The organism is Streptomyces sp. NPDC046900, assembly GCF_040644975.1.
Classification (GTDB): domain Bacteria; phylum Actinomycetota; class Actinomycetes; order Streptomycetales; family Streptomycetaceae; genus Streptomyces.
The window spans coordinates 1-57671 of record NZ_JBEYXD010000052.1 but is presented as its reverse complement, the minus strand read 5'-3'; the positions used below and the strand labels follow the sequence as shown (position 1 = coordinate 57671).

The 57671-nt window shown below is 70.6% G+C and carries 48 protein-coding genes and 2 pseudogenes (1 of these 50 running past the window's edge); 31 read left to right on the top strand and 19 right to left on the bottom strand.

What is annotated here, in order from left to right:
• Nucleotides 1-192: the end of an aldehyde dehydrogenase family protein gene (locus tag ABZ904_RS34595; protein ID WP_359401116.1), read on the top strand. It extends 1254 nt beyond the left edge of the window; the window shows 192 of its 1446 coding nt (coding positions 1255-1446); its start codon lies beyond the left edge, outside the window; it ends in the stop codon at nt 190-192.
• Nucleotides 193-827: 635 nt separating this feature from the next.
• Here ABZ904_RS34595 and ABZ904_RS34590 read toward each other — a convergent pair.
• Nucleotides 828-1577, bottom strand: a complete 750-nt coding sequence (locus ABZ904_RS34590) for a glucose 1-dehydrogenase (protein ID WP_361003500.1) — start codon at nt 1575-1577, stop codon at nt 828-830.
• A gap of 376 nt (nt 1578-1953) precedes the next feature.
• Here ABZ904_RS34590 and ABZ904_RS34585 point away from each other — a divergent pair, with 376 nt between their 5' ends.
• The 3 genes from ABZ904_RS34585 to ABZ904_RS34575 all read left to right on the top strand — a co-directional run bounded on the left by ABZ904_RS34585 (nt 1954) and on the right by ABZ904_RS34575 (nt 5411).
• Complete coding sequence (locus ABZ904_RS34585; protein WP_361003503.1) at nt 1954-2541, top strand: TetR/AcrR family transcriptional regulator; 588 nt, start codon at nt 1954-1956, stop codon at nt 2539-2541.
• Nucleotides 2542-3132: 591 nt separating this feature from the next.
• Nucleotides 3133-3576: a VOC family protein gene (locus tag ABZ904_RS34580; RefSeq protein ID WP_361827863.1), complete on the top strand. Its 444-nt coding sequence runs from the start codon at nt 3133-3135 to the stop codon at nt 3574-3576.
• Between the two features lie 362 nt (nt 3577-3938).
• Nucleotides 3939-5411 carry an FAD-dependent monooxygenase gene (locus tag ABZ904_RS34575; RefSeq protein ID WP_359401128.1) on the top strand — a complete coding sequence of 491 codons (1473 nt, stop codon included), beginning with the start codon at nt 3939-3941 and terminating at the stop codon, nt 5409-5411.
• 455 nt (nt 5412-5866) lie between these two features.
• Here ABZ904_RS34575 and ABZ904_RS34570 read toward each other — a convergent pair whose 3' ends face one another.
• Nucleotides 5867-6793, bottom strand: a complete 927-nt coding sequence (locus ABZ904_RS34570; protein ID WP_361003511.1) for a transposase — start codon at nt 6791-6793, stop codon at nt 5867-5869.
• A gap of 219 nt (nt 6794-7012) precedes the next feature.
• On the opposite strand from ABZ904_RS34570, the gene ABZ904_RS34565 reads away from it, so the two are divergent.
• Both ABZ904_RS34565 and ABZ904_RS34560 read left to right on the top strand, forming a co-directional pair.
• Complete coding sequence (locus tag ABZ904_RS34565) at nt 7013-7702, top strand: hypothetical protein (protein WP_361827859.1); 690 nt, start codon at nt 7013-7015, stop codon at nt 7700-7702.
• Between the two features lie 288 nt (nt 7703-7990).
• Nucleotides 7991-8173: a hypothetical protein gene (locus ABZ904_RS34560; RefSeq protein ID WP_361827856.1), complete on the top strand. Its 183-nt coding sequence runs from the start codon at nt 7991-7993 to the stop codon at nt 8171-8173.
• Nucleotides 8174-8329: 156 nt separating this feature from the next.
• On the opposite strand, the gene ABZ904_RS34555 is transcribed toward ABZ904_RS34560, so the two are convergent.
• The gene (locus ABZ904_RS34555) at nt 8330-8731 is read right to left on the bottom strand and encodes a hypothetical protein (protein WP_361003516.1); all 402 of its coding nucleotides are present in this window, start codon (nt 8729-8731) and stop codon (nt 8330-8332) included.
• Between the two features lie 9 nt (nt 8732-8740).
• Between ABZ904_RS34555 and ABZ904_RS34550 the strand changes: the two genes are divergently transcribed.
• Nucleotides 8741-8908 carry a hypothetical protein gene (locus ABZ904_RS34550; protein WP_361003519.1) on the top strand — a complete coding sequence of 56 codons (168 nt, stop codon included), beginning with the start codon at nt 8741-8743 and terminating at the stop codon, nt 8906-8908.
• Between the two features lie 57 nt (nt 8909-8965).
• Here the strand turns inward: ABZ904_RS34550 and ABZ904_RS34545 are convergent, their stop codons facing one another.
• The 4 genes from ABZ904_RS34545 to ABZ904_RS34530 form a co-directional block, all read right to left on the bottom strand.
• Nucleotides 8966-9139 carry a hypothetical protein gene (locus tag ABZ904_RS34545; protein ID WP_361003522.1) on the bottom strand — a complete coding sequence of 58 codons (174 nt, stop codon included), beginning with the start codon at nt 9137-9139 and terminating at the stop codon, nt 8966-8968.
• Nucleotides 9140-9677: 538 nt separating this feature from the next.
• On the bottom strand, nt 9678-13037 hold the full coding sequence (locus ABZ904_RS34540; RefSeq protein WP_361827852.1) for a lectin: 3360 nt from the start codon (nt 13035-13037) through the stop codon (nt 9678-9680).
• Nucleotides 13038-13919: 882 nt separating this feature from the next.
• The gene (locus tag ABZ904_RS34535; protein ID WP_361827849.1) at nt 13920-14267 is read right to left on the bottom strand and encodes a hypothetical protein; all 348 of its coding nucleotides are present in this window, start codon (nt 14265-14267) and stop codon (nt 13920-13922) included.
• A gap of 218 nt (nt 14268-14485) precedes the next feature.
• The gene (locus tag ABZ904_RS34530) at nt 14486-14734 is read right to left on the bottom strand and encodes a GntR family transcriptional regulator (RefSeq protein ID WP_359401151.1); all 249 of its coding nucleotides are present in this window, start codon (nt 14732-14734) and stop codon (nt 14486-14488) included.
• A gap of 306 nt (nt 14735-15040) precedes the next feature.
• Here ABZ904_RS34530 and ABZ904_RS34525 point away from each other — a divergent pair, with 306 nt between their 5' ends.
• Nucleotides 15041-15361, top strand: coding sequence for a hypothetical protein (locus ABZ904_RS34525; protein WP_361827846.1), 321 nt, complete (start codon nt 15041-15043; stop codon nt 15359-15361).
• Nucleotides 15362-15747: 386 nt separating this feature from the next.
• Here the strand turns inward: ABZ904_RS34525 and ABZ904_RS34520 are convergent, their stop codons facing one another.
• Nucleotides 15748-16686, bottom strand: coding sequence for an ADP-ribosylglycohydrolase family protein (locus ABZ904_RS34520; RefSeq protein WP_361827843.1), 939 nt, complete (start codon nt 16684-16686; stop codon nt 15748-15750).
• A gap of 403 nt (nt 16687-17089) precedes the next feature.
• Between ABZ904_RS34520 and ABZ904_RS34515 the strand changes: the two genes are divergently transcribed.
• From ABZ904_RS34515 to ABZ904_RS34495, 5 genes are read left to right on the top strand one after another with little or no spacing between them, the layout of a single operon-like run.
• Nucleotides 17090-20692: a DUF4132 domain-containing protein gene (locus ABZ904_RS34515; RefSeq protein WP_361827840.1), complete on the top strand. Its 3603-nt coding sequence runs from the start codon at nt 17090-17092 to the stop codon at nt 20690-20692.
• Nucleotides 20689-21774, top strand: a complete 1086-nt coding sequence (locus ABZ904_RS34510; protein WP_361827837.1) for an AAA family ATPase — start codon at nt 20689-20691, stop codon at nt 21772-21774. The genes ABZ904_RS34515 and ABZ904_RS34510 overlap by 4 nt, the downstream gene beginning before the upstream one ends.
• Nucleotides 21774-24188 (top strand): DUF5682 family protein, encoded by a 2415-nt coding sequence (locus ABZ904_RS34505; protein ID WP_361827834.1) that lies wholly within the window; start codon nt 21774-21776, stop codon nt 24186-24188. Before ABZ904_RS34510 ends, ABZ904_RS34505 begins: the two co-directional genes overlap by 1 nt.
• Nucleotides 24185-25381, top strand: a complete 1197-nt coding sequence (locus tag ABZ904_RS34500) for a VWA domain-containing protein (RefSeq protein ID WP_361827831.1) — start codon at nt 24185-24187, stop codon at nt 25379-25381. The genes ABZ904_RS34505 and ABZ904_RS34500 overlap by 4 nt, the downstream gene beginning before the upstream one ends.
• Nucleotides 25378-27411, top strand: coding sequence for a hypothetical protein (locus tag ABZ904_RS34495; protein ID WP_361001627.1), 2034 nt, complete (start codon nt 25378-25380; stop codon nt 27409-27411). Before ABZ904_RS34500 ends, ABZ904_RS34495 begins: the two co-directional genes overlap by 4 nt.
• A gap of 332 nt (nt 27412-27743) precedes the next feature.
• Here the strand turns inward: ABZ904_RS34495 and ABZ904_RS34490 are convergent, their stop codons facing one another.
• From ABZ904_RS34490 to ABZ904_RS34470, 5 genes are all read right to left on the bottom strand, one after another.
• Nucleotides 27744-28055 (bottom strand): DUF1330 domain-containing protein, encoded by a 312-nt coding sequence (locus ABZ904_RS34490; protein ID WP_359401174.1) that lies wholly within the window; start codon nt 28053-28055, stop codon nt 27744-27746.
• A gap of 127 nt (nt 28056-28182) precedes the next feature.
• Nucleotides 28183-30501 carry a glycosyltransferase family 39 protein gene (locus ABZ904_RS34485; RefSeq protein ID WP_361827827.1) on the bottom strand — a complete coding sequence of 773 codons (2319 nt, stop codon included), beginning with the start codon at nt 30499-30501 and terminating at the stop codon, nt 28183-28185.
• Between the two features lie 289 nt (nt 30502-30790).
• Nucleotides 30791-31081 (bottom strand): hypothetical protein, encoded by a 291-nt coding sequence (locus tag ABZ904_RS34480; RefSeq protein WP_361001637.1) that lies wholly within the window; start codon nt 31079-31081, stop codon nt 30791-30793.
• 39 nt (nt 31082-31120) lie between these two features.
• Nucleotides 31121-31243 carry a hypothetical protein gene (locus ABZ904_RS34475; RefSeq protein WP_361001639.1) on the bottom strand — a complete coding sequence of 41 codons (123 nt, stop codon included), beginning with the start codon at nt 31241-31243 and terminating at the stop codon, nt 31121-31123.
• Nucleotides 31240-31629, bottom strand: a complete 390-nt coding sequence (locus tag ABZ904_RS34470; protein ID WP_361001642.1) for a sigma factor-like helix-turn-helix DNA-binding protein — start codon at nt 31627-31629, stop codon at nt 31240-31242. Before ABZ904_RS34470 ends, ABZ904_RS34475 begins: the two co-directional genes overlap by 4 nt.
• A 57-nt stretch (nt 31630-31686) precedes the next feature.
• On the opposite strand from ABZ904_RS34470, the pseudogene ABZ904_RS34465 reads away from it, so the two are divergent.
• Nucleotides 31687-32548 (top strand): annotated as a pseudogene (locus ABZ904_RS34465) (integrase); the annotation flags it as partial.
• Nucleotides 32549-32877: 329 nt separating this feature from the next.
• Here ABZ904_RS34465 and ABZ904_RS34460 read toward each other — a convergent pair.
• Nucleotides 32878-33807: an aldo/keto reductase gene (locus tag ABZ904_RS34460; RefSeq protein ID WP_361827823.1), complete on the bottom strand. Its 930-nt coding sequence runs from the start codon at nt 33805-33807 to the stop codon at nt 32878-32880.
• Between the two features lie 142 nt (nt 33808-33949).
• On the opposite strand from ABZ904_RS34460, the pseudogene ABZ904_RS34455 reads away from it, so the two are divergent.
• The 17 genes and pseudogenes from ABZ904_RS34455 to ABZ904_RS34375 form a co-directional block, all read left to right on the top strand.
• Nucleotides 33950-34375, top strand: a pseudogene (locus tag ABZ904_RS34455) (integrase); the annotation flags it as partial.
• Between the two features lie 55 nt (nt 34376-34430).
• A complete protein-coding gene (locus tag ABZ904_RS34450; protein WP_359401232.1) occupies nt 34431-34919 on the top strand; it encodes a zinc ribbon domain-containing protein in 489 nt (162 codons plus the stop codon).
• Between the two features lie 398 nt (nt 34920-35317).
• Nucleotides 35318-36127: an acetolactate decarboxylase gene (budA, locus tag ABZ904_RS34445; protein WP_361827820.1), complete on the top strand. Its 810-nt coding sequence runs from the start codon at nt 35318-35320 to the stop codon at nt 36125-36127.
• Nucleotides 36128-36231: 104 nt separating this feature from the next.
• Nucleotides 36232-37917, top strand: coding sequence for an acetolactate synthase AlsS (alsS, locus tag ABZ904_RS34440; protein WP_361827817.1), 1686 nt, complete (start codon nt 36232-36234; stop codon nt 37915-37917).
• 103 nt (nt 37918-38020) lie between these two features.
• On the top strand, nt 38021-38392 hold the full coding sequence (locus ABZ904_RS34435; protein ID WP_359401238.1) for a hypothetical protein: 372 nt from the start codon (nt 38021-38023) through the stop codon (nt 38390-38392).
• Nucleotides 38393-38864: 472 nt separating this feature from the next.
• Nucleotides 38865-39821: a phosphate/phosphite/phosphonate ABC transporter substrate-binding protein gene (locus ABZ904_RS34430; RefSeq protein WP_361827814.1), complete on the top strand. Its 957-nt coding sequence runs from the start codon at nt 38865-38867 to the stop codon at nt 39819-39821.
• Nucleotides 39822-39988: 167 nt separating this feature from the next.
• Entirely contained in the window at nt 39989-40792 is an 804-nt protein-coding gene (gene phnC / locus ABZ904_RS34425) for a phosphonate ABC transporter ATP-binding protein (protein ID WP_359401244.1), read from the top strand.
• Between the two features lie 4 nt (nt 40793-40796).
• Nucleotides 40797-42584, top strand: coding sequence for a phosphonate ABC transporter, permease protein PhnE (gene phnE, locus ABZ904_RS34420; protein ID WP_361827810.1), 1788 nt, complete (start codon nt 40797-40799; stop codon nt 42582-42584).
• A gap of 173 nt (nt 42585-42757) precedes the next feature.
• On the top strand, nt 42758-43645 hold the full coding sequence (locus ABZ904_RS34415) for a GntR family transcriptional regulator (RefSeq protein ID WP_361001664.1): 888 nt from the start codon (nt 42758-42760) through the stop codon (nt 43643-43645).
• 13 nt (nt 43646-43658) lie between these two features.
• On the top strand, nt 43659-44093 hold the full coding sequence (locus tag ABZ904_RS34410) for a phosphonate C-P lyase system protein PhnG (protein ID WP_361827806.1): 435 nt from the start codon (nt 43659-43661) through the stop codon (nt 44091-44093).
• Complete coding sequence (gene phnH, locus ABZ904_RS34405; RefSeq protein ID WP_361827803.1) at nt 44090-44764, top strand: phosphonate C-P lyase system protein PhnH; 675 nt, start codon at nt 44090-44092, stop codon at nt 44762-44764. Before ABZ904_RS34410 ends, phnH begins: the two co-directional genes overlap by 4 nt.
• On the top strand, nt 44764-45894 hold the full coding sequence (locus tag ABZ904_RS34400) for a carbon-phosphorus lyase complex subunit PhnI (RefSeq protein WP_359401259.1): 1131 nt from the start codon (nt 44764-44766) through the stop codon (nt 45892-45894). Before phnH ends, ABZ904_RS34400 begins: the two co-directional genes overlap by 1 nt.
• Nucleotides 45891-47756, top strand: coding sequence for an alpha-D-ribose 1-methylphosphonate 5-phosphate C-P-lyase PhnJ (locus tag ABZ904_RS34395; protein ID WP_359401262.1), 1866 nt, complete (start codon nt 45891-45893; stop codon nt 47754-47756). Before ABZ904_RS34400 ends, ABZ904_RS34395 begins: the two co-directional genes overlap by 4 nt.
• Before the next feature lie 5 nt (nt 47757-47761).
• Nucleotides 47762-48532 carry an ATP-binding cassette domain-containing protein gene (locus ABZ904_RS34390; RefSeq protein WP_361827798.1) on the top strand — a complete coding sequence of 257 codons (771 nt, stop codon included), beginning with the start codon at nt 47762-47764 and terminating at the stop codon, nt 48530-48532.
• Nucleotides 48529-49770 (top strand): alpha-D-ribose 1-methylphosphonate 5-triphosphate diphosphatase, encoded by a 1242-nt coding sequence (locus tag ABZ904_RS34385; RefSeq protein WP_359401268.1) that lies wholly within the window; start codon nt 48529-48531, stop codon nt 49768-49770. Before ABZ904_RS34390 ends, ABZ904_RS34385 begins: the two co-directional genes overlap by 4 nt.
• The gene (locus ABZ904_RS34380) at nt 49767-50597 is read left to right on the top strand and encodes an inositol monophosphatase family protein (RefSeq protein WP_361001677.1); all 831 of its coding nucleotides are present in this window, start codon (nt 49767-49769) and stop codon (nt 50595-50597) included. The genes ABZ904_RS34385 and ABZ904_RS34380 overlap by 4 nt, the downstream gene beginning before the upstream one ends.
• Nucleotides 50594-51148: an HD domain-containing protein gene (locus tag ABZ904_RS34375; protein ID WP_361001681.1), complete on the top strand. Its 555-nt coding sequence runs from the start codon at nt 50594-50596 to the stop codon at nt 51146-51148. Before ABZ904_RS34380 ends, ABZ904_RS34375 begins: the two co-directional genes overlap by 4 nt.
• 161 nt (nt 51149-51309) lie before the next feature.
• Here the strand turns inward: ABZ904_RS34375 and ABZ904_RS34370 are convergent, their stop codons facing one another.
• From ABZ904_RS34370 to ABZ904_RS34350, 5 genes are all read right to left on the bottom strand, one after another.
• Entirely contained in the window at nt 51310-53166 is a 1857-nt protein-coding gene (locus tag ABZ904_RS34370; protein ID WP_361001684.1) for a GMC family oxidoreductase, read from the bottom strand.
• Nucleotides 53163-54554 carry a hypothetical protein gene (locus ABZ904_RS34365; protein ID WP_359401280.1) on the bottom strand — a complete coding sequence of 464 codons (1392 nt, stop codon included), beginning with the start codon at nt 54552-54554 and terminating at the stop codon, nt 53163-53165. The genes ABZ904_RS34370 and ABZ904_RS34365 overlap by 4 nt, the downstream gene beginning before the upstream one ends.
• On the bottom strand, nt 54551-55267 hold the full coding sequence (locus ABZ904_RS34360; RefSeq protein WP_359401283.1) for an FCD domain-containing protein: 717 nt from the start codon (nt 55265-55267) through the stop codon (nt 54551-54553). Before ABZ904_RS34360 ends, ABZ904_RS34365 begins: the two co-directional genes overlap by 4 nt.
• A 140-nt stretch (nt 55268-55407) precedes the next feature.
• The gene (locus ABZ904_RS34355) at nt 55408-56241 is read right to left on the bottom strand and encodes a maleylpyruvate isomerase family mycothiol-dependent enzyme (RefSeq protein WP_359401286.1); all 834 of its coding nucleotides are present in this window, start codon (nt 56239-56241) and stop codon (nt 55408-55410) included.
• A gap of 234 nt (nt 56242-56475) precedes the next feature.
• A complete protein-coding gene (locus ABZ904_RS34350; protein WP_359401289.1) occupies nt 56476-57372 on the bottom strand; it encodes a LysR family transcriptional regulator in 897 nt (298 codons plus the stop codon).
• Between the last annotated feature and the right edge of the window lie 299 nt (nt 57373-57671).

Genomic DNA, 57671 nt, shown 5'->3' with positions numbered 1-57671 from the left:
CAGGCTGCCTTCCGAGCGCATCGGGCTCTGGAGGTCGGCGGAGTCGTGATCGGCGACGTGCCCTCCTATCGCGCCGACCAGATGCCCTACGGCGGGGTCAAGCAGTCCGGTGTCGGCCGCGAAGGAGTGAAGTTCGCCATGATGGATTACACCTACGAGCGCGTGCTGGTCCTCACTGACCTTGCGCTGTAGTAGCAAGACCCTCCCGTCGGATGCCGTGCTGCGCGCTGGCCGCCGGTCGTGGAGGGCAGGCCGGCGTCGGACCCGAACCCGCCGTCGCCGGCCGCCGTGCAGATCCGGCTGGGCAGCTCGACATCCTCTGGTCCGGTTCAGCGGGCTACGGGCTGAAGGAGCTGCAGCAGGGCAGGCCACGGCACACGACGTCGACAACCATGGCTTCCCTGCTGCTCGTTCTGCCTTCGCACGCGTCCCGTTCGGTGCGGGTTCGCCGTCAAGTCCCTTTGGCGGGTGGCGCCCGCCTTCCTGGTGCTGTGGCTGCTCGGGTTCGTCACGCTCTGCACGGGCGTGGGCGACGGCCGCGGACGAGGGTAGCGGTGGTGATCTGACTCGCACGGCACCATAGGAGGGGGGTCCGGCCGCTAACGACCGGGCCCCCCTCGTGTTGCTTACGCCGGTGCCGGCGCTCAGAAGCAGGCGTCTTTTCCATGGGCGCGGCGGCGGACTGCCAGCCGTCACCATGGGCAAGAGCGTCGGTGACGGGTCCTTCCCGCAGCGGCGGAGGGGCTCGGGGTGATTCGTGCCTTGTGGGGCCCTGCCGGGGGAAGGCCTCGTGTCTTCTGCCGCTTCCGCCGGCTGTATGGCTTCGGTCAGATCTGGTTGAGTCCGCCATCTACGAACAGCTCGGATCCGGTGACGAAGCTGCTCTCATTGCTGGCGAGGAACAGTGCGGCAGCTGCGGCCTCGTCCGGGTGCCCCATCCGGCCCAGCGGAATCTGGCTGGCAAAGACGTCCCTCATCTTCGCGGCCTGGTCGGCGTCCGCGGCCAGGCCGGTGATGCCCGGGGTGACGATCGGGCCGGGCACCAGGGTGTTCACTCGGATCGCGCGGCCGCTGAGTTCGTTGGCCCAGGTGCGGGAGAAGGAACGGACCGCGGCCTTGGACGCGGCGTACACGCCGAAGGCGGCGCCGCCTGAGGTGGCGGCAGTCGATCCGGTCAGGATCACCGAGGCGCCGTCATTGAACAGCGGAATGGCCTTCTGAACGGTGAAGAGCATGCCTCGCACGTTGATGTCGAAGGTGGCGTCGAAGTGCTCCTCGGTGACCTGCTGAAGAGCGGCGAACTCACCGCCGCCCGCGTTGGCGAACAGTACGTCGATGGACCGGCCTTGCTCGGCGACAGCCGCGTAGAGGCGGTCGATGTCCGCGAGGTTCGCGACGTCGCCCCGGACAGCGGTGGCTTCCCCACCGATCTCGACCAGCGCGGCGTCGAGAGCCTCCTGCCGGCGGCCCGTGATGAACACGTGCGCGCCCTCACGTGCGAATCGCTTGGCGGTGGCCAGTCCGATTCCGCTGTTGCCTCCGGTGACGACTGCCGTCTTCCCGTCAAGCTGTCCCATGATCGTTTACCCCTGTCCGGTGCGAACGCCAGAAGACGTGCACCAAGTCACTGCGGCATTACAAGCCCGAACCGGACGGTCCCGGGCCCAGTTATGGACTGTACGGTAAAGAACCGCGTTATGGACCGCACGGACAAAAACGTGACTTCATCCACATCTCCGAGCAGCGGCAGGCTGGCCGACGCCGGCCCGTCCGCGAGGGGCGCCGCGAAAGGCTCCGACCGGGAGCCATGCATCACGCACCCCCGCCATCGCGCGGCCTGCCGCCCTGTGCGGCGATCACGGAGAGACCGCCCGGCCCTCCCGTGCTCCGTACGGCCGGGACGGCACCTCATAATCTGGACCGATAGGTCAAGAACAACGTATGCTGTCGAACATGGGACGACCGCGGAATTTCGACGAGAACCAGGTACTGAAATCTGCGCGCGAGCAGTTCTGGAATCAGGGCTACGCGGCTACGTCACTGCAGGACCTGACGGACGCCACGGGACTGGGCAAGGGCAGCCTGTACGGGGCCTTCGGCGACAAGCGGCAGCTGTTCTTGCACGTGCTGGACGGCTACCGCGACGAACAGCTGAACGGCGTCCGGGCGGTCCTCACCGGGCCCGGTACGGCCTTCGAACGCCTGACCCTGCTGGTCGAGGGGGTGGCCAAGGGATTTACGGAGGACCCGCAGCGGCGCGGCTGTCTTCTGGTCAACAGCACGTCCGAGCTGCACAGCAATGATCCGGATGTCGTCTCCCGGGCCCGGACCAGCTATCAAGCGGTCGAAGATCTTCTGATCGCCTGCGTGAAGGAAGCCCAGGACGAGGGGACGGTCGAACCGAGCGCGGACGCCCAGGAGCTCGGGCGACTGCTCCTTGCCGTCATGCAGGGCCTCGAGTTTCTCGCGAAGACCGACATGGACGGCTCAGCTCTGCTGCAGATAAGCCAGGCCGCCCTCAAGCAGCTGTCCCGGCCCTGACTATCCTGCGGGCCGGCACCTTTCCCAGGTGATGTGCCGACAGGCAGGGATCTGGGTGGGCCTGCTTGAGTCGGCGTGCGAGCGTCCGGCGCACCTGCCCTCCGAACACCCCCACGAGTGGCCCGGGCGCCCGCTCCAGCGCGGTTGACAGCCTGCCCCTTTCACCATGCCCTTCAGCAGGCTCTCCGGCCGTGCCTCTGCGCCTCAACGCGGGCCGGACGACGCTCTGGCAGCCGACGGCGCCGGACCATTGTCCACGGGCCCTGGGAGCGAGGTCTCCAGCTCCCCTAGTCCGCGCAGGACTTCGTTCGCGCCTCTCTTCCGCATGCTGGCGGCGAGCCGTCAACTGGTGCAATGATCCACTGACTTCACAATGCACCTGAAGAGGACATACGTTCTTGACTGTGCGGTCCATAAGGCCTACCTTTGAGCTGCGGCCCGCGGATTCGCTACTGCAAGTGGACGTCGGGTCGGCGGCTGACGGGCACAGCCTGTTCCAGTGCACGGCAGAGAGAAGCCGGGCGGGACTGCGCGAGGGTCTCGCGTGCCCCACCGCAAACGACTGCACACGCCCAACGAAAAGTGATCACCATGACCACCGCTGCCCAGCCGCCCTTCGCCTACAGCCTTCACAACGTGACGATTACCGTCAGTGACCTCGACGCGTCGATCCAGTGGTGGAACCGGGTGTTCGGCCTCACCCTGCTGGCGAAGTCCCGCTTCGACGCCATCGGAGCCGACGTCGCCTTCCTGGAGGGCCCCGGGTTCCGGCTCGAACTCCTTCAGCCCGCAGGCGGTGTGCGGATCCCCGAACTGACGGCAGAGCCCCCCGCCCACATCCGCCCGATCGGCAACAAGGCCCTGGTCTTCCGCGTCGAGGACCTCGCCAGCGTGACCCGCACCTTCCGTGACCTGGGCGTGACGACCGTCTGGGAGCAGATGGACCTCGGCGACGGCAGCATCTCGACCGCGATCCGTGACAACGACGGAAATCTCATCAACGCCTTCCAGCAGGGCGCAAGCCCGATCGGCTGACACGGCGAACCGATCGCGCTCCGTCCATCCATGCGGCACAGGACCGGACGCGCACTGTGGAGACGGCGCGCGATCGCCCTGGCCGCCGAGCCAGGTTCAGCCGCTCCGAACGCGGCTGTCCGGGACGCGGTTAGGGAGCGCCTCCGGGCCGATGCCTGACAGGCGGGGAAGTGGCCCGTCTCGTACGGTGGTCCATACGATGCTGCGGGCGCTTGCACGGTCAGGAGAAGCCACGGGTTACACCACCCGAGTGAACTCCCGGGCACGGTCACCCACCCGCCCTGAACATCACCGCTGGCGGCGGGCGGCAGTCTGATACTCACCCGTCGTACTACTCGTTCTGTCGACGCGGAGGACAGACTATGGGATCCGACATTGACGTGCTGGTCGTCGGTGCTGGTCCAGCAGGGTTGCTACTCGCAGGTGACCTGGCCGAGGCCGGAGTGCGCTGCACCGTCGTGGAACGGCGAGAAGGGGAATCCCAGCTAACCCGCGCATTCGCCGTCCACGCCCGAACGATGGAACAACTCGACGCCCGCGGCCTGGCCGACGACCTGCTGCTGACCGGCCTGCGCAACCCGATCCTGCAATTCCTTCGGATCGATCTCTCGCACCTGCCGACCCGATACCCCCACGTACTCGTGACGCCCCAGTACAACACCGAGCGACTACTCCTGGCCCGCGCCCTGACACACGGCGTGAACATCATGCGGGCCCACGAAGTGACCGGTCTCCAGCAAGACCCCACCGGTGTCGACGTCACCGTGAAGACACCAGCCGGCACTGAACACAGCCTGCGCGCAGACTACGTAGTCGGCGCAGACGGACGGAACAGCTGCGTGCGCCAGTCCCTCGGCCTCCCGTTCCCCGGCCGCTCCGCCGTCCGCTCCATGATGCTCGCAGACGTCCGCATGGCCGACCCGCCGAAGAAGCCGCCCACCGTGGCAGCGATCGGAGACGCCTTCGCCATCGTCGTCCCATTCGGCGACGGCTGGTTCAGGGTCATGGCATGGAATCGCCACCACCCCATGCCCGACGACGCATCGGTCGATCTGGAAGAAATCAAAGACGTCGCCCGCCAGGCGCTCGGCAGCGACTTCGGCATGCACGACCCCCGCTGGCTCTCCCGATTCCACAGCGACGAACGCCAGTCCCCCCGCTACCGGGTAGGCCGGGTGTTCCTCGTCGGCGACGCCGCCCACGTCCACTCCCCCGCCGGCGGCATGGGCCTCAACACCAGCATCCAGGACTCCGCAAACCTGAGCTGGAAACTCGCGGCCGTTCAGCGCGGACGCGCACCCGAGGCCCTGCTCGAGAGCTACCAGAACGAACGGCACCCGGTAGGACACCGGGTCCTGCGGATGAGCGGCGCACTGCTCCGCGGCGTCCTCACCACACCACGGGCACTGTGCGGCCTCCGTGACCTCTCAGCGCGTACGGTGCTGCAAACCCCACCAGTGGCCCGACGACTGGCCAAGGCAATCTCGGGAATCGACATCTCCTACGCCGCACCGGCCGGCGCACACCCCCTCGTCGGCAAGCGGGCACCTGACATCCCCCTCACCGACGGACGCAGACTCTACGAAGCCCTCCGCAAGCGACGGTTCATCCTTGTCACCCCGGCCGACACCGAACGCCTCCCCTCACTCATCACAGAGTGGGCCGGCGAGGTCGAGATCGTGTCACCCAAGGGGGCCACCAAGAAAAGCGTTCTGGTCAGACCAGACGCCTATATCGCGTGGGCCATCTCGGACGAGTCGCCTGAACGTCGCATCGACGCCGCCCGCCAAGCACTGACCGAATGGTGCGGGGTAGCCGGGTCTGGCGGGCAGTGACCGGCAGGCCAGAGCGCCAGCCGATGGTCTGAATTAGAGCTCGATGTAGGCGATAACGACGACCGTTATCTCGGGTCTATGTGGCCTAGTTGCAGCTCAGGGCTTCGCTGCTGTGTGAGGGACGTTAGCGACGGTCCCGCTTCAAATAGGGTGACGGTGTGTCTCAGAGTCCTGATCAGCCGCTTCTGCCGTATCGTCATCAAGTTGGCAGCCTTCGTGACTTCCTCCATGGAAGGACATACTCGGCCGCCTCAGTCACCATCAGACTCGACGGTGCACCGTCTCATGCTGCGGGCTCGCCTCTGGATGACGTGAGCAAGGTCTCGAATGCCCTGTATGAGGTTGTCGACGGTCTTGCCAGGCGAGTGCTGGACGCGGTTTTTTCCGGGCAGTCGAACGCTGAGGCGCGTGACGCATGGGTCGCGCTCTTGCTGATCGCCCAGAACTGGCGGGACTCACCTGATCTGCCGGCAGACCTGAAGACCATGGTTGATGAGGCCCTTCCACTCTGATAGGCGGTGGTAACGGGGTGGATCGTCACCAGCCGAACTCGTCAGGTCACGGCTTCTGGTGTCCAGCTGCGCGGAGTCTGGCAGCGGCTTCAGCGGGTGTGTCGTAGTAGCCGGGTCGAGCCAGGAGGACCGAGCTGAAGTGATAGCCCTGTTCTTCGTCGGGTTCGTCGTCCGCTTCGAAGGGGCGCCAGAAGCTGAGAAGAAGGTCTGGTGCGATGAAGGAGGCCGGGTCGTCCTCGGCCTCGGTGATCGTGGCGAGCCCTCGCAGCAGGGTGACCACAGCCGCAGCGGGAGCTGCCGCAAGGCGGTGGCCAGAACCGTCTTGTGGTCGGCGACGTCGTTGGCGGCCGCGTTGCCGGGCCGCAGCAGCATCGCCACGCACTCGCGGGTGTTGGCCACCCACGCCCCCAGCGGGTGATGCCCCCAGGTGCCCTTGAACGTGCCCGCCGCCCCTTCTTTCCGGCTGGTGCAGGCCACGACGGTGGCGTCGAGATCAAGGACGTACCAGCCGGTCAGCTGCCGGCCGCACACCGAGATCCAGGGAAAGCCGGCGGCCCGCAGGGCCAGCCAGGTCCACACCAGGCGGCGTATCACGGCGCGGACCCGCTCGACGCGCGCCGCGACCGGGCCGTCGATCGCCTCCAGGGCGCGTCGCAACGTGCGGTCCGGGACTGGTTTCGGAAACAACGCCCGCCACTGGTACTGCAGTTGCACGGCTCCCAGAACGCTCGTCGCGCCGAGAGCGATCGCGCAGGCCAGCTGAACCAGCACCATGCCCCGGTCCCGCCAGCCCGGGCCGGCACCCCCCGGAAGCGCGGCGGCCAGAGCACGGGTCAGCCCCACACGGTCGGCGACCTTCCTCAGCAGCACCACCCCTCATGTCCGACGAGACGCTTGCCGCCGGCCCGCACACCGAGCCGGTGATCCCTTTCGGTAGCCTGCACCTGTTGGGTGTCTCTTCCTCGCGACGTTCTTGATCTAGGCAATCCAGATCATCGCAGGTGGGAGACACCCTTCCTCTGTCGGGGCATCAGATCGCTTTCATAGCCGAATACATGAGGTCAGAGCATCCGCCGCGCGCTGCGCCGCGTGCAGGGCCTCAAGGCACCTGACTGGCCCGGCGACCACACCACTGAGATCGCCGCGCTCGTCGCTCCTCCGTGGCAGCTGAGCTGCCCGTCCGACAGTAGCCGCGAGGAGGACTGGCGGCTGGAGCGTCACGTCGCCGAGCGCGTCATCCGGCAATTGCGGGCCGTCGGCGACGTGCTGGCCTGGCGGGTCTACAACTACGACCGGCGCGCGATCGTCGCCCTCTCACGCAACGACCCGTCGGGCCCGTTCGTCGGCAAGGAGGGCCTGGACTACGAGCTGGGCAAGGTCATCGAGATCAAAAGCAAAGAGGGGAACTTCGCCCTTCTGCACGACCTCACCTCCGTACTGCGCGTCCTAGATGTGACCGAGCTCAGGCCCGACGGCAGCCGCATGCTCCGGGAGGTGAAGTCCAGTACGACAGCGAGTGCTACGACGAAGGCACGCCGGCAACTCAAGCAGGCGGAGCGGCTCCTGGATGCCATCGACGGGTCTCAACCGTTGCCGGGGAACGAAGCCACCCAGTTGTGGCGGTCGAGGACACAACTGCGCACCCACGTCCGCGACGTCAGCCCACTGCTCGACCGAGCAGAGAAAGACGGCTACGCCGCGGCGCGCATCAGCGACCGCGTCATCAGCGTTCTGCACCTGCTCACCGCGGCGCGTGACGCCCACCCCGAGGCGAAATGAGCCGTTTATGCCAGCCAACGCAACCGACTTCTGGAACAGCATCAGGGCGTCGAACGCCTCCACCACCTCCAGGCCACCAGCACCGACACCACCGCCCGCGACCCGGCTACGGCCCCCTGGGGCATCTATCCCCTGCCTGCCCGTCACCGGGCGGCCCTGATCTGCGACTACCTGATCATCCAGACCTTCGCGCTCGCCGACGGCCTCGCTGAACGCTTCCAGCGTCGAGGCCTTCATGCCCAGGTCCTCCTCCCCGAACAGGACGGCACATTCGACACCAGTACGGACGTGCTGCGCGTCGCTGGCCCCAGACGGGGCATGGTCGTCCACGGCAACGCCGTCTACCAGCTGCTCATGGAGTTCGTCCGTACAGACCGCTTCATCCCCGCCCTCAGCGAAGCACTCGAACTGCCCCACCCGCCTCAACACACGCTGCACACCTACAGCAACGAAAAGGCAGCCTGGAGCTGAGGCACAAGTCCACGCGGCACACACCGTCGCCCGGCTGGCGCGGGCCGTTGATCACGGTAATTCCGTAGTGCCCGTATGGCAGTTTCTTTCTGCGCTAGAGGCTGGCCAGCGCCCACGCAGGTTCCCTTGAATCCGGACAGGCCCACGAGTCGGCGGTCAAGTCTCGGGTGTTTCCCGGTGTGCGCCGTCCAGGGTGAGGCGGATCCGCGCCAGGGCCTCGGCGAGTTCCACGGTGTCCTCGTCGTCTGGGCCGTAGACCACGCACATGTCGTCGTGGAGCGGTTCGAGCATCCGCCGGGCCTCGACGAGTCGTCCCTCGGACAGTTCCAGGAATCCGATGGCGCGGCGCAGTTCTATCGCCTCGTCGCAGGCGTCGCTGTCCACGGCCCGCACCTGGCGGAGGACGGCTTCGAACTCGTGCAGGGCTAGCGTGACCTGGCCCAGTTCGGCACGGCAGTGCGCGGCCGGGGCGCGGCAGGAACGCGCCTTGTCGCTCGTGGGTCCGGCGGTAGTCGCCGCCGAGAAATCGGACCGCGGCAGTCCCCTTGCTACCTCCAAGGTCCTTGTGTGAACGACTCTGTTGCCGTCATCCTCTGCCGTCAGGATCCGCAAAGCACCGGCACTGGTGTTGTTAACGCTGAGCGCGAGGCCGCGCAGATGGTCCAGCACAGTTGCCAGGTAGAGGACGCGCCCGTCCCCGACCGGCAGGTACTGGCTGGGCAAACGATCGAGTGAGCCTCGGGTCAACCTGGACCGATCATGCGGTCTCGAAGAAGTCTTCGTCAGTCTCCACTACTCGCGTGAGCGCAGCACAACCCGCGTACTCAGGCCGGCGGTGAGGAGTGCTGCCAATTCGGCGGCGTACTCGTCGACGACCACGCCACGGGAGATGTCCTCCTGGGCGCGGCGGTTCTTCCCGATCCATCGCTCAGGTATCCAGCGGCTGATGGCGGAGCGTCGATGCACGGGACTCCTCCCCTTGAAGTGTCACAGAATGTTGCCGAGCTGCGCGGTGACCTGACTCGGACGGCTCCGGCCGACGGCCATCACCCCCGATCGAGGGTCTTGCGCAGTCAGCTGGTGCGAGCGGTTGCGTGGCCAAATGCGTGGCTTCGGAGAATGTCATCCATGCAGCTCAGGAGCTTGTTCAGTGCTGCTGCAGGACGAGCACTCGTGTTGCTTCGTCTCTGCGGGTGCCGATAAATCATCCACTCAGGCTCGGTGCCGGCGCAGGCGACCTCGTAGAGCGGGCGCGGCCCGCACGACAGGGCTCGTCCCGGAGCACCTTGCTTCGAGGGTCCTACGAGCACAGCGAAGCGCCGGCCCGGGCGCTGAGCACGCCGGACCGGCACGGCTCGGGCAAGCTCGACTGCGTGGATCCCCACGGAGACAGCGGGCGCCGGGGGCGCGGTCATCGGACCGTGCGACCGGTCCGTACGGCCGGCGGGCCGGCTCCTGGGCTCTCGCCCGGGAACCGGCCGCCGTGTTCAGCGACTGCCGTACCTCACTGGCCGAAGCCGTAGGCGAACAGGTGGTCCGTGCCGGTCGAACCCGTCACCGGCAGCGTGATCGACGCCACCTGCTTGGACGCGTCGAGGGCGACCTTCGTCGCGAAGACGTAGGTCTTCACGCCGTCCCGGCCACCGCTTCCGGTGTTCCGGTAGCCCGTTGTCACGGCCGTCGTGTCACCTGCCATCGGCTGGCTCGAACCGGCGTTGAGCGTCCAGTCCGAGAAGCCCACCGTCGCCTTGGAGGTGGAGCCGTCGGTGTAGGTGACGGTCACCGTGCCCGAGACGCCGCTGCCGTCGACCGGTGCGTTGGTCGCAGTGCCCAGCAGGCCCAGCGACGCACCCGACGTGCCGGCCGGCATCGGGATCATCTGGCCGGCCATCTCCAGGTTGTCCAGCTGACCGGACTTGATCGTCGGCCAGATGTAGGAGATGCCGTCGACCGTGACGGTGGAGCCGCTGGTGACACCCGCCGCCGTCAGCGCGTTCTGTGAGAAGGCCCAACCGCCGCCGTCGAAGCCGCCCGAGAAGCTCGCGCCGTCGGGGTAGATGCCCTCGTTGGTGTCGAACGGCCACAGCTCACCGGCCTTGGCCACGGCCACACGGAGGGTCGCTCCGCTCAGCGCCGCACCCGTGCTGTGGTCGGTCATCGCGAAGGTGACCGGGAAGGTTCCCTCGTCCGCGCCCGCCGTCACGTGGACCTTCGCCTCGGCGCTGCCCGAAGCGGGCACCTGCACCGAGCCGGACGCCGTGTCGAGCGTGACGCCGGAGGGCGCCGTCGCCGTCCAGTCGACCGTGACGGCCTTGCTGCCGAGGTTGGTCAGGTCGAGCGTGCCGTCACCCGACGTGCTCGGCTGGAGCACCAGGCCATCGCTTGAGGGCCCGGTCGCGGCCAGCACCCGGCCGCCGCCCGTGGTGTCCGACGGCGGCACCGCCGACGGGTCGGACGCCCAGGACTTGTTGGGCGTGGTGCCGAGCGTGAAGTCGACGGTGCCCGCACCCTTGAACTGCTGGAACGTCAGCCAGGAGGTCTTCCACTCCTTGCCCTTGACGTCGAGCGACTGCACGTACGGCGCGTCCTTGACGGCCTGCGGCGCGTTGATCTGCACGGTCTTGCCGTTGCCGAAGGTCACCTTGGCCACCGGGAACACCGGGCTGCCCAGCACCAGGGTGTCCGCGCCCGGAATCTCCGGGTACATGCCGAGCTCGGACCAGACGTACCAGGAGCTCATCGCGCCGAGGTCGTCGTTGCCGAACGAGCCGACCGGAGCGTTGAAGTACAGGTCCTGCTGGGCCTCGCGGACGGCCGCCTGGGCCTTCCACGGCTCGCCCGTGTAGTCGTACTCCCAGGGGATCTCCACGCTGGGCTCGTTGCTGAGGTCGGCGTTGGTGTTGCCCGGGTGCGTGATGTTGTCGAGCAGGCTGTCCAGGTAGGACGAGTACGTCTTGGCACCGTCGCGGGCCTGGATGAGCTGTTGCAGGTTGAACGGGACCATCGGCGTGTACTGGGCCGACGTGCCCTCCACGAAGCCGTTGGAGGTACCCGGGGTGAAGCCGCCGACGAACTGGCCGTCCTTGTTCTTGGCCTGCATGTATCCGGTCTGCGGGTTGAAGACGTTCATCCAGTCCTGGGCGCGGGTGACGAACTTCGTGTAGACGGCCGTCTTACCCAGGGACTTCGCGAAGGACGCGAGGGCGTAGTCGGCGGAGTCGTACTCCAGCTGGGTGGAGACCGGGCCGTAGAAGTTGCAGCAGTTGTAGTCGTTCTCGTCCAGCGGCAGGTAGCCCTTGGCGTCGCGCACCGACTCGCCGGGGCGGTCGTTGTTCGTGACGGTGGCTTCGTGCTCCAGGGCGGCGAGCGCCTTGTCCGTGTCGAAGCTCTGAGCGCCGAAGGCGTACGCGTCAGCGATGATGCCGGCGGCCGGGTCGCCGACCATCACATAGCTCTCGCCGTTGTTCGAGGCCCACTTGGGCAGCAGACCCGTCTGGTCGTAGCCGTTGAGCATCGAGGTGACGACGTCGCTGGCGACCTTGGGCTCGACCAGGGCCATCAGCTGGGTCTGGGAGCGGTAGGTGTCCCAGCCCGAGTAGTTGGCGTACTGGGCCTGCTGGCCCTTGGCCAGCTTGTGGACCTGGTTGTCCATGCCCATGTACTGGCCGTTGCGGTCCGAGAAGACATTCGGGTGCAGCAGAGCGTGGTAGAGCGCGGTGTAGAACTGCGCCTGCTGGTCCGAGGAGCCGCCACCGACCTGGACCGTGTTCAGCACTCCGTTCCACGCGTCGTGGTTCGCCTGCTCGACGGCTCGGAAGTCCCAGTTCTTGATCTCAGTGGAGAGGTTGTCCGCTGCGTTGGCGTCACTGGTGTACGAGATGCCGACCTTCGCGGTCACCGTCGCGTTCGACGAGGTGTCGAAGGTCAGGTACATGCCGTTCGCGCCGGTGGTGGGCGGCTGGGCCGCCTTGCTCGCGGCGGACGTGTTCGAGCTCGCCTTCGGCGCGCCACTGGCGCTCGGCGCCGGGGAGGACGTGCCGGAAGCCTTGCCACCGGTCCCATGGACCGTCGGGGCCGGCTTCGCCGGAACGGTGAAGTGCTTCTCCTTCAGCGGAGCCGACTCGGAAGCCTGCGGGGCCCGCTGGACCTTGCCCGCCTTCAGCGAAGTCGCGTTGGGCGTGATGGTGCCGCCGACCCAGGTGCCGCTCTGCGTGAACGGCTGGTCGAACTTGATGTCGAAGTGCAGCGTGTACCGGTTGCCCGCACCGCAGAAGTGACCGCTGTCGATCGCCCCGGAGATCTCCTTCTTGCTCACCACCTGGACGCGGGTGCCGTCCACCTGGGTCGCACCGCCGCTGAGCTTGAACAGCAGGTTGGCCTGCCGGCCGGCGGGGAAGGTGAACGTGCCCAGCCCGGCACGGGTGGTGTCGGTGAGCTGGGTCTCGACGCCGTTCGCGTCGGTGACCCCGTAGTAGCCGATGCCCGTCTTCTCGTCGTCATGGCTGAAGCCGACGGACGTGTCGGCGAGGTTGCCCGAGAGGGCGCCGGTCACGGGGAGGATCGGCAGGTCGCCGGCGACGGGGCAGCCGGGACCCGACACGTGGGTGAGGCTATAGCCGGAGATCTTGTTGTCGTTGTATTCGTAGCCACCGCCGTCAGGGCGATTCGGCGTGGTGTCGGGACCCCACTGCACCATGCCGGCCGGCATGTCGGGGCCCGGGAAGGTGTCCACCGCACCGGATGTGCCGATAAGGGGGTTGACGAGGGACGCGGGGTCATTCACAAGGGCCGGCGGTGCCACACCGACGGCGTACGCGTCACCGGTCGCCGGGAGCGGGAGTACCGCGATGCCCAGAACGGACACCACGGCCAAGCGTGAGCTGAGTCTCTTTCGGTTACGTGGCGCACCTGAACGTCGGGGTCGGACCATCGGTTGCCTCCGCAGCAGTTCGTGCTTGGCACATGAGTGCTGACGTGCCGAAAACCGGTACGCCAACGACAGGCAACGGTGCCGGACACCCTGGAGGCCTGACAACGTTGCCATGCACGAGTGTCGAGTGAAACGCCTGCGCTCGTGACGTGTCAACGAGGCCAACATGACTTTCTGATCGCGGAGTTCACGGGCATGCGTCGCGGCGTCACGACGAGGTGTCGCGCGAGGCGCACGCTGCGCCACGGATCGCCGGCAGCGGCGGTCCCCGACTGATGCGACGTCAGGCGTCGGCGGGCCCCATCCCCAGGGCCCCGCCGGCGCGGACGGCAGAGCCGTCACTCTCCGCCGGACCCGTCGGAGCCGTCGGAGCCGTCGGAGTCCACGGCGACCCGCCGGGCCCAGCCCGGCCCCGGCCGACGAAGCCCAGCCCAGCCCCGCCCCGCCCCCATGGAGGGTCTTCGGATGATCCCAATAGATTGCATGGATCACGCACGCCGATGAGTGCGGCCCAACTCCCGGCAAGGTCAGATGAGATGACTTCCCGCCGGGCCGATCCCTGGACCACGACACGCCGCCCGTCGGAACCGACCGGCAATGACCGCAAGGGCTCTGCCGCCGCGTCGGCAGTACCTCGTACATGCGGCCCTACGTCCACGACGGTGCGACAGCGAAGCCACGCGCGCGAGTGGCTCCGCCCGGAACGGCCGCACCACCCGGGTGCCGCGCGGGGGAACCGAGGCGGGGCAGTGCGGAGTGGCGGGATCTGCGCCGACTTGGCAGCCGCAAAGAGAAGACGCTGCATTTTCCCACTGCTCAGGCGAAGCGCTCGCGGGGGTTGGTTTCCGGCTGGTTCTGGGTGGCGGCCCAGGTGGACAGGAGCCGGAGGCCGTCGGCACTGGGGCTGTCGGGAGCGGCGGTGTAGATCACGAGCGTGAGGGCGGGATCGGAGGCCAGGGACATGGTTTCGACGTTCAGTTCCATGTCTCCGACGGCCGGATGCTGGAACTTCTTTTGACCGGTGCGGTGCTGGCGGACGTTGTGGTCGGCCCAGCGCTTGCGAAAGAGCTCGCTGCGGGTGGACAGTTCCCCGATCAGGTCGGTGAGGTCCTTGTCGTAGGGGTTTCGGGTGGGTCGGCCCCGCGCGCGCCCTGACGGGCGCACCCCTGTTCGACTTTGGGGTCATCGAGCACGCCACGCGACGCATCCGGCGCCTGGGCGCAACCAGCCGATCGCGCAGCGGGATCACCCCACCGGACTGAAGGTCGTCCCTGGGCATCACCACCAGCTATGGACTACGGATCCGCAATGAGGACCACGACCCACGGTCATGGTCCTTATTGCCGACCGTCAGTGGTGGTGTCCGAGGGGCGAGTTGAGCGCTAACGATTCGGTAGGGGGTCGACGACGAACGACCCACGGGCACGCACAGTTACTACCAACCCCCTGTCCCGAAGGAGGTCCAGCGCGCGACGGACCGTACCTGGGCCGACCTTGTAGTCGTGGGTCATGGTCAGTTCTCCTGGCAGCCGGGTGCCGGGAGGGTACTCGCCTGAACGGATCTTGCGTTCGATGATCGCGGCCAGCTGTTCGTACACGTACTGCGGCGAGTCAGGGCTGATCTTGTCCACGTTTTGACCGTAGAGCGCTACTCTCCACCGCGCATTACCCATCACTACTACCAACCACTACCCATTACTACCGTCGGCACGGTAGGGTTCGAGGGAAACGAAGACGCCCGGCGGGAAGGGTGAGAGCTTCCGGCAACGGTAGCGATCACGCAACTCGACTCGATCAACGAGACAGCTGCCGAGTTGATGCAGGCCGTCGGTCGGCACCAGGGTGCATGTGGCCTCTCAGCTGGAGGCACGGAAATGCAGAGCCAGCGCCGGTGCTGCGCAGCTGAGGGGCTAAGCCGACTGCGAGGAGTCGACCCAATGACCGAGATTACCGGGCTGCGCAGGTTGCCCTGGACGTCCCCAGACGGGAAACGCCAGTACGTACGAACAGATGGATTCCTGGCAACGGTCGCCGACGCATGCGAGCACAGCATGGTAGAGGCAGTAAAAGAGGACGTCCGGCGCGCACTGGGTATCGCCCGTGACGAAGACTCCTGCCGCGCGGAGTTACGCGAAGCGATCCGATTCCTTTCGCGTGCCACCGAGGATGCGATCATGGTCGCCGAGCTCCGCGGGGAGCGCCTTCCGGCCGAGGAGCCGATGACAGACAGCACAATCAGCGAAATCCGCGAAACCTAATGAGCCCGCAACCGACTGCGTAGGCGGTAGTGGCAGATGCGGCCGCAGATCTGGCCAAGGTCATCGCGCAGCGCATCCGCACAGCCAGCCCCGACGGGGAAGACCCACCTCTACGAGCCTCTGGGCATCACCATCAGCTACGAAAACGCAGCGGGCACCACGACCGTAAGGTCGAGGTCCTCATCTGCTTATCGTCAATGGTTGTTGTGTCCGAGGGGGGAGTTGACCACTGACGATACGGTCGTGATCGCCCAAGGACGGCTCCCACCACAAGATCCTCCGGGGTGATCCCACCATCTCCTCGTGCGAACCGGTTACCTCCGCCCTGCACGACGGCTGCGACTCCCACACCAGCAGCTCACCGTGTGCGGGCTACCGCACCTGTCTCATCGCAACCCTTGTGCGAGGCGGTGTGCAAGGTGGAGCAAGTCTGCAAGGTGCAGCACCCGTCCATGGAATCCCGGGAGGGGGACATGGAGCGGCTGGGTCCAGTGGGCGGGGATGGCGTCCAGCCCGTAGTACGCCCCCGCGAGGCCTCCGGTCACCGCGGCGACAGTGTCCGTGTCACCGCCGAGGTCGATCGCCGCGCGTATCGCCTCTTCGAAGCTGGTGGTGGTGCGCAGGGCCCAGACAGCGGAGCCCAGGCAAGGCCAGACGGCACCGTTGAACTCGGTCGCCTGGTCAGGGTGCCAGTCGGGCGCGAGGATTGTGGCGTAGCGGCCGCGGTGGTCGGGGTGGACAAGAGTCAGGATGTCCGGGAGCGCGGTGAGGGGGTCGGTGTCCTCGAACGTGACGCGGATGAGTTCGTGGAAGATCGCGGTGCCTTCCCAGGCCGCGCGGTCACCATGGGTGAGGGCAGCGATGCGGCGGGCCGCGTTCATGGTGGCCTCTTGGCCGGCGGCGGCGAAGTGGACCGCGGAGGTGGCAGCCCGCATCAAGGAGCCGTTTCCCGCTGCTCGCTGGTTAACCTGGAAGTGGATCGCGGAGGCGAGGTCCCAGGGCATGCCGTTGGTCAGGACGTCTTCGGTCTGCAGGCCGATGTCCTTCGGTTCCGATGCTGCCCACCGCTGGAAGCGGGCGAAGATGTCCGGCAGATCCAGTCCGCCCCGCTCCAGCAGCGACTCCGCGACCAGAACGGCCATCTGCGTGTCGTCAGTGGCCTCGCCGGGGTCCCAGCCACCGCCTCCGCACATCTCGCCGCCGGCACCACGCTCGGGAAACCGCGCGGAGAATGCTCCCTGGGGACCGAACTCGAAGGGGCCGCCCAAGGCGTCACCCACCGCTGAGCCGACGACCGCCCCGGCGGCCCGCTGAATCCGCTTCATTTGCGCAGGTTAACTGTGCCGCGCCGACGGCCGCGCTGCCCTATTCCTTCTTCGGCTCCTCGAAGGGTCGGCGACGAACGTGTCTCGTCTTCGGAGGTGCGCCGCCTGAGACACCTCAGGTCAGACACGCGTACAGGTCACATAACGCCGTGCAGCGCCGTCACGTCCGGAAGCCGCGAGCAAGCCGAGCCCCACGAGCCCCTGGATGCGAAACCCTCAGTGACCTCATCAACGGAAACCGATATGCAGCCTGACGTGCAATCACGGCTTTTCGAGCGGCACAGCGCGGCGGCCGGAGGCGCTCGCGTCGCGTCGGTTGTCAGGGGTGATCGCTAGGGTTTCGCTCACTGATCATCGGATGATCACTGCAGCTGGTGGCTGGGCACGGCATGGAGGAGGAGCAGTGCGGCGCTGGGAGCTCGTCGGGGACGGTTCTGCGAAGTTCTGGGAGGCGGGGGTCGAGGGCGTGTCTGTGAGCGTGCGTCACGGCCGGATCGGCACCGAGGGCCGCGGCCAGGTGAAGGAGCTGGACTCCGTCGAGGCAGCGGAGGCGCACTTCGGCAAGCTTGTGGTGGAGAAGGAGCGCAAGGGCTACAGCGAGGTCGAGATCGAACCGCGGCCGGAGCGGGGAGTCGAGGCAGCCGCGGAGGGCGCCGGGCTGCCGGACGAGGACACCTTCGTCCTGCCCAGCGCCTGGCGGCGGCTGGTCCAGCCGCGCCGTGGGGGTGTGCTGCGGGCCGTGGCGCCGCCCGGGCCGGAGGCGGTGGCGCTGGCCGAGGAGCGGATCGCTGCCGAGCGGGACTGGATCGAGCAGGTGCTGACCGCCCGACACACCGACTCGACTCTGGTGCGGCGCACGCGTGCCTACCTGGCCGGTGAGGCGGAACCGGTCGGGGCCGCCGCGGCGGCGAGCATGCTGCCGCCCGCGTGGCGGTCCGGAGGCTGGGAGCAGTCGCCGTTCGCCGACGCCTGGGTCACGCGACACGGGCTGGCGTTCGCCGCTCGGGCGGTGGTGGAGGTCTTCGACATCGACGCCGGCTGGCAGCAGCGCGGGTCCAGCAGGACGGACCCGACGCTGCTGTTCCGGGGCCCGACGGAGCAGATCCCGCTGCACCTCGCTCGTCCGCTCGCGGACCGGGTGCGGGCGTTGATGGCCGCCGCGGACGAGGCGGCGTATCAGGAGACCGTCGCCGCGCTCGCCGAGTGCCGTACCACGGCGCGTCGCCGTCTCGTCGCGGCCTATCTCGCGCCGGGCACGCCGGGGTGGGCCGACGACTGCCTCGCCGACGAGCCCGGCTACGGCGCCGGCGGGCCGCAGCTGAGGTCGCTGCTGCTCTGCGCACTCAACGATCCGGCGCAGGTCGCCCGCCTCGGCCCGTCCCCGCAGCTCATCTGGAACGGCTGGTCGACAGGGCTCATCGCCACGCTGGCCGACGGGCTCGGGACGGCCTGTGTGCCGTTCCTCGAAGAGGCGATGGAGCGGGCCTACGGCTCCGACCAGCTGCGCAGCATCGCCTCGGCGGTCGCGCAGTTCCCGACCGACGACGCCTTCCGCCTCCTGCTCGGCCGCCTGGACGACAAGCACACCCGGCCCGCCCTCCAGGAGGCCATGCGGCGCTACCCGGTCCGGGCCGTGCGGCTGCTCTCCGCGGCGGCACTCAAGGACGGCAAGAACGCCCCGGCCGCGCGGCAGCTCCTCAATGCCCATGTGACACTGCACAGTGCCCTGCTCCCCGAGGTGCTGCCGCAACTCGACGAGGTGGCGGTGGAATTGGTCCGCACGCTCGACGGTGGCCGGGAGCGCGTCACCGAGGCGGCGCCGGAGGCGCTGCCGGCACTGCTGGTGTCGCCGCCGTGGACTCGCAAGCGCACGCCCCGCAAGCTCCGCGTGCTCACCGGTCTTCAGCCGGACGACGCGCCGCGGGTGGTGTGGTGCGCGGGCGAGCAGGAGCGCTGGTCCCGGGCGGACTTCACAGGGTGGCAGTACCCGGAGTCGACGGACTGGGACTCGCAGGCGGCCGAGGTCCTCGCGGCCGGAACCAGCCTTTGGTATGCGGCCCGGCTGCTGGTTCAGGGGCCCACCGAGGTGCTTGCCCCCCGGGTGGAGAAGTGGCGGCCCACGGACCTGTGGGGCGGGCAGGAATGGCTGCGCCCCGTCGTCGCCAAGTACGGCCTGGCCGCGCTGCCGATGGCGGTGTCGGTCGCGCAGGCCCAGCCGGCACACCTCGCGGCGCTTCTGCTGCCGTTCCTCGACGCCGGTGCGGCGCGGGTGATGGCGGACGGCCTGGTCCGGCTCAAGTCGGTGCAGCCGACCGCCCGTTCCTGGTTCGCCCGGCACGGCATCCCGGCGGGTCTGCTGCTGGTCCCCGACGCGGTCGGCGCGGCCGGGCAGGCTCGGAAGGCGGCGGAACAGGCGTTGCGTCTGGTCGCGGCTGACGAAGGCACGGACGCCGTGCTGGCCGCCGTGGCCGCGCGCTACGGCGAGGACGCGGCGGGGATCGTCGCCGAGGCGCTGACCACGGACCCGATGGAGAACGCGCTGCCCGCCCGGATGCCCGTGCTGCCCGCTTGGGTGCAACCCGCCGTGCTGCCGCAACTTCTGCTCGCGTCGGACCAGGCGCTGCCCGAGGACGCGGTCCGGCACGTACTGACCATGCTCGCCCTGTCGAAGCCGGCCGATCCGTACCCCGGGCTCGCGGTCGTCGTCGAGGCCTGCCGCGCCGAACCGCTGGCCGCTTTCGCCTGGGCCCTGTTCGAGGAGTGGCGGCAGGCCGGCATGCCCGCCAAGGAGAGCTGGATCCTGCACGCCCTCGGGCGCCTCGGGGACGACGAGACGGTGCGTCGGCTCACTCCGATCCTGCGGGACTGGCCCGGTCAGGGCGCGCACCACCGCGCGGTCGAGGGCTTGGGCGTCCTGGCCACGATCGGCAGCGACGTCGCGCTGCTGCACCTGCACGGCATCGCCCAACGGGTTAAGTTCAAGGCGCTCAAGGTCCGCGCGCAGGAGAAGATCTCCGAGGTGGCGGAGGGCCTGGGCCTCACCGGCGAGCAGCTCTCGGACCGCCTGGTCCCCGACCTCGGCCTCGATGCGGACGGCACCAAGGTGGTCGACTACGGTCCGCGCCGCTTCACCGTGGGCTTCGACGAGCAGCTGCGCCCCTTTGTGCTGGACGCCGACGGCAAGCGGCGCAAGGACCTGCCCGCCCCCGGCGTCAGGGACGACCAGGAGCTCGCCCCGGCCGAGCGCAAGCGCTTCCTCGCTCTGAAGAAGGACGTCCGCACCATCGCCGCCGATCAGATACGCCGCCTGGAGGCCGCCATGGTCGCCCAGCGCGGCTGGACCGCGGCGGAGTTCCGCGAACTCTTCGTCCAGCACCCGCTGGTCTGGCACCTGGTGCGCCGCCTGGTCTGGTTCGCGGACGGTGCAGAAGGCGCGGGCGGCACGACGACCACTGCCTTCCGGGTCGCCGAAGACCGCAGCTTCGCCGACGTCAACGATGACGAGTTCACGCTCGCCGAGAACGCGACGGTCCGCCTCGCCCACCCGCTGCACCTCGGCGATGCGGTGGCGGCATGGTCGGAGCTCTTCGCCGACTACGAAATCCTGCAGCCGTTCCCGCAGCTCGGCCGGCCGGTGCGCCGGGTGACGCCGGAGGAGGCGAGCGCCAACCGTCTGCACCGCTTCGAGGGCTGCACGGTGCCGGTGGGCCGCCTGCTCGGCCTGACCAAGCGCGGCTGGGAGCGCGGGGTGCCGCAGGACGCCGGCGTGGAGCGCTGGTTCTCCAAGCGGCTCGGCGAGGGCTGCTACCTGGTCATCGAGCTCGACGAGGGCATCGCGGTCGGCGTGGTCGACATGTTCCCCGACCAGACCTTCGAGACGGTCTGGCTGGATTCGGTGCCGGGCGACTATTGGCGCAGCCGCCAGTACCCGCTTCGCTTCGGCGACCTGGACCCGGTCGCCGCCTCCGAGTTGCTCGCCGACCTGGAGGAGGTGACGGCCAAGTGACCGCCATCGAGGAGACCACCCTCCAGCGCCCGCCCGCCGAGGTCCGCTACGCGGACGAACTCGCGGCCCTGCGAGCCCAGGACGAGGGCCCGCGCCCGCCGGGTTGGCAGCTGAGCCTGCGTGCGGCGCGCCGGTTCATCGTCGGGGACGACGATGCCGGAATCAGCCGCAAGTTCGTGGGCAACACCGCGCTGGTCGAGCGAGCCCTGGTGACGCTGGCGACCAACCGCGGCCTGATGCTGGTCGGCGAGCCGGGCACGGCCAAGTCTCTGCTCTCGGAGCTGATCGCGGCGGCGGTCAGCGGCACCTCGACGCTGACGGTCCAGGGCGGCGCGGCAACCACCGAGGACCAGATCAAGTACTCCTGGAACTACGCGTTGCTCGTCTCTGAGGGGCCGTCGCCGCGGTCCCTGGTGCCGGCGCCGATGCTGCGCGGCATGGCCGAGGGGCGGATCGTCCGCTTCGAGGAGATCACCCGCTGCCCGCTGGAGGTGCAGGACTGCCTGCTCTCGCTGCTCTCCGAACGGGCGCTTGCCGTACCGGAGCTGGAAGGACCGGAGGGGATGGTCTTCGCCCGCGCCGGATTCAACGTCATCGCCACCGCCAATACCCGGGACCGGGGCGTCAACGAGATGAGCGCGGCGCTCAAGCGTCGGTTCAACTTCGAGACGGTGTTCCCCATCGCGGACTTCGACACGGAGCTCGCGCTCGTCGAGGCCGAGGCGGACGCGCTGCTGCGCCGCTCCGGGGTCGAGGCGCCGCCGGACCGCGACGTGTTGGCGGTGCTGGTGGGGACCTTCCGCGAGCTGCGCGGCCAGCAGGCCTCCGGCGAACGGCTCTCGGCCGTGATGAGCACGGCGGAGGCGGTGTCGGTGGCGCACGCGGTGGGCGTGCGCGGCTGGTTCCTGCGCGGGGAGTCCGGCGACGCTGCCGACCTGGTCACCTGCCTGGCCGGCACGGCGGCCAAGGACAGCCCGGAGGACCTCGCCCGGCTGCGGCGCTTCCTGGAGCAGCGGGCGGCGCGTCGACGCGGCGCGCAGTGGCAGGCCCTCCACGATGCACGACACCTACTGGCCGACTGATGCCTGCGCAACTGCCCACCGGCACGGCCGCGCAGGCGCCGGTGGACCGGCCCACCAAGGAGGCTGTCTTCATCGGCGTGCGCCACCATTCGCCGGCCTGCGCCCGGCTGGTGGCTCGCGCCATCGAGACGCTCCGCCCGGCCTACGTGCTGGTGGAGGGCCCAGCCGACATGAACGCACGGCTCGACGAGCTGCTGCTCGGCCACGAGTTGCCGATTGCCGTGTTCAGCCATTACCGCGACGAGGAGCGCACCGCGACGTCCTGGACGCCGCTGTGCGACTACTCGCCGGAGTGGGTCGCGCTGTCGCGTGGCCACGCCGTCGGCGCGCAGGTGCGCTTCATCGACCTGCCGACCTGGCACCCGGCCTTCGTCGAGCGAGCCGAGCCGCTCGCCAACCGCTTCGCCGACACCGAGGCCCGGTACGCGGAGGCGACGCGCCGCCTCTGCGAGCACTTCGGTAGCGACACCGTGGACGCCCTGTGGGACCGGCTCTTCGAGGTCGCCGACCCGCACGGGCTGGCGCAGCGGCTCGACGCCTACTTCGACGTGCTCCGCGGGGACGCGCAGGCCGAGCCGGGCGATCGGGCGCGGGAGGAGTACATGGCGTGCTGGATCCGCGCCGCGCTCGCGCGGGCCGAGGGGCGGCCGGTGCTCGTGGTGACCGGCGGCTTCCACGCGCCGGCGCTCCGGGCACTGGCCGGGACCAGCGAGGGGAGCACGTCCGCACAGTGGCCGGGGGTCCCCGAACCGCCCGCCGGGGCGCTGGGCGGTAGCTTCCTGGTGCCGTACTCCTTCCGCCAACTGGACTCCTTCGCCGGCTACCAGTCCGGCATGCCCTCGCCCGGCTACTACCAGCTCCTGTGGGAACGCGGAGCCGTCGCGGCAGCGGACGGCTTGCTGGGGCAGGTCGTCGGGCGGCTTCGCGGCCGGCGCATCGCCGTCTCGACGGCTGACCTGATCGCAGCCCGGAGCCTTGCCGAGGGCCTCGCGGCGATGCGCGGCCATCCGGTACGCAGCCGCACCGACGTGCTGGACGGCCTCGCGGGCGCGCTGATCAGTGAGGCTCTGGAGCAGCCGCTGCCGTGGAGCGGACGCGGCACGCTCAGCGCGGGCACCGACCCCGGGGTGGTCGAGATGGTGGCCGCGAGCACCGGTGACCGGGTCGGCCGCCTGCATCCGGCCACGCCCGCCCCGCCCCTGGTGCACGACGTCGCCGCACAGCTGGAGCGCTGCGCAGTCGTGCCCGGTCGCACGGTGACCAACGACCTGGCCGATCCAGAAGGGTTGATGTGCAGTCAGGTGCTGCACCGGTTGAGAGTGCTCGGCATTCCGGGCCATGTCCGCGAGTTCGGCCCCATGACCGGGGCGGACCCCGTCTTCACCGAACGCTGGGAACCCGTTCCGCCGCACGGGCGCGAGGCGGCGCTGATCGAGGCGGGCGCGTACGGCGCACGGCTGGACGAGGCCGCCGCCGTCGCGCTCGCGGAGCGGGCCCGTTCCGCCTCGGCGTCCGGCGCGCCGCCGGACGCCGAAGTGGGCGCCCTCTCCGGGGTGCTCTTCGACGCCGTGCTGTGCGGGGCGGACGCCCTCTCGGCCGAGCTGCTGGGCGCGCTCGCGTCCCGGGTGGGCACGGTCGCCGGACTCGGCCCGACGGGCGAGGTGCTGGCGACGGCGCTGCACCTGTGGCGGCATGACCGCGTCTACGGCGTGGCAGGTGACCCGCTGCTCGCCGGCGTCGTGGACGAGGCGGTCGGCCGTGTCTTCTGGCTGGCCGAGGGACTGCACGGCGGCAGCGGCGTCGACCCGGGGCGACTGCGGGCGCTGGCCGTCGCGCGGGACGCGCTCCGGCACACGGACGACCTGCTGACGCTCTCCCGCACCGCGGCGGTCGACACGGCCCGCCGGATCGCGGCCGATCCCGCCGCGCCCGCCGACCTGCGCGGGGCCGCACTCGGGCTGCGCTGGTCCCTCGGCGGCGGGGGCGACGAGGCCGTCGACCGGGCGCGGTCGCTCGCGGCGGTGGTTCCCCACGAGCTCGGCGACTGGCTGGCGGGTCTGTTCGCCCTGGCCCGGGACGAGGTGACGGGCACCGGCGGCACGGGCGACGCCGGAACGGATGCCGCGGGCCCCTCCCTGGTCGACGCCCTCGACGACATCGTCACCGCCATGACCGGCAGCGACTTCCTGGCCGGTCTGCCCGCTCTGCGCCAGGCCTTCGCCTTCTTCCCGCCCCGCGAGCGCGAGCGGATCGCGGAACGCCTGCTGGAGCGGCGCCACCGCCGCGGCTCGGCCCGCTCACTGCTGCGCACCTCCGCCGATCCGCTGGAACTGGCCCGCGCCCGAACCCTGGAGGAGAACGTGAGCCGACTGCTCGACAGGTACGGTCTGCACACCCGGCAGGCGGCGCGATGACCGGCGGGGAGCACAAGCCCGCCGCCACCGAGGCGATCGGCGCGGCCACCGACGCCGGGCTGGAGCGCTGGCGGCTGATCCTGGGCGCACCCGCGGAGCGCGCGACGGGCCCGCTTGGCGGACAGGCCGCCGCCCGGGACGCGGCGCTGGAGTGGCTCTACGGTCGGGACACGGACCTGGAACAGCGCGGCGTCCGGCGCGGCCCGGCCGGCGGGGGGAAGGGCGCCGCCCGAAAGGCGGGCGACGGCCCCACCGAACTCACCCCCGTGGACTGGCTCGACGACATCCACCGGCTCTTCCCCAAGGAAACCGTCGAGCGGCTGGAGCGGGACGCGGTGGAGCGGTACGAGATCAATGAGATCGTCACCGATCCCGAGGTGCTCTCCCGCGTCGAGCCCAACGCCACGCTGCTGCGGGCCGTGCTGCGCACCAAGCACCTGATGAACCCCGAGGTGCTCGCCATGGCCCGGCGCATCGTCGAGGCGGTGGTCCGCGAGCTGATGGACCGGCTCCGTCCGGAGCTGCGCCGGGCCTTCACCGGTGCCCGCTCGCGCCTGCCCAGCCGCCTGCCGCTGGCGCGCGACTTCGACTTTAAGGGCACCGTCCGGGCCAACCTGTCGCACTACCAGCCGGAGCATCGCCGGGTGGCGATCGAGCGGCCGCGCTTCCACTCACGTACCCGGCGGCATCTGGAGCAGTGGCAGCTCGTCCTGCTGGTGGACCAGTCAGGTTCGATGGCAAGCTCCGTGATCCACTCCGCCGTCACCGCCGCCTGCCTGTGGAGCCTTCCGGGGCTCCGCACCCACCTGATCGCCTTCGACACCTCGGTGGTGGACCTGACCTCCGACGTGACCGACCCGGTCGAGCTGCTCATGCGGGTCCAGCTCGGCGGCGGCACCGACATCGCCCGGGCCGTCGACTACGCTGCCGGGCTGGTGGAGAATCCGCGCCGCAGCATCGTGGCGGTCATCTCCGACTTCTACGAGGGCGGCGACCCGTACCGGCTCGTCCGCACTGTCCGGGGCCTGGTCGAGCAGGGCGCCACCGTGCTCGGCCTGGCCGCGCTCGACGAGGAGGCCGACCCCGTCTATGACCGCGGCCTCGCGGGGAGGCTGGCGGAGGCCGGCGCCCAGGTCGGCGCGATGACCCCGGGCCGGCTCGCCGAGTTCGTCGCCGAGAAGGTGGGCCGATGACCAGCGAGAACCCCCTCGCGGGCGCACCGCTGCGGGAGGACCTGCTGGCTCTCACCGCGGAGACGCTCGCCTCCCTCGCCAACCGCGGCCTGGTGAAGCGCGCTGCCAAGGAACTGGATGCAGGCGCTGGGCCGCGGGTCGACCGCGCAAGCGACGGAAGTGTCTGCGGCGTCCACCCTGACGGCAGCCAAACCCGCCTGCCGGTGGGCGTCGGCCTGGACGCCGCCGAGTGCAGTTGCGCCGCGACGGGCGTGTGCCGGCACCGGATCGGGCTGGTGCTGGCCTACCAGCGGCTGCACTTGACGGCGGGGCCGGCCGCTCCGCCCGTGATCGCCTGGTCCCCGGGCGGCTTCGACGACGCGCAGCTCGACGCGGTGCTGGGCCGGACCGCGCTGGCCGCCGCACGCCGCGCCTTCGAGCGCGGCTATGCGGCGACGGTGCACCGCGCCGACGAGGCGCAACCGGTCCCCTGGGTCGAGCTGGCGACGTGCACGGTACGCTTCCCCGTCCCGCACGAGCTCGGCTACGCGCTGACCGACGCCGCGACGCCGCTGCGCGGGGAGGCGATCGCGCTGGCGGTCTGGGCCTTCCGCTCGGCCGACGCGAACGCCGAGGCAGGCGGAGCGGACGCGCAGGTCTCCGTCGGCGGCCAGCCACCCGTCGGGCCGAGCGTCAACGAAGGTCGCGACGGGCTCGGTGAGGCCGTGGCGCTCACGGACGAGCTGCTGCTGGACGGCGTCGCGCACACTACCCCGGTGTTCGTCGCGCAGTTGGACCGCGCCGGTGCAGCGCTGTCCCGGGCCTCCCTGCACTGGCCCGCGGCGGTGCTCACCGATCTGCGCCGCCAGGTCGACGCCTACGCGGCGCGCGACGCGCGCTACGAGGCCACGCAGGTCGCCCGGCTCGTCGCCGAGCTCCACGCCCGTCATCGGGCCGGCGCAATCGACGGGCCGGGTGTGCTCGGCACCCAGGAGCCGGCCGACACCCCGCTGCGCCGGGTCCGGCTGGTCGCGCTCGGCTGCCGGATCTCCGGCCGGACGACGACGGAACGCGCGGCCGAGGTGTACTTCGCGCAGCCGGACGCGGGGATCGCGCTGGTGCTGCGCAAGCGTTGGAAGCTGACGGAAAGTCACGTCGTCACGGGAAGCGACCTCGCGACGCGGCGTCTGCTCGGCTCCCCGCTGCGCTCACTGGCCGGGGCCAACGTCGTCAGCGAGAACATCTCCCGCAGCCCCGGCCGTGCCGTGACGATCGGCCGCGGACGCGTGGCCGCCACGAGTATCACCCCGGTCGGCTCGGCCTGGGCCGACCTGCCCGCATCGCTGCTGGTCCGCGATCTCGCCGCGCACCTGCGTTCCTGGGACGACCGGCCGCCACGGCTGATCCGGCCCCGAGTGGAGGCCGACGCCGCCCGGGTGCTGGCGGTCGCCACCGTCGACTCCGTCGGCTACGACGCCGCCCAGCAGCGGCTGGAAGCGGTCGTCAGGGACCCGTCCGGTGCGGCCGCGCTGGTCCGCGCCGACCACGATCCCGTCTGCCCAGGCAGACTGGACGCGCTGGCCAAGGCACTCGGCGGCGGGCAAGTCCGCTTCGTCAGCGGCCTGCTGCGCCGCGAGGGCGGCCGCCCGGTCCTCGATCCGCTCGCCGTCCTCACCGCGGACGAACTGGTCATCTGCGATCTGGCGACGGACGACGGCACGAGCGTGCTGGCGCCCGTGGCGGAGCGCACTCCGCATCCGATCACCTGCGCTCTCGTGTCGGGCCTCTCCGCCCTCGCCGACCTCGCCCACACCGGCCTGCGCGGCCACAGCCGCTTCGCGCGCGACCGACTTGCCACGGCGGCGGCGGAGCTGCGGCGCACAGGGCTGCACGCAGGCGCGGCGCTGCTGCAGGCGGTCGCCACGACCCTGGTCACCGAGACCGCGGACGCGGCGGTGACGCCGTGGGCGGACGCGGCGATCCACCTGCTGGTCGCCCTCGAAGTGCATCAGGAGACCGACGTCTCTGGTCATGTCCTGGCGATCACCTGAGCCGTTGACAGGGACGCCCTGGTCCTGCGCCTCGCCCGCGAGAACAGCTCGTGGGGATATCTGGCGGGCAACCTGTGGGGCTCGTAAAGTCATCGCTGCTGGTCAGCCCCCACCTCCAGGCTCGACGGCGGGGACTGTCATGCTGCCCTGATGATCACGTCCCTGCTCTACCGCACCACCCGCGCTGTTGTCCGTCCCCGCGGTCCTGCTGCGCCGCGACACCATTAAGGAAGCCGAACTGCTGGTCCTGCGGCACGAGAACGCCACCCTGCGCAGGCAGTTGAAAGGCCGAGTGCGGTACGAGCCAGCCGACCGATTCTGGCTCGCCGCCCTCACCTACCCGCGTCGTAGTCCTCGGGGACGCCGGGGACCAGGACGATGTCGCCTTTGATGTGCCGTGAGCGTAGCGGTGCGATCTCCTGGTATGCCGGCGAGTCCCACCACGCCCGCGCCGCGGCGATCCCGGGAAAGCCGATCACCACTACGTGGTCGGGCCAGGTGCCCTCCTTCACCTCGTGCTGCGAGGCGTGAACGAGGAAGCCGCTGCCGTACGGCTCGAAGGTGGCGGTGATGCGTTCGATGTACTCGGCGATCTCCGGGTGTGGCGTGGCCTCCTGCAGATGAGCTATGGCGTAGGCAGGCATGGCGTCCTTCCGGTCGGTCGGGTCGGTACACCGCAGACCATGGCATGGGAACGCGCAGGGGTCGATGACCTCACAGGTAAGCGGCGCCTGCGGGGTGACCAGGGCCAACCGGTCTCGCATCATGCGATCAGTGGCCCGGTGCGCACCGGTACAGCGTCTGGGCGGTGGCGCCTTCGTAGGCCCTTCCCGGGAAGGCCGGGAGAGTGGGTGTGGTGCCCGGGGAGTCCGTGCCACCGAAAGTGGAAGCGGGGACGCGCGCACAGGCGGACCGGACCCAGTCGGTGATCTGCACCGTGGCCGTCGTCCCGCTGCCGCGGCCGAACATGCCTCCCCTCCCGCGGTCACCGCCCAGCAGCACATACCGCAGCTTGCCGGAGTCGACCAGCTGCCGGAACTGGGTCTCGCTGGGGAAAGGCACCCTGCCGCTGAAGCCGCCGAGCGGCAGGACATGGGCACCGGTGCCGAGGATGAACGGCGACGCGCCGCTCCAACTGGTGGTGGCGAAGACGTATGCGGCCGAACCCTGGCGCGCGGTGGCGTAGGCGAGCAACTTCCGCTGAGTCGCGCTGAGTCCGCCATTCTCGCCGACGCTGCCGAAGTCGCCCATACCGGCGCGTGGCCCCGCGTTGCCGCGAGCCGTACCGCCGCCCCAGCGCGCTCCGCCCATCCGGCCGCTCGCCGAAAACGCCGAGCCGTGACCGCGGTTCATCCCGGACGGGCCGACCGAGCCCATACCGGAGCTGCCGTACGAGGGGTTGAACACCTGCACCGCCCAAGTGCTCGGCGCGATCAGCACCGCCGCAAGGGACGCGGCCAGACCGGCGAGTGCGAGTCGGCCGCCGGACGGGGTTCGACCGGGGCGGGCCAGCACCAGCAGGACGACCGCAGCCAGGCCGAGCACGCTCACCGCTGAGGCCAGCCACGGCAGGAACGACGGGAACTCTGCGGCGAGGTACGCGCTCCACGCCGAAGTCGCGGCCACTGCGCCCGGCAGCACCCATGCACGACGGCCGCCGGCCCGGTAGGCGCGCCACATCAGCGTGATGCCGCCCCCGGTGAGTGCGGCGAGCGGCACCGCGATCACGCCCATGTAATACATGTGGCCGCCGACACTGCCCGCGCTGAACACCAGGAAGTACGTGGTCAACCAGACGCCCCACAGCAGGAATCCGGATCGGATCCGGTCGGTGCGCGGCCTGCCCCGTCGCCACATCAGACCGCAGACGACGGCGATGGCGGCGAGAGGGTAGAGCCAACCGGTCTGCGAGGCGAGAGACTGGCCGAACATCTTCGACCAGCCGTTCTGACCACCGCCCCAGCCGCCACCACCGGGCTGGTGCGCTGCGCTCGTCCGGGCACCTCCCTGCCCGCCGCCGTACCCGGCACTCCCGCCGTGCGCGCCACCGTAACCGCCACTGCCGCCGTACTGGGTGCTTCCGTGCCCGCCGTACTGACCCGCGCCGAACGGTCCGTTCCGGTCGGGCTGCCCCGCCCGGCCGGCATCGCCCTGCCGATCGACGCCCCATGCCGCCTGCTGTCGGCCGTGACCGCCGCCCTGCGTCGCGCTCACGCTGCCGGTGGAGGCCGCGCTGATGCCGAGCGAGGAGAAGCGGTTCAGGAAGTTGTAGCCGATCACCATGCTGAACGCGGAGTTGTTGGTGGTGCCGTCCACATAGGGCCGGTCCTTGACCGGGGCGAGGGTGACCGCGAGCATCCAGGACAGCGAGACGGCGGTCATCACCACCGCGGACAAGCCGAGGTGCGCCAGTCGTTTCCGCAGGGTGATCGGCGCCGAAGTCAGGTACACCAGGGCGAGCGCGGGCAGCACCGCCCACGCCTCCAGCATTTTGGTCTGGAAGCCGATCCCGACCCATGCTCCGGCCAGCACCAGCGGACCAAGCCGGCCGTCCCGGGCGGCGCGCTGGGTGGCCTCGGCCGCCAACAGCACGCACAGTGTGAAGGCGGGGTCCTCGACAGCGGTACGGAAAAGCCCCACGGCCACCGGAGTCAGGAGGAACGCCGTAGCGGCGATCAGTGCCGCATTGACCCCCGCCCAGCGCCGTACCAACCGATACAGGACCAGCAGACTCGCGACGCCCTCGATGACCTGAGGAAGGGTCAGCGCCCACGGATGAAATCCGAAGATACGAGCGGAAAGCGCTTGGGGCCACAGGAATCCCGGCAGTTTGTCGAGCGTGATGGAATTTCCCGGGTCGAAAGAGCCGTAGAAGAAGGCCTTCCAGCTCTCCGTCATACTGCGGACGGCGTTCGCATAGAACGTGTGGTACTGGCTGTGGTTGATTCCCCATGCGTAGAGCACGGCGGCGAGCACGGTGATGATCAGCAGTGCGGGGCGTGCGTACGCGGGCTGGTCCACCGGCGATCTCCATGGCGCGCGACGATCGGCACTGGTGGGCACGGTGGGGTCGAGGACTGTCGTAGCCATGCACAGCAGTCTTCGATACGGCACGCCCCCCGCTCCGCTGAAGTGGCCCGATTCAAGGAAATTCTTGTCGGACCCGGGGCAATCCTTTAACCGGACCCGGCGGCATTTCAATCGGCGAAGTGCCGTTCATTACCTGCCCTATAAGTCCGCCGCACACAGCGAATAAACAGCGTACACACAGCTTTTCCCAACGGGCTGGATCTCGGCCGGATCCCAAGTGATGTGCGACGAGCGCAGAATCGGACGGAAGCCGTTCGGGCGTCCGATGAATTCACGTCCGGATTCCGTCTCACAGCAGTGTCGCCAGGCGCTTCACGCTGCGGCTGCCCTCACGGCGTACGCCCAGAGGGATCAGGGCGGCGCGGGTCGGCAGGCGCACGCCCCCGGTGAACGCGACCCGCGTGCCCGGGCCTTGGGGTACCGCCGCCACCCCGATCAGCAGGAACCTGCTCTGCAGCCAGTACCAGCCGGGCCGCTGCACTCCGCGCAGTCGAGCCCGCATCCCGTACTTGCTGCGTGCCGGCGCCTCCACGCGCTCGCCTTGCCGGTGCAGGACGCGCAGCCGCTCCAGGTCGGGCACGACCTGTCCGAACCCGCCCTCAAGGTCACCCAGCAGGGCTCAGACCCGCTCGAAGGTCGCGTCGACGTGGGCCTCGGTCACGTCTGCGCTGCGAATGCCGGCGGCCAGGGCGTACAGGCGACGTACGGAGTCGACGTCGGTGGTGGGCCAGGGCTCGTTCATGATGTCCACGCCTTCCGGAAGGTGTCGCGGGCCCGGTGCAGCCGCGAATTGACGGTGCCGGTGCGCACGCCGAGCAGGGCGGCGGCTGTGCGCTCGTCCAGGCCTTCGACGTTACGCACTATCAGCACCGCGCGGTACTCGGGAGGGAGCCGTTCCAGTACGTCCCTGACGTCCGCGGAGAGCTGGGGGTCACCACGGGCGGGGAGCGAGCTGAGATCGGCCGGTTCGGTTCGGGCGGCGCGGCGCGCGGTGCGGACCGCCTCGCGTACGACGATGGCGCGCACGCAGCCGTGCAGAGCGGCCGGGTCCTTGAGTGCGCGTAGCGACTTGAAGACCGCCGTCAGGGCCTCCTGAGCGGCATCCGCCTGTGGAGCTCGTAAAGGCATCGCTGCAGGTGAGCAGCGGTGTACAGGGTTGTCGGTGGTGGCTGAGACGCTGTCCTGATGATCGTGTCGCCGTTGTACCGCGCTGCTCGCACGCTGCTGTCCCTACCGGCTGTCCTGCTGCGCCGAGACACCGCGAGGGGCGCCGAGTTGTTGGTGCTGAGGCATGAGAACTCAGTCCTGCGCCGTCAGCTCAAGGGCCCGGTCCGCTACGAGTGGGCCGACCGGTTCTGGCTCTCCGCGCTGTCCTCGCTGATACCGCGCCGCCGCTGGGCCGATGTCTTCCCCGTCACCCCCGGCACCCTGCCGGCCTGGCACCGCAAGCTGATTGCCATGAAGTGGGACTACTCCGCCCGCCGCCGCTCCGGCCGACCCCCGACTGCGGCCGCGCTCAGGAAGCTGGTGCTGCGCTTGACCGGCGAGAATCCCCGGTGGGGACATCGTAGGATCGAGGGCGAGCTTGCCCGGCTGGGGCATCCGATCGCACCGTCGAGGTCTGGGCGATCTTGAACGCCCCGGGCATCGACCCGGCTCCACGCCGGGCCGGCCCCAGCTGGCGCGAGTTCCTGACCACCCAGGCCCAAGGGATCATCGCAGCCGCTTCTTCCACGTGGACACCATGCTCGGAAAGCGCCTGTACGCCATGGCGTTCCTGGAACACGGCACCCGCAGACTGCATCTCACCGGCGTCACCGCCCACCCCACTCGGGCCTGGACGACGCAACAGGCCCGCAATCTCGCCGCCCAACTCGACACGCGCATGGAGTCCCTGCGCTTCGTGCTGCGCGACCGCGACGCCACGTACGGCCAGTCCTTCGACGCCGTCTTCGAAGCCGAGGACATGGACGTGCTGCTCAGCGCGCCACGGGCGCCTCGGATGAACGCGCACCGCGAGCGGGTGATCGGCACCATCCGCCGCGAGGCGCGGAAGCCGAAGGACGACGCGCCACTGGGTCAGCACCATGCCTGGCGCGAGCGGCGCCGCCGTCAGTCCTCCGCGCGGATCTGTGTTGAGCACACCAACGCCGAGTACAAGCAGTCGCCGCCCCTGCAGAGGTTCACCGGACGCCGCGAGACCTGCCCCGAGACCCACCTCGCCATCGCCGGGCTGGTCTCCGACCGCTCCGTCCGGCGGGCGACTGGCCGTAAGCCGAGCACCGAACTGGTCCCCGTCCGACCGACCGCCTGCTGATCAGCCACCAGCCGACCCGCCAGGCCAGCCTGCCCCGGTATCAATCGCTCCCAAGGCCGTTAGGGCACGGTGTGGCCGCCCAGGCGGAAGAGGCGATACCACTCCTCACGGGTCAACGGGATCTCCGAGCCCGCCGCCGACTCGGCCACCCGACCTGGGTTGGTGGTCCCGAGTACCACCTGCATGTTCGCCGGATGGCGAGTGATCCACGCGACGGCGATCCCGGTGGGAGTCACATCGTACTTCGCGGCCAACTCGTCCAGGGCGACGTTCAGCTCCGGATGGTTTTCGAGGTCACCGATGAAGACCCCGTCGAAGAACCCCTTCTGGAACGGCGACCACGCCTGCAGGGTCATTCCCCGGAGGCGTGAGTAGTCGAGGAGGCCGTTGTCGCGGTCGACCGACTGATCGAGACCGGCCATGTTGGCGGCTATTCCCGAGGCGATCACCGGGCAGTGGGTGATACTCAGCTGCACCTGGTTGGCCACCAGCGGTTGGCGCACCGCCGTCTTGAGCAGTTCGATCTGTCCCGGTGTGTGGTTGGAAACGCCGAAGTTCACGACCTTCCCGGCCGAGTGGAGCTCGTCGAAGGCCGCGGCCACCTCCTCCGGCTCCACGAGGGTGTCGGGCCGGTGCAGCAGGAGCACGTCGAGGTATTCGGTACGCAGGGCCGCCAGCGACTCGTCGACGCTGCGCACGATGTGCTCTTTGGAGAAGTCGAAGAAGCCGGGCCGGATGCCGACCTTGCTCTGGATGACTATCGACTCCCGCTCTGCAGCGGAGAGTTTGATCGCCTCCCCGAACCGCGCTTCGCACGCGTGGCGGGAGGGGCCGTAGATGTCTGCGTGGTCGAAGGCGTTGATCCCGGCGTCCCGGGCGCTGCCGTAGAGGGTGCGGATGTCGTCATCGGCGAGTTCGGCGATGCGCATCAGCCCCAGGACGACGTTCGACGCGCGCAGTTCAGTCTGGGGGAAGGAGATCATTTTCATGGGACCATCCTGTCCGAGCGTGCAGATGGAGCGCCAGTGACCTGTAGGGTTCCAAATGTCACACGTAGCCCCTGAACAGGCGCTTTGCAGCTTCAGGCGATCACGGCAGGCTCAGGCTGCATGACGTTGCGTATCCTCTAGACCCCAGCATCTCTGGCACGACGTCTCCCCGGTCACGCCCGGCACCCTGCTCGGCTGGCACCGCCGATCCATCGCCGCGAAGTGGGACTACAGCGCACGCAGGCGCACCGGTCGGCCACCGACCGACGCAGCGCTGAAGAAGTTCGTGCTACGACTCGCCAGCGAAAACCCGCGGTGCGGGCACAGGAGGATCCAAGACGAGTTGGCTCGACTGGGCCACCGGATCGCCGCCTCGACAGTGTGGGAGATTCTCCACGCAGCAGGCGTCGACCCGGCGCCACGTCGTTCCGGCCCCACATCGCGCGAGTTCCTCACCGCCCAGGCCGAGGACATCCTCGCAGTCGATTTCTTCCATATCGACACAGTGCTCGGCAGGCGGCTCTGCGCGCTGGGCTTCCTCGAGCACGGCACGAGGCGCCTGCACATCACCCCTCGTCCGCGAGCACGAGTTCATCGCGCACGAAGACCTCCAGATCCGCACCATGAGCAAGACCCCCGAGCCTCGCCCGAACGGAGACGGCACCTTCGCCGCCAACGGCGCGGCGGCCAAGGCGGGGCTGAACCGCTCGATCGCTGATGCCGGATGGGGGGTGTTCCCCGCTGTCCTGACCGCCAAGGCGGAAGGTGCCGGACGGGAAGTGATGGCCGGAGACCCCCGCAATATCTCCCGGCGGTGCCCCGAATGCGGGCACACCGCCAAGGAGAACCGGCCCACACAGCAGACGTTCCAATGCATCGCCTGCAGCCACACGGCGCACGCAGACACGGTGGCCGCCGCCCTGAACGTTCTACGGGCCGGGCTGGCCCGTCGCAAAGCCCAACCGGTCTACCGAGAAGCCACCCCATCAGGGGGTGGAGGAGTCACGGGCTACTCCTTCGTCCTCCAGGGGTTGCGTGTCGGCGGACTCCACAGCCCGGGCGGGATTGCGTCGACTGCTTCACGGGTCCTCGAGGTGCCGCCCGCTCCGTAGGGCCTTCCGTACGCCTGACATGATCGGGCTCCGGGCCGAGTGTCCCCGGGTGTCCACCGAGACCAGACCTCGTCGACGACCGCCCAGGTGCCGCTCGGGACCACCTGGACCTTCGCGATGGAAAGGCGAGACGTCTCCGGCTTCCCGCTGCCTCGATCGATCTTGCTGAACCAGGGGTCGCAGGCCCGGTTTGCCCAGTTCGGACACGGGCACCTCCGGTTGCGTACCGTGTGGATAAAGGCAGTATGGGATCCAGGCGGTCAGTTGAGCGCGCGTATGCGGCACTGATTACTTTCTGTAGCAGCCACTGCGCAGACGGGGCCGGACGACACCCGTAGTGCCGCAATCCTCGCGATCCATGGTCCCGATGATTGCCCGGGCATTGGGAGGTACCAGGGATGGCTACCGAGGAGAGCCCCCAAGGTCGCTTTCGGAGGTTCGTCCGCACGGTTCTGGCGCACAGGAGCGGCGGCAACGGCGCCCGGCACGACCCGGCACGCGCGCGGGAGGTCTACCAGAGCTCCACCATGGGCGCGCTGATCGACGGCGTCTACGACGGCGACGTGTCGGTGGGAGAACTGCTCGAGCACGGCGACTTCGGGCTGGGCACCTTCAACCAGTTGGACGGCGAGATGCTGGTCCTGGACGGTGTCTGCTACCACCTGCGCGCCGACGGACCCGTGGAGGTCGCCGACAGCGGCGACCTCTCGCCGTTCGCGGCCACGACTTGGTTCCGGGCCGACACCAGCCGAGAACTGAACTCGCCCATGACACGCAGCGAGCTGATGGCGCTCATCGACGGCATGGCCCGCAGCCCCAACCTGATCTACGCGATCCGGATCACCGGGCGCTTCAGCGAGGTCCGCACCCGCACCGTACGGAAGCAGGAACCGCCCTATCCATCCCTCACCGAGGCCGCCGAGGGGCAGGCCGAGACCACCTTCACCGACTTGACGGGCACCTTGGCCGGCTACCGCACCCCTGACTACGAGCAGGGCATATCGGTGGCCGGCTACCACCTGCACTTCATCGACGACACCCACCAACACGGCGGCCACTGCCTGGACTTCCGCATCGACCACGGCATCATCGCCCTCAGCGAGCGCTCCGAGCTCCATCTGAGCCTGCCGACGACCGGCCAGTTCCTCAGCTCGGACCTCACCTCCTCCAATCTCGGGGACCGGATCCGCAAGGCAGAGGGCGGCTGAGCACATGGCCGGCCGCTGACCTCACTTGCCACCCGGCGGGACGGTCACCCAGGCCCGTCCTCGAGGAGCTGTTTCTCCCCTGTCAAAGAGAGGTTCGCATCGGTATGTCTGAGTCTGAAGTGCGTGCGGCCCAGCGCGCGATCGAGGTGCTGTCGGCGTATGGCGTCAGCCATATCTTCGGCGTGCCGGGCGCCAAGATCGACACGATCTACGATGCCCTGGTGGACGGCGGCCCTCAACTGGTGGTCTGCCGCCACGAACAGAACGCGGCCTTCATGGCCGCGGCGATCGGCCGGCTCATCGGCATCCCCGGCGCCATCCTGGTGACTTCCGGACCTGGCACGTCCAACAGCGCGACTGGCCTCCTCACCGCGAACACCGAACAGGATCCGGTGGTCGCGATGTGTGGTGCGGTGCCCCGCGCCGACCGGCTCAAGCGCAGCCACCAGTCCATGGACGCCACCGCGGCGCTCAAGCCCTTCACCAAGTACACCGGCGAGGTCAACGACGCCGACAACGTCCCGGAAGCGATCGCCAACGCCCTGCGCGCCGCCGTCACCGAGCCCCGCGGGGCGGCCGCCGTGGTCCTGCCCACCGATGTGCTGACCGCGACGACCAGCGCAAGCCTCGTCAACGCGGTTCCCGCCCCCGTCCAGGGACCGGCGCCGGCCGACCGTATCGAGCACGCGGCCCGTCTGATCCGCGATGCCAAGCGCCCGGTGATTCTCGTCGGGCTCAGGGGGGCCGGCCCCGAGGCGTGCGCCGAGTTGCGTGCCCTTCTCGAGAACACCGATCTGCCTGTGGTGGAGACCTTCCAGGCGGCCGGTGTGGTCTCACGGAAGCTGCAGGACCACTACCACGGTCGCATCGGCCTGTTCCGCAACCAGCCCGGCGACATCGTCATCTCCCACGCCGACGTCCTGGTCACCGTCGGCTACGACGCGGTCGAGTACGACCCGAAGCTGTGGAACACCGACCCGTCCCGCACGGTCGTGCACATCGACGCCATCCCCGCGGACATCGACAACGACTACCAGCCCGCGGTCGAGTTGCGCGGTGATGTGGCCTCGACACTCCGGGCCCTGACCGCGCACCTGTCCGGGCTGCGTCTGGATGCCGAAGTGCTCGCGGAACTCGCCGAGCAGCGCCGTGCCCTGAAGGAGGCGGACGACTCGGCACGCTCGGCCAACCACTCGGAGGCCGGGCTCAACCCGGTGTCCGTCCTGCTCATGCTCCGCGACAAGATCGACGACGACGCCACGGTCACCTGCGACATCGGCTCGCACTACATCTATATGGCCCGGCACTTCCGCGCATACGAGCCTCGGCACCTGCTGTTCTCGAACGGCCAGCAGACGCTGGGCGTGGCCATGCCCTGGGCCATGGCGGCCTGCATGGTGCGCCCCGGCAAGCAGATCGTCTCCGTGTCCGGCGACGGTGGCTTCCTGTTCAGCGCCCAGGAACTGGAGACCGCGACCCGTCTGGGCCTGCACTTCACCCATGTGATCCTGCGGGACAACACCTACGACATGGTCGGCTTCCAGGAGAAGCTCAGGTACGGGCGGACCTCGGGCGTCCAGCTCGGCGACTACGACATCGCCCACTACGCCGCGGCCTTCGGCGCCAACGGCTACCGGGTCCAGACCGAGGAGCAGTTCGCCAAGATCCTCGACGAGGCCCTGTCGCGCGAGGCGCGCGTCCAGCCCGGCGTCACCATCATCGATGTCCCTGTCGACTACTCCCGCAACACCGAGCTCTTCGCCCAACTCCACGAAGGCGTCCTTGAGTAGCAGGTCCAGGACGGCCGCCGCGCACGCCTGCACGGCGGCAGCGACAGGTCGCTCGGCTTGGCGGCGGACGGCTTCACCTGCGGCGTCGGCAGGTCCCAGGCGTGTGATCCGGTTGTCGAGGGAGGCCTTCGACCCGCAGGACACGGCCGTCACCGTCAAGGCGAACACCGAGGACGCGCTCGCCGCCGCGCTCGACACGGCGAAGAACAACCGCGATCGCCTTGTGTTCGTGGAAGCCTTCATGGAGCGTCTGGACGCCCCGGAGTCTCTCGTCGAGCTGGGCAAGGCGTTCGCCACCGCCGACTACCGCACGCGCCCGTCTCCTGACCGCGGACCGGCCGCTGCGGTATCCGTCCGGCTGCCGCAGGACCCGCTCGGGGCCGTGGGAGCTCCTCGCCTGGGGCGACCCATGACGGCCGCGTCCACCCGGTGCTCGTCCGGTGCGGTACGCCGTACCGTTGCCCGGACGCGGTAGGCCGGGCAGAGCGGCGGCGTGTTTCCGGAGCCGGCGGGCATGAGCGGGAGGTCGTCCGCCGGCATCGGCACCTCGGTCCTCCCGCCGCCGAGTACGGCGGCGGCACCGGCCCGGACCCGTTCGGCGAGCAGAGCCGAGCGCGGTGTCGCGACCATCGGTGCCGAGACCAGCGCTCTGTACGCGGCGACGAGGTTCTGTTCCGGTTCGCACAGCCCGGCACGAGGGCCTGTCCGGCACCGATCAGGAACCCACTGGTGATCATCGGCAGCGCCGGCCGGGATCCGTTTGCGAACCGTCGTCCGGGGCGGCCGCGGCACCAGTCGTCCGGTCGGGTGCGCGTAAGAGACCGGACTCGTTCGACAGGGCGCAACCATCGCTTCTCCGCCCCGGCACAGCCCGGACCCAGCCTAGGTGGCGTTCGTAAACCGTTCCGGCGGCACCAATGCGGGCCGTTTTGAGGAGAAGCCAAACGATGTTTCTTGTGAACCGGCGCGATCTCGGCGTATTCGCCCTCGGTGCCGCCTCTGTTCTCGCCCTGGCCGGTTGCGGCTCGAGTGCTGCCTCGAAGTCTTCCACGTCGGAGGGAAAGGGCGGCGACACTCTCGTGATGGCTGCCGTTCCCGCTGAGAACTCCACCGACCTCAAGGCTTCGTACGGCGCTGTCATCAAGCTCCTGGAGAAGGAGACCGGCAAGAAGATCATTTTCCAGACCGCCACGAACTACGCGGCGGTCATCGAAGGACAGCGTTCCGGAAAGATTCAGATCGCCGGGTACGGGCCGTTCTCCTATGTTCAGGCGAAGAGCTCCGGTGTGAAGACCACTCCGGTCGCCGCCGGTGTCGAGGCGAAGGGTGCGCGGCCCGGCTACAAGTCCTACGGCATCGTCAAGACGGGCTCGCCGATCAAGGACCTCAAGGGCTTCGCGGGCAAGAAGGTGTGCTTCGTCGACCCCAACTCCACCTCCGGCTACCTCTACCCGCGTGCCGGGCTTATGGAGGCCGGGGTGGACGTGGAGAAGGGCATCACCCCCGTGATGGCCGGCGGTCACGACGCCTCCGTGCTCGCGGTGAAGAGCGGTCAGTGCGAGGCCGGATTCGCCTACGACACCATGGTCGACAAGCAGCTCGTCGAGAAGGGCCAGATCAAGAAGGGCGAGATCACCACGGTGTGGAAGTCCCCGGTGATCCCCGGCTCCCCGGTGGCGGTCAGCGACGATCTCGACGCCGACCTCAAGCAGAAGATCGCGACCGCTTTCCAGACCATGGCCAATGTCGACTACCTCAAGGCCCACGGCTTCTGCTCCGGCAGCGCCAAGTGCGAGGTCGACGACGCCGGCGACTGGGGCTTCGTGAAGGTGGACGACTCCGACTACGACGGTGTCCGCAAGGTCTGCGATGTCACCAAGGACGAGCAGTGCGTGAAGTCCTGACCCTCGCGGCCGGATAGCACGGAAGGCTCTTTTGCCCGGATGACGCGGGCAACGCCGGCAACCGGGATCGCAAAGCTCCCGGTTGCCGGCAATTCCGGTTGTGCTTACGGAAGTTCAGTTCATTTTTCCCCACGGCAATGCAGTTCACGGAAGAATCGGAGCGATCCTTGGCCGCGGAACAACTCACCGAACCCGTAGTGCGATTCGAGGGCGTCAGCAAGCAGTTCGATGCCGATGTGCTCGCGCTCGACGACGTCTCGCTGAGCGTTGGGGCCGGGGAGATGGTCGTGCTGCTCGGGCTCTCCGGGTCCGGCAAGTCGACCCTGCTGCGGCACGTCGACGGACTGCAGCGGGCCACCACCGGCACGGTCACCGTCCTCGGCACGGATGTGGGCCGCGCCCGCGGGGCCGGGCTGCGCCGGCTCCGCCGTCGTATCGGCTTCGTCTTCCAGCAGTTCCACCTCGTCGGCAGCCTCACGGTGCTGGAGAACGTGTGCACCGGCGCGCTCGGCCGGTTGCGCGGCCCGCGCCTCGGCCTGCTCAGCTATCCGCAGTCGGTACGGCGTGAGGCGCTGCGCCACCTGGAGCGGGTCGGCCTGCTCGACCAGGCGTTCCAGCGGGCGGACACCCTCTCCGGTGGTCAGCAGCAGCGTGTGGCCGTGGCCCGGGCGCTGATGCAGCGGCCGGAGATCCTGCTCGCCGACGAGCCCGTCGCCTCGCTCGACCCGGAGTCCTCGGCGCAGATCATGCGGCTCATCAAGGAGATCGGCGAGGAGGAGCGGCTCACCGTGCTGTGCAGCCTGCACCAGGTCGACCTGGCCCTCTCCTGGGGCCACCGGATCATCGGCCTGCGGGGAGGCCGGGTCCTGATGGACAGTCCGGTGTCCGATCTGACACGGGACGACGTGATGTCCGTGTACGCGCGTCTGGGCGTCGCGACCCCGGCCGTGCTCACCGCCAAGGCCGGCTGAGCCCATGACCGTCTCGACCGCTGGTGCCCCCACGCCGCCCTCCCCCGCCCCGCCGACGGGGCCGAACGCCGCGCCCCGGACCCTGCCCCGCCCCCGCGCGGCCGGTGCGGCGGCGCTGCTCGTGATGGCGGCGCTGGCCGGTTTCGCCTGCTGGGCCTTCGCCGACCTCCGCATCAACGCCGCCACGCTGGTGGACAGTGCCTCGAACGCGGTGGACTTCACCGGGCGGATGTTCCCGCTCGACTTCCCGTCCGCCGGCGAGGTGCTGCGGCTGTGCGGGCAGACCATGGCCGTCGTGGTGTCCGCGACACTGCTGTCGGTGGTGCTCAGCGTTCCGGTGGCGGTGCTGGCCGCCGGCAACACCACCCCCCACGCGAGCGCACGGTTCGGCGCTCGCGGTGTCATCGTGCTGGCCAGGGCCGTACCGGACGTCGTACTGGCGATCGTCTTCTTCCGCATCTTCGGGCTCGGCGCGCTGTCCGGTGTGCTGGCCATGGGCCTGCACTCGGTCGGCATGGTCGGCAAGATGTACGCGGACGCCATCGAGCAGATCGACGAGGGACCGCGCACCTCCATACGGGCCACCGGCGCCGGCCGCCTGCAGCAGCTGGTCTCCGGCGTACTGCCGCAGGTGCTCCCCTCCCTGGTGGCCAACGCCCTGCATCGGCTGGACATCAACCTCCGGATCTCGGTGGTCCTCGGCTTCGTCGGCGTGAACGGCCTCGGCTACGAGATCGCGGGGGCCCTCAACGCCCTGAACTACCGGCGGGGCATGGCGCTCGCGCTGGTGGTGCTCCTGCTCTGCGTGCTGGTGGAACTGCTCTCCGCGGCGATCCGCCGGGCTCTGCTGCGGAACGCCGGCGCCGGTGGACGGGCGCGGGGCAAGGGCACGCGGTCCCGAGCATCCGCTGCCGGCCTGCCGCCTCTGGCCGCGGTGCCCCCGGCGCACCACAAACGTGCGTCGGACGCCGGGGACGCACCGCACTTGGGCCGTGCCGGTGGCGCCCTGCCCCGTGTCAGTCCGCCGTGGAACGCCCGCCGCGTCCGCCGCACCGTCTACGCAGCCGTGACGGTCTTCGCGCTCGCCGCCTCCGTGTGGGGTGCCGGTATCGCACCGGGCCAGTTCTTCGGTGCGCTCGGCAACGTCGGTCCCACGCTGGCGCTGTTCTGGCCGCCGAGCGCCGGCGGCATCCTGCCGGACCTGCTGTCCGACCTCTTCGACACCGCGAAGATCGCCTTTGCGGCGACCTTGATCGGCGCGGTACTGGCCCTGCCCATCGGCGCGCTGGCCGCCCGCAATGTCGCGCCCTCGCGCGCGACAGCCGCCGTGTTCCGGGTCGTGGTGGTACTGGTCCGCGGAATTCCCGAGCTCGTCCTCGCCATCGTCTTCGTGGTGATCACCGGCCTCGGCGCGGTGGCCGGCGCGCTGGCCCTGGGCGTCGGCGCGGTCGGGCTGCTCGGCAAGCTCGTCGCCGACTCGCTGGAGGAAGTGGACCCGGGGGTGGAGGCGGCGGTACGCGCCACCGGCGCGGGACGCCGGCAGGTCTTCTGCTCGGCGACGCTGCCGCAGGCAGCGCCGGCGTTCGTCGGGCACGTCCTCTACCAGCTCGACGTCAACATCCGCTCCGCGACACTGCTGGGCATCGTCGGCGCGGGCGGTATCGGCTTCGACCTGCTCAACGCCTCGCGGGTGCTGGACTTCGGGGTGGTCACCACCGTGCTGCTGATGGTCTTCGCGACCGTGCTCGTCGTGGAGCTGCTCGCGGTGTGGCTACGCCGGATCGTCCGCTGACCGCCGGATGATGGCAGGACCCCGCCGCCTCGGCACGGGGCCTCCGCCATGGATTCCAAGGGAGAAGTCCGGTCCGAACCGCGAAACAACTGTCCCGGCTGTTCACATTCCCGGTCGGACTCGTTGGTTGTCCGCAGGTTGTTCGGACAAGTCCGCCGAGCACAGTTCCCTGTGTGAGTGCGACCAGGTATCTGGAGATCGCGGAGCAGTTGTCCGCCGAGCTGGCCGAGTGCCCCCGTGGCACACGAGTGGCCAGCGAGGCCGAGATCGCCCGGCGGTTCGGCGTTGGCCGGGCCGCAGCACGGGCGGCCGTACAGGAATTGGAGCGCCGGTTCGTCGTCCGCCGGACCCAGGGGTCCGGCACGTTCGTCAACCGGCGCATCGACTACGTCATCTCGCGCAGTGTCCCACCGTCGTGGTCCGCCACGATCTCGGCGGCGGGCGCCACACCTCGCGCCCTGGTCAAGTCGGTCCGCAGGATTCCCCTGCCCGCCGACCTGGCGGACAGGTTCGAGCGGCCGGCCGGCTCGCCGGTGCACGAGGTGGTGCGCGAGTTCTACATCGACGACCTCCTCGCCTCCTGGGTCCATGAGTGGATCCCGGTGGACGAGGTGCCCGACCTGGATCTGGCGCTGCACGCCGTCGACTCCGTCGACCTCGTGCTCCGCCAGATGGTGCGGGTGCGGCCGATGCGGGCCTGGTGCCGGGTCAGCATCGACGTCCCGTCGGCCGAGGTACTGCGGGCCCTGCGCATGGAGAGCAGCCAGCCCGCCTGGCTGGTGGAGAGCGTCAGCCGGGACGAAGTACTCGGCAACGTCCTGATGTGCAGCCGCGCCTGGACGCGTGCCGACGCCGTCCGTGTCGTCGTCGAACTCGACGAACCGGCCGTCGGTGACGAAGCCGGCGGGCCCGCGGCCGCCCCCGTCAGCAGGCCGGCCGCCGGCGCCGGGAGCGGGCCCACGGCCCGCGCTCAGCCCGTCACGGCGCGGAGGACTTCCCCGCAGAGATCGTCCACACCGCAGAGAGCTGCAACATCGCAGAGAGTTGTCACACCACAATGAACCGGGAGAAGTGGTGACAAACGTACTGAGCAGGGAGCATCGTTGCGCCCTGCTGGCCGAGGCCGAGAGGGCCGAATTGATCGAACTGGCCGACGCCTGCATCGCGGACGGCGGGCAGGTACGGGTGCTGGTGGGGCCCGAGGTCGGCTGTGTGACCGCGCAGGTCCGCGAACCGGTCCTGGCGCAGCGGTTCCTGCTCGGTGACGCGCTGGCCTGCCGCGCCGAGGTGGAGCTCGCCGGCCACCGCGGCTGGGCCATACGCCTCGGGGACGACCGCCTGGCCGTGCTGGCCGCCGCGGTGCTCGACGCCGAGGCGCAGTCCGGCGGCCGCCGGGCCGCCGACATCGACCTGCTGTGCGAGCGGGTCGCGAGCCGCCGGGAGCGGCGGGAGAGCCAGGAGTGGGCGGAACTCGCCCCGACCGTCGTGGAGTTCGAGGAGCTGACGTGAGCGCTGTCGAGACAGTGCCGGCGCCCGGCGGCGGGGCGCCCGCCGCGGACGATTCCGGGACCGCGGAGCTGGTGGCCGCGGCCAAGCTGCGGCCCGCCCAGGCGCAGGGCGTCTTCCGCGCTGTGCTCGACGCCCTGGCGCAGCCGGGCAGGGTGACCCGGTTCCCCGCGGGCGTCCCCGGTACGGTGCCGCCCGCGCTGCTGCCGGTCCTCGCGCTCGCGGACCTCGGCACCGGTGTGTGCGTCCTGGAAGAGGACGGCTCGCGGCGCTGGTCCGACGCGGTCGGCGTGGCCACCAACGCGCCCGCGGTGCCGCTGGAGCAGGCTCGGCTCGCCGCCGCCGTACGGCCCGTCGCGGCTGAGGAGATCCTGCGGCTGGCACGGGGCACCGCCGACGCGCCGGAGGACGGCGCCGTGCTGTGCCTGCCGGTGACGGCGCTGGAGGGCGGGCCGTCGACCTGGCGGCTGTCCGGGCCCGGCGTGCCGGGTGAACGAGCCGTCGCTCCGCTGGGCTTGCCGGAAGGGTTCGTGGCGGCGCGCGCCGAGCTCGTCGGCGGTTTCCCCGCCGGGGCCGATCTGCTGCTCGCCACTCCCGACGGACGCGTCATGGGCCTGCCGCGCAGCACGACCGTCACGAGCGCGGCCGGTGCCATGGCCGAGGAGGAGAACTGATGGGGTACTCGGGAGCACGCGGAGGACTCGAGGCGATTCTCGCCGCCGAGGACCTGGTCCGCCGCAAGCGGGACCACGCACCCGCGCCGTGGGCGTCGACCGAGCAGATCACCGCCCGTTTCCGGCTGGCCGTCGACCGGGTGATGGGCGAGGCCGGACTGTACGACGAGCCGACGGCGGCCGACGCCTTCCGGCAGGCCGAGGGGGACACCCTGGAGGCCTCGCACCTGCTGCGCGCGCAGCGGTCCACCCTGCCGCGGCTGGCGGTCAGCGAACCCGTCGACCCGGGCGAGATGACCGTGCTGCGCCGCATCGTGCCCGCGTTCCGCGAGCCGGACGGCCCGCAGTTGCTCGGCCGTACCTCCGACTACACCGGCCGGCTGCTGGAGCGGCCCGACGGGCCTCCGGAGTCCTTGTCCCAGGACCCGGACACCACGGATCACGCGGAACGTGGGGAGCGGACCGAGGAGCAGCGCAGTCCGCGCCGGTTCCTGGACCTGCTGCGGAAGATGGAACTGGTCGCCGAGGGGCGTACCGCGGACGACCCGGAGCCGCACGACATCACCCGCAAGCCCGCCCGGCCGCCCGCCGACCGGTCCGCCGTCCTGGCCGCCATGGCCCGCGCCGAATCCGGTGCGCTGGTGGCACTGTGGTACCGCTCGGTCCTCGGCCCGGACGGTGATGTGCACGAGATCACCCTGGGCGAGCTGCGGCACGGCCGGCTGCCGCTGCGCGTCCGCCACCCGCACACCGGAAACCCCGTCACCGTCGGCGAGTTCCGGGTCACCGAGGCCGAGGCCATCGAGGACCTGGACGGCGCGGACGAGGACCGTACCCGCTTCGACATCGGGTACGGCCTGTGCTTCGGGCACAACGAGCGCAAGGCGATCGCCATGGCCAACCTGGACATCGCCAACCGCCGGTTCGGTCGCAGCGGGCCGCTGGAGCAGCTGCTGCTGCTCACCGTCGACGGCCTCGACTCGGGCGGCTTCCTGGAGCACCTGAAGCTCCCCCACTACGTCACCTTCCGCTCGATGGTCGAGCGCAAGCAAGCCATGCGGGCCGCCGCCGAGGCGGGCGAGGACCCGCCGGCACGGGCCGCCGAGCCCGCCGGAAAGGACTGCCGATGAGCACGACTCAGGAGATCCCGCAGCTGTCGCCCGTCGGCGCGCTCGTGGCCGAGGCGGCCGCGGGCAGCCCGCCCGCCGGGATCCTCGACGAGGACGCCAAGCGGGAGATCCGCCGGTCCGCGCTCGCCGCCGTCTGCGTGCCCGGATACCAAGTCCCGTTCGGCTCCCGGGAGATGCCGGTGGCACGCGGCTGGGGCTCGGGCGGACTGCAGGTCACCCTGGCGATGATCGGCACCGACGACACGGTGAAGGTGATCGACCAGGGCGACGACGCCGGCGTCAACGCCACCAACCTGCGCCGGATGATCGCGCAGACCACCGGGTGCGGCGATTGCGCCGATACCCGGGAGGCCACGGTCGTGCAGACCCGCCACCGCATCCCCGAGGAGGCGCTGGGCGCCCACCATGTGGTGGTCTACCAGGTGCCGGTGCCCGAACCCCTGCGCGGCGTGCAGAAGTCGGTGGCCGAATGCGCGCGGATGCACGCCGAGGGCGACTACTCCGCGATGTGGGTCAGCCTCTACGAGGACATCGTCCGCAACGGCATGATCACCGCGAGCACGGGCTACCCGGTGCTGGTCGGCGGCCGCTATGTGATGGCGACCAGCCCCATCCCGCGCTGGGACGTGCCCCGGCTGCACCAGGCCGAGCACCTCAACCTCTTCGGCGCCGGTCGTGAGAAGCGCATCTACGCGGTGCCCCCGCACACCGACGTCCGGCCCCTCACCTTCGACGACGTGCCGTTCGAGGTCGAGCACGAGCCGGGGGCGCGCTGCAAGTTCTGCGGCAGCGACGACGTCTACCTGGTCAACGCCGGCACGGAAGGCGCCTTCGCCTGCAGCGACACCGAGTGGTGCGCTCGCGTCCAGGCGGGGGACGCCGACACCGCCGCCCACCGCGACCGCGCACCGCTGGCCCTGCTGCCCGATCCGCAGGCCCGCGCGGGGCGTCGTAGCAAGCCCGTGGCTCCTGCCGCGGCAGCGGACGCCGCACCCGCGCCCGCCCGCAGGACCTCGGCCGGCGGCCCCGAGTGGGCCCTGCGCGTCGACGGCATCGGCAAGGTGCACGGCGCGGGCGGAGCATCGGCCGTGCCCGGCACGGGTCCCGAGCACGGCACCGCGATCAGCCCGTCCACCGGCGCCGTCGTGGCCGCCTGGGACGTCTCGTTCGACATCGCCCCGGGCGAAGCGCTCGGTCTCATCGGCGAGTCCGGCTCCGGCAAGTCCACCGTGCTGCGCTGTGTGATCGGCGACGAGCCGGCCACCGCCGGCCGGGTCCGCCTGGCCACGGTCGACGGCGGCGCCTCCGACGTGCTCGACCTGCCCGCGGCCGTCCGCAGGCGGCTGCGGATCGACTCGATGGCCGTGGTCTACCAGGACCCCGCCGCCGGACTCGACCTGCGCGTCTCCGCCGGCGGCAACATCGCCGAGCGACTGACCGCGGCGGGCTGGCGCGGCTACCACGCCATCCGGCGCCGCGCGGCGGAGCTGCTGGACCGGGTCGAGGTGCCGCTGTCCCGTATGGACGACCCCGTGCACACCTTCTCCGGCGGCATGCGGCAGCGCGTGCAGATCGCCAAGGCTCTGGCCACCGAACCGCCCGTGCTGCTGCTCGACGAACCCACCACCGGTCTCGACGCCTCCGTCGCCGCCGGAGTGCTCGACCTGCTGCGGAGCCTGCTCGCCGAGCGGGACGTCGCCGCCGTGGTCGTCAGTCACGACTTCTCCGTCATCGAGGCACTGACCGACCGCACGCTGGTCATGCAGACGGGCCGCGTCGTCGAACAGGGCCTGACCGACCAGCTCTTCCACGATCCCCACCACCCGTACACCCAGCGGCTCGTGGCCGCCGCCCGGAGGTGAGCCCGGTGAACACCGCCGACACCCACTCCGTATCCGAGACCAGGGACGCCGTCCTCTCCGTACGCGACCTGTACAAGTCCTTCACCCTGCACAGCATCGACGGCCGTACCGTCCCGTCGCTGCGCGGTGTCGACCTCGACGTGCACACCGGTGAGCACGTCGCCCTCGCGGGTCCCAGCGGCGCCGGCAAGTCCTCCCTGCTGCGCTGCGTGTACCGCACATACCTGCCGGACTCCGGTTCCGTACGGCTGCGGGCAGCCGCCGGGCCGGTCGAACTGACCACGCTGCCCGACCGGGAGATGGCCCGGCTGCGCGGCCGGGAGTTCGGCTACGTCTCGCAGTTCCTCGCCGCCCCGCCGCGCACCGGCCCGCTGGAGGTGGTCGCCGCGACCGCCCGGCGGCGCGGGCTCGACCGGGCCGAGGCGCGGGATGTCGCGGCCGCCGCGCTGCACCGGCTGAACCTCGACGAGGCGCTGTGGGACGTCGACTGCGGTGTCCTCTCCGGCGGTGAGCGCCAGCGGGTGAACCTCGCCGCGGGAACGGTGCAACCGCCGCGGCTGCTGCTGCTCGACGAGCCGGTCTCCGCGCTGGACCCGGCCAACCGGGAGGCCGCGCTCGAGCTGATCGACTCACTGGCGGGGCAGGGCGTCGCCGTCCTCGCCGTCTTCCACGACATGGACGCCATCCGGCAGTTGGCGACCCGCGTGGTGTTCGTCAGGGACGGCCGGATCGCCCGTCAGGGCACGCCGGCGCAGATGCTGGAGGAGGCGGCATGACCACAGGTGTGGTGAACACAGGACCGGCCGAGGCGCCGGCCCAGGGCTGGACGCTGGGCGGCCCGCCCCGGGACTACGTGCTCGGGCACGTACGGGCGGTGCTGCCGGACCGGGTGCTTGACGATGCGCTGATCGCGGTCCGGGACGGCCGGATCGCGGCGGTCGAACCGCACCTTGGCGGTGTGGAGGCCGACGTCGACGGCCAGGGCATGCTCTGTCTGCCCGGCCTCGTGGACGTGCACAGCGACGGACTGGAGAAGGAGCTGCTGCCGCGGCCCGGGGCCGAACTGCCCATGGAGTTCGCACTGCTGTCCTTCGAGGGCAAGCTGCGCGCGGCCGGTGTCACGACGGCGTTCCACGGCGCGGCGTTCGAGGAGAGCGGCGGGCGCGGTATGCGCCGCACCCTGGAGAACGCGCGCCGCATCTGTGCGGCCGTCGAGGGCCGGGGCGACGACGGTCTGGTGGACCACCGCGTCCTGCACCGGCTGGACGTCCGCTGCCCGGAGGGCCTGGCCAGGCTGCGGGAGCGGCTGGAGGAGATCCAGGACGCCGACCGCGGGCCGGTCCTGGTGTCGCACGAGGACCACACCCCGGGCCAGGGCCAGTACGCGGACCGCGCCTACTATGAGCGCTATCTGGTCGGCACCCGCGGGGTCAGCGAGGACGAGGCCCGCGCCTACGTCGACCGGCTGATCGTGGACCGGGACGGCCGGCTCGACGTCCGCGAGGAGGCGCTGGGCTGGCTCGGCGAACAGGCCCGCGCGGGCCGGATCCGGCTGCTCGGCCATGACCCCAGCTCGCCGCAGGAGATCGAGGAGTTGTGCGAACGGGGCGGCGCGGTCGCGGAGTTCCCCACCACGGCGGCGGCCGCGAAGGCCGCACGCGAGCACGGTATGCCGGTCGTGATGGGCGCGCCCAACGTTCTGCGTGGCCACTCGCACAACGGCAACGCCTCCGGCCGCGAGCTGGTCGGCCGCGGTCTGGTCGCCGCCCTCGCCTCGGACTACCTGCCGTCGGGGCTGCTCGGGGCCGCACTGCTGCTCGCCGAGGAGGGCGTGGCGCCGCTGCCCGAGGCGGTCGGTCTGGTCACCGGCGGTGCCGCGGACGTGGCCGGCCTGCGGGACCGCGGCCGGCTGGAGCCGGGCCTGCGGGCCGACCTGGTGCTGGCCGAGCCGGGCCGCCCCTGGCCCGTCGTCGCGGCCGTGCTGCGCGCCGCTTCGGGAGGTGAGGCGGCATGAGCGGCCGGATCCCCTGGGCGGTGCCCGAACCGCAGCTGCCCTCCGGCGTCCATCCGGCGCTGGCCGCGGCGACCCAGGCCGCCGTGGACGCCTTCCGCGCCGCGCGCGAAACGTACGACCGGGCCCAGCTGGCCGAGAAGGTGCAGATGGGCGCGGACGGCACGCCGACGATGCGGCTGGACATCCTGGTGGACACCGCGATCGCCGAGGTCGTGGACGCCCACCGGATCAATCTGCTCAGCGAGGAGCTGGGCCACATCGACAACGGCTCCGCCGTCACGCTGGTCACCGACCCGGTGGACGGCACGGCGAACGCCGCCTCGGGTGTTCCGCTGTCCGCCTTCGCGGGCGTCATGGCGGTGGACGGCGTGCCGACCGAGGCGCTGACCTGCTGGCTGGACACCGGGCGCTGCTGGCACACGGTGGCGGGGCAGCCGTCGGCGTACCGCACGAGCGGCCGTACGGAGCTGGACGGCGCGGCGGTGAGTCTGCTGCGGCCGCAGCAGCACATCGCCGACGCATGGTGGCGGGTGGCGACGCGCGCCTCCAGGATCCGCATCCTGTCGACGAGTTGCCTGGAAGCGGTGCTGGTGGCCGAGGGGTCGACGGACGCGTTCGCCGACGCGGGCTCCGACACGCACCGGATCGTGGACCTGGCGGCCGCGATGGTGACCGTGCCCGCGGCGGGCGGAGCGGTGATCGATGTGCACGGACGCCCGCTGGAGATCGACCCCGACCTCAACCGCCGCTGGTCGGGCGTGGTCGCGGCGACCCCGCGCCTCGCAGAGGAACTGGCGGAGACCATCCGCGGAACGGAGCAGCGATGACCACGCGTACCCCGCTCACGGGCGAGGAACTGACCGCACTCGTCGAGGGCCTCGCGGGCCTCCCGTACGGCGGGGAGGCCGTCGACCAGCGCACGCACGCGCTGCAGACGGCGTGGCTGGCGTCGGAGGCGGGCGCGGACGACGAGTTGGTGGTGGCCGCGGCGCTGCACGACATCGGCCGCGCCCGGCCGGTCCGGGCCGAACACCCGGGTCTGCCGCACGAGTTGGCGGGCGCCGAGTTCGCCAGGAGCCGGCTGGGCGAACGCGCGGCCTGGGTCATCGCCCAGCACGTACCGGCCAAGCGCTATCTGGTGGCGGCCGACCCGGCCTATCACGCCCTGCTCAGCCCGGCGTCGGTCGCGTCCCTGAAGGTCCAGGGCGGCCCGATGGACGAGCACGAGGTGGCGGAGTTCGCGGCGCATCCGCTGGTCGCGGACGCGGTGGCACTGCGGCGCTGGGACGACGCGGCGAAGGACCCGGACGCCCCGGTGCTGTCGATGCCGGCCCTGCTGGTGGCCCACGCCCGCTGCATCGCCGCGCAGCAGGCCTGACGGCCGGACGCGCAAGCCGACTCGGCGGTCGCACCGCGCGGTCGCCCTGACGGCCTCCGCTCCAGCCGGCCGGAGGCGTTCCTCCTCTGTGGCCGGCTGGGGCGGGGCCCCAGCGAGAAGTGGTGGGCAGTCCCCTGTCCTTGTGCCGTTCTGTCCTCGACCTATTGAGAGGTCACGAAACGGCCGGTGATGGCCAACGCGGCGGCCATGATGCTCAGTTGCGGGTTGACCTCCGGGCAGCTCGGCAGTACGGAGCCGTCGGCGATCAGTACGCCGTGCACGCCTCGCAGGCGGCCCTCCGGGTCGGCCGGTGAGCGCTCGGGGTCGGCGCCGGCAGCCGCCGTTCCCGTGGGGTGGAACGCGGAGACGTGGAGGCGGTGCGCGCTCACCGTGTCGAGCAGGGCATCGAGTTGGGCAGGGGTGCGGGCCCGCGGGGCCTGCGGGACGCCCGTCAGCACCTCTTCGGCGCCCGCCGCGAACAGCAGGCGCCCCATGGCCCGTTGGGCGCGCAGCAGACGGCCGGCGTCCCGCCTCGCCAGGTCGTAGCGCAACAGCGTGCGGTCGCGGCCGAGGACACGGCCCGAGGGGCGGTCGGCGATCATGGCGCCGAGGGTCGCCAGCCGGTCCGTCTGCTCGAGTTCGCGCCGCAGTTCGCGTCCCACACCCGGCAGTACGAACGAACTCATGCCCGGCGGGGCGGCGGTGGCCTCGATCAGGATGCCCTCGGCGCGCAGGTGCTCCACTCCGACGCTCTGCAGGACGCCCTTCCAGCCCGTGACCGGGCGACTGAACCGGCCCGCGACGCTGATGGCCGGGTGAACGCTGAGGTTGCGGCCGAGCCGCGGATGTCCGCCCAGACCGGAGCGGCGCAGCAGCGGCGGGGTCTGGAAAGCCCCGGCGGCGACCACCACCAGGGGGCTGAGAATCTCCAGTTCGCTGCCGTCCGGGCGGCACACCCGTACCCCGGCTGCCCGTGGGGCGCCCGGCCCGTCGTGGTCGGTGAGGATCCGCCGTACACGGGCGCCGGTGACGATACGGGCACCGGCCGCACAGGCCTCGGGAAGCACCGACAGCTGGACGCTCTGTTTGGCGCCGGTGGGGCAGCCGACGACACACTGGCACGAGCCTTTGCAGCCCGGGGCGTTGCGCACCAGGGGCGCAGCGGCCCAGCCGAGTTCCCGGGCCCCGGCGAGGGCGAGTCGCCCGTTGTCCCCGAGGACGTCCAGTGGCTGGGGTGCCACCCTCAGGGTGCGCTCGACCTCGTCGAGATGCGTCCCGAAGCTCTCGGCGGCCGCGAATCCGTGACGGCTCAGCCAGCGGGCGACGACACGGTCCGGTGTGCGGTAGCACGTTCCGGAGTTGACGACGGTGGTGCCGCCGACGGCGCGGCCGACGGGCAGGACCAGCGGCGGGTTGCCCACGGCGATCGTCGCGCCGCCGTCCCGGTACAGGTCGATGAAGCGGTCGAGCGGAGCCCGCCGTCCGAAGGACGCGGTGGTGTGGTGCTCCCCCTCTTCGAGAACGACGACGCGCATACCCGCGGAGGCGAGCGTCCGCGCGGCCATGGCACCACCCGCGCCCGATCCCACGACGACCGCGTCGGCGGTGGAACGCGTGGGCCAGTGGCGGGAGGGCGTGCAGTCGAGCGGCGGATCCTCGGGAGCGGGCACGGAAGCCGCGGGGCTGTGGTGCAGTTGCCGTTCCGTGCCGGCGGCCAGCAGGAGCGGCACCTTGACCGCGTCCAGAAGCGGCAGCAGGGCCTTGCGGGAGGCGAGCGACGCCATGACGACCTCTTGCCGCTCCGTACCGAGCGCGGACAGGCGTCTGCCGGTGCGGGTCACGGCATAGGCGTCGATCGCCGCGGCCGCGCCGCGTATCGCGGTGCGCGCCGGGGCGGGCATGACGTCGAGCAGCGCCGCGAGGCGCCCTGGCACGGCCCTGGTCCATTCGGCGGTGCCGTCGTCGGCGAGGACCGCGGCGGCAAGTCCCGCAAGGGAGCCGTCGGTCGGGCGGTTCATCGGTCGCCGACCTCCGCGTGGGCGGTGCCTGACAGCCGCCATGCGGCCTCCGGCCGCCAACGGCCCCACCAGCGCTCCAGGCGCACCACCGCGTCGGCCCGCTCGCTGTTGCGGCACACCGCGGGCGAACCGTCCGGATCCGTGTAGTCGAGTGCGAGCGTCCCCTCGGGCGGCTGGGTCACCGTCACCCGTATGCGGCGCAGGCCGGCGCGGCCCTCGACCCGCCACTGGGGCAGACCGATGTCCGCGCGGAACCGGCCGAGTCCCGCCCATCCCACGGCGGCGCGCTCCACCCGCCGGGGCCAGGTGCGGCCGTTGCGGTGCAGGCGCAGGAACACCAGCGGCGGCAGCCTGTCGAGTCCGCGTCGCATCGACACCGCCGCCACGATCTCCAAAACGTCTCCGTCTCCCAGGTCGGCGTGGAGCCAGGCCCAGCGGCGGGCGTTGCCGTGGCCGTAGATCCGGGCGCTCGCGCCGGGAGCCCCGGTGAGTCGCAGCTCGCCGCTGTCGTGGCGGACGGTTCCGCTGTAGCGGGCGCGGGCGGCGGGCAGCATATGGGAGGCCGGCAGCCAGGGGCGCCGCCAGGACCAGCGCGGGAAGGTGTGCAGGGGCGGGCCCTGGGGCTCCTCGGTCAGCGCCCAGGAGAACGGCCCGGCCGAGCCGGTGAGGCGGCCGGGCGCGGCGCGGATGTCCTCGGCGGTGAAGCCGTGGGTCGGTCCCTTCCACGGTGTGGGGCCGAATCGTACGTGCTCCGCCGGGCCGTCCTTGGGGAACACGGCGGTCCAGCCGTGCGCGTAGGCGGGTGAGCCGTCACTGGGCGCGACGACCTCGTGGTGCAGCCAGATGCCGCTGCCGGTCGCCGGATCGGTCAGGGTCGTATACCAGACCTCCGTCCGCCCCGGTCTGCCGTCCCAACGCGGCGCCAGGTACCGGTCGGCGGGCTCGGCCGCCCGGGGGAACCGGAAGCCGGCGAGAAACGGCAGCAGGCCCGTGGCGAGGGGGAACCGCAGAGTGCCGTCGCCGACGCGCTCTCCGTTCTCGTACAGGGTGTACGGCAGGACGGTCATCGAGGACACCGGGCGCTTGAGCGACACCGACTTCCAGCCGTCCAGCAGCAGTTGCCGGCCTTCCAGGGCGAAGGTGATCCGGTAGCGGATCCGGCGGCGCGCCAGCGGTGAGATCTCCAACTCGCCCACGGCTTCGGGGTCGTCGGCCCGTCCCGCGATCCGGACCCGTCCCGTCAGCCGCGCCTGGGTGGTCCGATGGGGCAGCATCACACCGTCGGCGCGGACGCTGAGATCGAGCCGCACCGGGCGGTCGGCCTCTTCGCCGGCCAGGCGCACATGGCCCAGCATCGTCTCCTTGAACACCGTCTCGCGCGAGGTCACAGGTCACTCTCCCGGCGTCCGCCGGAGCGGGCCAGCCCCTCGAGCATGATGCGTTCGGTGGCCGACAGGTAGTCGCCGGCCGCGGTGCGTGCCGCTTCCTCGTCGCCGGCCGCCACGGCCTCGACGACCGGGGCGAGGCGGTCGTGCGCGCTCCGGGCGTCCTCGAACGGCCCGACGAGGGCGGCGCGTACCGGCATGTACGCGTTGAACAGCGTGTTGGTCAGCAGGACGTACACACGGTTCCCGGTGGCACGGGCCAGCGCCCGGTGCACCTCGGCGTCGGCCAGCTGGGCCTGGTCGCCCCCGTCCGCGTCCCCGACCGCCGCCAGCAGGGAGCGGAGTTCGGCGACCTGGGCCGCCGTGGCGCGGGCCGCGGCGCGTTCCGCGATCAACGCACCGATGCTGCGGCGCACTTCGAAGATCTCGCCGATCCAGTCGGGGCTGTGACGCACGAGCATCGGCAGCAGGTCCGCCCCGCCGAGACGCAGGAAGTCCCGTACGCGCGTGCCGACTCCGTGCCGCGTCTCCAGCAGACCGGCGTGCACCAGCCGGCCGAAGGCGTGTTTGAGCGTGGTGCGGGTGACCCCGAACCCGTCGGCGAGTTCACGTTCGGGGGGCAGATAGCTCCCGGCCGGATGGCGTCCGGCGAGGATGTCCTCGCGTAGCCTCTTTTCCAGCACGTCGACGATCGTCTCGCGTGGCAGTGCTTCCACCCCGGCCCCCAACGACTCAGCGGTTCAGTGGATGAGCCACTGAACCACTGCAGGTGACGCTGCGTCAATAAGGAGGGACTCGGCGAGGCTCGCCCTGCCCCGCGATGCCTCCGGCCGCGCCGACGGTCGGCCCCCTGCGGTCAGGGCGCGGTGAACAGGGTCGGAAAGCGGGGCCCGAGCCAGGGCTTGCGCCCCCAGGCGAGCACACGGCCGCGGGCGAGGGCTCCCCATGGGTCGCACCGCCCGAGCGCGATGAGAAGGAACGTGACGGGCTCGGTGAGGAGGGTGCAGTCCGGGCGCCGGGGCGGTTCGGGCGTCACCTCGACCGCGCCGTCGGCGAAGGTGACGCCGAACGCCGAGCCGCCCCGCAGACGGAGCGCGTAGCGGGCCGTGAACCCGGCGGTGGCGGAGGCGTCGGCGACGCGCGGCATGACGGCCTGCAGGAACGGCAGGCACAGCCCGACCCTGGCACGGTCGATCATGTGCGGCCGGCCGAGCGCGCGGGCCAGGTCGTAGCCGTGACCCAGCATGTGCGTCAGCAGATAGGAGGCGAGAACGGTCTGGTCCATACGGCCGAGCGGCGTGACGAACGTGCGGTCCGCGTTCCCTTCCTCCGCGATCCGGGCCACCGCCGCGAGGAAGAGGTCCGCCTGTTCCACGATCATCTCCGCCAGGGGCCGCGCGCCGCGCTCGGCGAAGGCGGTGAGCGCACGCGCGTTGGCCGCCGCCAGACTCTGCGCCGTGCCGTCCCCGTAGGGGCGTTCGCGGCCCGCTGCCAGGTCGGCCATGAGTTCGTTGGCCTGCGCCAGGTGGGCCGCTGCCTCCCCTACGGTCCACTCCGACTCGGGCACGGGAACCGAAGTGTCGGCCACCGGGCCGAGCAGCGCGGCGATGTCACCGGCGGTCTCACGTATCGCCTGCCCCAGCCCTTCGGGCAGGGCACCTCCGATGTCCTGCCGCGTTCCCGCTTCCACGCCGCTGCGCTCCCCTCGACCAGGCCTGCTGCGCCCCTCGCGCACGTAGCGCGATACCCAACCAGGCCCGGCAGGCAGGCGGCAAGGCTCCGCGCACCGGCCGTCCGGCCGTCTTTCCGTCCGCGCACGACGACGCCGGCATTCAGGAGAGGGGCGAGGCGAGGGACGCCCCGGCTCCCGGGCACCGCGCGTGGTGGCGCCCTCCCACCGGGCGACCGGGCTCCCGCCGCGCAATCAGTCGGCGGTCGGCTGGGCGAAGGCGGCGATGAGGCGGCCCAGGTCCTGCCGGCGGGAGGCGGCCGGCCACACCGCCCAGGTCCTGCGGACGAGGGGATGACCCACGAGCGGCGACCACACCACACCGTCGGGGAGGGGCTGCGCCCAGTCCGGCGGCGCCAGGGCGAAGGCGCGGCCGGCGCTGACCGCGGCGAGTTTCACCTCCGGGATCAGCCGCTGCCCCTCCGGTACCAGGCCCGGCTCAAGACCGTGGGTGCGGAGGGTGGCCGTCAGCTCGTCGTACCAGGCGGGGCTGCCCGAGCGGGGAAACCCCACCCATTCCAGCCCGGTCAGCGCATCCAGCCCGATCCCGTCCGGTCCGGCCAACTCCGCGGCCAGCTCGGCGTTGAGCAGCACACCCAGCCGTTCCGTGTTGACCAGCATCGCGTCGAACTCCTGCCCGGTGGGACGCTCACGCAGCAGTCCCACATCGAGATCACCGGCGTGCAAGGCCGCCAGCTGCTCGGCCGTGGACATGTGCAGGGCCCGTACCCGGGTGTCGGGACAGGCCTCGGTCATCTCCGTGAGCGCGGAACTCAGCAGTCGCGACGGGAACTCCAGCGGAATGCCGATCCGCAGCACCCCGCCGCCCCCGTCGGTGAACCGGGCCATCGTCCGCACGGCCTCATCACGCCGGGCGAGCACGGCACGCGCCTCGCCGAGCAGGGCCGTGCCCGCCTCGGTGGCCCGTACACCGGTGCTGCTGCGCACCAGCAGCTTCACCCTCAGTTGCCGCTCCAGCCCGCTGACCGTCTGGGACAGCGCCGGCTGACTGACGTGCAACCGCCGGGCCGCGGCAGAGAAGCCCCCTTCCTCGACCACCGCCACGAACGCGTGCAGCTCCCGCAACTCCATGCACTCATCGCACCACGTCTGCGGACACCCAAGCCACACGGGTCAGAGCCGCTGCTTATACCCCCTATCGGCACGGCGAATGGCCCGGCGGCCATCGAGCCGCCGAGGCGCGCGGTTGTAGAGGACGGAGCAGGGTCCACCTGACCGTGGCGGTGGCCTGTGCCCTGTTGCGGCTCGGTGTGCCGAGCGGCGACGCTTCATCTGCCGCGCGCGCCGAACCTGGGAGAACCATGCAGAGCAGGCCGTCTCCGTCTTTGCAGGCGAGTAGGGCACCGAGTGGATGGCGGGGCTACCGCTGG

Excerpts from the sequence above, each read along its gene's own strand:
- ABZ904_RS34590 (WP_361003500.1), bottom strand. The coding sequence starts at position 1,577 with ATGGGACAGCTTGACGGGAAGACGGCAGTCGTCACCGGAGGCAACAGC.
- ABZ904_RS34585 (WP_361003503.1), top strand. The coding sequence starts at position 1,954 with ATGGGACGACCGCGGAATTTCGACGAGAACCAGGTACTGAAATCTGCG.
- ABZ904_RS34580 (WP_361827863.1), top strand. The coding sequence starts at position 3,133 with ATGACCACCGCTGCCCAGCCGCCCTTCGCCTACAGCCTTCACAACGTG.
- ABZ904_RS34575 (WP_359401128.1), top strand. The coding sequence starts at position 3,939 with ATGGGATCCGACATTGACGTGCTGGTCGTCGGTGCTGGTCCAGCAGGG.
- ABZ904_RS34525 (WP_361827846.1), top strand. The coding sequence starts at position 15,041 with ATGACCGAGATTACCGGGCTGCGCAGGTTGCCCTGGACGTCCCCAGAC.
- ABZ904_RS34520 (WP_361827843.1), bottom strand. The coding sequence starts at position 16,686 with ATGAAGCGGATTCAGCGGGCCGCCGGGGCGGTCGTCGGCTCAGCGGTG.
- ABZ904_RS34505 (WP_361827834.1), top strand. The coding sequence starts at position 21,774 with ATGCCTGCGCAACTGCCCACCGGCACGGCCGCGCAGGCGCCGGTGGAC.
- ABZ904_RS34500 (WP_361827831.1), top strand. The coding sequence starts at position 24,185 with ATGACCGGCGGGGAGCACAAGCCCGCCGCCACCGAGGCGATCGGCGCG.
- ABZ904_RS34495 (WP_361001627.1), top strand. The coding sequence starts at position 25,378 with ATGACCAGCGAGAACCCCCTCGCGGGCGCACCGCTGCGGGAGGACCTG.
- ABZ904_RS34490 (WP_359401174.1), bottom strand. The coding sequence starts at position 28,055 with ATGCCTGCCTACGCCATAGCTCATCTGCAGGAGGCCACGCCACACCCG.
- ABZ904_RS34485 (WP_361827827.1), bottom strand. The coding sequence starts at position 30,501 with ATGGCTACGACAGTCCTCGACCCCACCGTGCCCACCAGTGCCGATCGT.
- ABZ904_RS34475 (WP_361001639.1), bottom strand. The coding sequence starts at position 31,243 with ATGAACGAGCCCTGGCCCACCACCGACGTCGACTCCGTACGTCGCCTG.
- ABZ904_RS34470 (WP_361001642.1), bottom strand. The coding sequence starts at position 31,629 with ATGCCTTTACGAGCTCCACAGGCGGATGCCGCTCAGGAGGCCCTGACG.
- ABZ904_RS34460 (WP_361827823.1), bottom strand. The coding sequence starts at position 33,807 with ATGAAAATGATCTCCTTCCCCCAGACTGAACTGCGCGCGTCGAACGTC.
- ABZ904_RS34450 (WP_359401232.1), top strand. The coding sequence starts at position 34,431 with ATGAGCAAGACCCCCGAGCCTCGCCCGAACGGAGACGGCACCTTCGCC.
- budA (WP_361827820.1), top strand. The coding sequence starts at position 35,318 with ATGGCTACCGAGGAGAGCCCCCAAGGTCGCTTTCGGAGGTTCGTCCGC.
- alsS (WP_361827817.1), top strand. The coding sequence starts at position 36,232 with ATGTCTGAGTCTGAAGTGCGTGCGGCCCAGCGCGCGATCGAGGTGCTG.
- ABZ904_RS34430 (WP_361827814.1), top strand. The coding sequence starts at position 38,865 with ATGTTTCTTGTGAACCGGCGCGATCTCGGCGTATTCGCCCTCGGTGCC.
- phnE (WP_361827810.1), top strand. The coding sequence starts at position 40,797 with ATGACCGTCTCGACCGCTGGTGCCCCCACGCCGCCCTCCCCCGCCCCG.
- ABZ904_RS34400 (WP_359401259.1), top strand. The coding sequence starts at position 44,764 with ATGGGGTACTCGGGAGCACGCGGAGGACTCGAGGCGATTCTCGCCGCC.
- ABZ904_RS34395 (WP_359401262.1), top strand. The coding sequence starts at position 45,891 with ATGAGCACGACTCAGGAGATCCCGCAGCTGTCGCCCGTCGGCGCGCTC.
- ABZ904_RS34385 (WP_359401268.1), top strand. The coding sequence starts at position 48,529 with ATGACCACAGGTGTGGTGAACACAGGACCGGCCGAGGCGCCGGCCCAG.
- ABZ904_RS34380 (WP_361001677.1), top strand. The coding sequence starts at position 49,767 with ATGAGCGGCCGGATCCCCTGGGCGGTGCCCGAACCGCAGCTGCCCTCC.
- ABZ904_RS34375 (WP_361001681.1), top strand. The coding sequence starts at position 50,594 with ATGACCACGCGTACCCCGCTCACGGGCGAGGAACTGACCGCACTCGTC.
- ABZ904_RS34370 (WP_361001684.1), bottom strand. The coding sequence starts at position 53,166 with ATGAACCGCCCGACCGACGGCTCCCTTGCGGGACTTGCCGCCGCGGTC.
- ABZ904_RS34350 (WP_359401289.1), bottom strand. The coding sequence starts at position 57,372 with ATGGAGTTGCGGGAGCTGCACGCGTTCGTGGCGGTGGTCGAGGAAGGG.